Origin of the sequence: Vulcanisaeta sp. JCM 16159 (genome assembly GCF_001316265.1) — an archaeon.
Taxonomy (GTDB): Archaea; Thermoproteota; Thermoprotei; order Thermoproteales; family Thermocladiaceae; genus Vulcanisaeta.
The window spans coordinates 109,746-164,456 of the sequence record NZ_BBDN01000003.1 but is presented as its reverse complement, the minus strand read 5'-3'; the positions used below and the strand labels follow the sequence as shown (position 1 = coordinate 164,456).

The window sequence follows — 54,711 nt, the reverse complement described above, 5'->3', positions numbered from 1 at the left end:
TCGCCAGTCCATGCCCCAGCCGCGAATACCACATCCTTCGTCTTCACAAAAACATTATTACTTGAGACGCTAACGACCCTACCATTCTCAACACCGATGCCCTTAACCTCCGAGTACTCATAAACCCTAACACCAAGATCGAGCGCCCTCTCGTAATAACCCAACACCAGGTAATCATGGTGGAAGGCCCCATCCTGGGGGCCATAGACAGCACCCACTATGCCCTGGGTATTGATGTATGGGAACCTATCCCTTAATTCCTTAACCGTGAGTATCTGAACGGGCACACCTAGCGGTTTCCATAATTTCTCGTTAAGTCTCTCGTAATTCCCAAGAACCTCCTTACGCCTAACAAGCCATAGGTAGCCCTGTCTCTCAAAGACTCCGTTCCAACCAAGTTCACCACTGAGGGACTCTAATTTCTTAATGGCTCTTATTGCAAACTCCGTATTCTCCCTATTCCCAAAGTGAACCCTATACCTACCCGCATTCCTCGTTGAACTCCCAGAACCAACATAGCTCCTCTCTAGTACAACGACGGAGAGACCCTTGCGAGCTAGGTAATAGGCTACGGCCAAACCAACAATACCTGCACCAACAACCACGGCATCAGCAGTCAAAGAGACTAATCCACGACCCTCACTCATCACTCACCACCCGTAAGCGTGGCCATCGGTATTGGCGCCTCGGGAAACCTAATCCTCGGCAATCCAAGCTCGCTAGGCTTCTTTTGGTATATGAAGCTTAGTATTAGATTCGCACTGACAAGGCAGAACTTACCCTGGCAGGGACCTGTACCTAAACCAGTGGTCCTCTTTATCCTCTCCATGCCCGGTAACCTCAATGATTTATATTCCTCCTCCTCACCGTGAAGAACCCTAACCCTGACCTCCCTACCATGCATTAACACCCTGACCGACTTTAATACGTCATTCAGGGTAACATCCTCACAGAAGCATAGGTACTGCCTATTGGCACTCCTAAGGGCATTTTCCACGTCCTCAATAGACCCGGCGGCAGCCCACATGGGTGCATGAGCTACGTTGGGTTCGGCATAATAACCACTGCCCTGAAGCCCCTGCTCAAACCTGAGGATTACGTTATAATACGAGGAATTCACAGTGACTAAATCCCTCTTGAACTCAGCTAATTCCTTATCGAGAGTCTCACCAGGCACTAAACCCTCCTTAACGCCTATACTTAATGCGGTTATCCTAGCCTGCTTAACGATTAAGCCTCCGGGAGTAATCCGCCGGCATCACCGACAACATAAACATTACCAAGCCCGAGATCTCCCGTAAGGCCCCTCCTAGGTACGAGACCTCCGATTTCCGGTGCATAGACGATAGGCACGCCTAATTGTGCTGGCAGGTCAATGACCGGTAGCCTAACGGCACTCACTAAAACATCTACAATCAACTCCTCCCTCCTCTGAATCTTAGCTTTTTTTGCCTCTTATATTCTCAAGCGTGAGCCTTAATCCATCACCCGAGTCCTTTGCATCGACTATATTCATGCCAATAAATGTCTTAATGCCCAAGGTCTCAATCTTATCCCTATATAGATCACTCCTTATTATGGCCGAGTTATCGCCAAGGTACGTATCAATACCAAGTTGGGCTAGGTTCATAGCCACCCTAACACCCCAATCATCACTGCCCCAAACCAAGACCCTCCTCGGCCTAAAGCCCCACCACTTGGTGAACTTAAGCACTGTCAACCCAGTGATCATGCGTGGTGTGCCATTACCTGGAAAAACAAGTGGAACCTCCCTAAAGCCCTGGGTCAACACTAAGTACTTATAATTAAATACGTAAATCTTTGAGTGATCCCTGGAGTGACCTATCGATGCGTCCTCGAGAAACCCATCAAAAATAGTTCCAGTGAGTATTGTGGTTGAACTACTCACCTCCTTACCCAACTTACTAATGAATTCACTGCCCCTACCTAAGTCCCTGATCTCAGTATCATCAACGACCAAGTGCCCACCAAGGTAGTACTCACCCTCGATAATCACCGTTTTCAAACCAAGCTTACCCAGTTCCCTCGCCACTGAAAGGCCGGCTAAACCTCCGCCAATTATTAATACGTCAGTATCAACATTAATTCTTGATACCTTGTCAGGAACGTTAGGTAATTCATTAATTGATAACCTATTTAGGGAATTTCGTACTCTATTACGTATTAGTGGCCATAACGATATTAATAATCTGCTTCGGGGAAATGATGATGGGCTTGCAAATCCCCTGAGTATTGAGGAAACGCTATTAAGCTTGCTCGGTATTGTTGGTTTTTCGCCGCATAGATCGTAATATCCAGATGATGCCCAATAACCCTCGCACCACCACTCACAGCATATGATGCCCCTCACCTCCCCATACCTTGAACTACGCATAATGCCGTAATTACCACGGTCAAGTTCCTCAATAACCCATGGCCGTTTGCCATTCAGGTCCTATAGGCTTGGAATAGTTATAAGTTTTGTCTACTGCGGTGAGTTACCGCCTCTTAGTGAGGATTTTATATACTCATCACACTTACCGCGGTATAGGCAGTAATTGCATGGTTGTGGTAATTCACCGGCTAATCTTCTTCGAATCAATGGACAATGCTTTACGTAGTATTCAGGATAGCATTTCTTGCATATCACCAGGGAGTTGCCTATGTAAGCCACTTCCCAAAATGATACACGCCTCCCGCATATGCTGCATGTAAAGCTCACTTTCACCCACCTCCACTGAATCGTTGTTAGTTATTGCATTATTAAATTAAGTACTACCTATATTAATTTCCCCAATGAGGAATTAAATGAGTTTGTTATGACTAACGTATTCGTTGATTGCCTGAGGATTGATGGATCAATCAAGTGCCCAGGCGATGGCGGATTCAGCGAGGTAATAGTATTTGGTAAACATGTCAGGCTTAGGAAGGATCACCCAGCCATTGAGCTCATGGGCAGGCTCGACGAGCTCGAGGCATTGGCTGAGTGGGGTCTTCAGGAAATCGGCGGCGATAAATTTAGGGCTATTGCTGCAATGACCGCGGCTTTAAATACGTACCTAGCCACTGGGGATAGTGAATGGCTTAAGCCTGTCAGGGATATGATTAATAAGGCTTGCGAGTTAGATAGCAGGGAATTGGGGTGGTTTATACCCAGTGATAAAACAACGGCATTACTAAACCTGCTCAGGGTTAAGGCTAGGGAGGCCGAGAGAACCGCGGTTAAGCTGCTTGATGATGACTACTTCCCTATTAACAATGTTAATGAACTCATCGGCATGCTTAATCAATTGAATAAGTATATTGCTCACCTAATATTCCTAAGCAATGTGCATGTATTTAAGAACGTTAATGATAAGATAAGGACATTATTAGGCATTAATACTCCGTAGGTGGTAACTTTTATATTAATTACCATGGCTTGAGGATTGATGAGGCATACTGTCATAATTGCCACGGTACTGTTCATAGTGACTATCATAGTCCTTATTTACTACGTGGTCTTCATGGATAATGGGCAATTCCTAGTCGGTAATACCAACAAGGCTTTAGATGCTTAATGCTATCCCTTGTAATTGTTTCGGGGATTATCACGGGCATAGTGTATTTATTTAGCTCTAAAATAGAGAAGAGTGGTAGTAATGTTCAAACCGTACAACATAGAGGAGGGGAGGTTCCTGGTTAAACTGGCTAGGGCGGCCGTGGAGGAATACCTACGTAGTGGTAAGATTATTCAGGCGCCATCAGATACACCACCGAAGTTACTCAAGGACATGTACGGAGTCTTCACAACGATAGAAATATTCACGGGTAGGGATAGGAGGGGCGAGCTCAGGGGTTGTATTGGCTTTCCGCAGGCGGTTTATAATACCGTGAATGGGGTGATTAGGAGTGCCATAGCAGCTGCCGTTGAGGATCCAAGGTTTGAGCCCATGAGTATTGAGGAATTGAATAAGGTTACCTTTGAGGTATCCGTATTAAGCCCGCTCGAGTTACTTGAACCTGGAAATCCGAGGATCTATCCTGAGAAGATTGTGGTTGGTAGGCACGGTATTGTGATTCAGAAGGGTTATTACTCGGGGCTTCTCCTGCCCCAGGTCCCTGTTGAGTATTGCTGGGATTCCATGACATTCCTCAATGAGGGTTGCATGAAGGCGTTTTTACCACCTGATTGCTGGCTTGATGAAGATACGTCAGTGCTTATTTACGAGGCTCAGATATTTAAGGAGGTTGAACCCAACGGTGAGGTTGTCGAGAGGGATCTAATGGAGGAATTAAGGAGGTGTAGAAATGCCGATAAAAGTAAAGGCTGACCTACATACGCACACCATATATAGTGATGGCAAGGGAGAGCCAAGGGATGTAATAATAAATGCCTTAGATAAGGGTATAAGAGCGTTGGCTATAACGGACCACGATACATTTAAAGGCTCACTCAAGGCGTTAGAGTTCATAAGGGATAATGACTTATTATCAAGGGGTGATTTCGTATTTATAGTAGGCAATGAGGTCAGGACACTTAATGGCGATGTATTAGTACTATGCAGTGAGTACCCGGGCACTGATAACGTGCCAAAATCAATACCTGAACTCCTTGATTGGGTCGCCGAGAATAACTGCGTGGCAGTACCTGCGCATCCATACGATGTATTGAGACATGGCATTGGCGATAGGGTAAGGAGGTATAAATGGCATGCAATAGAGGTGTTTAACGCAGGGGCATTACCAGTGTTTAATTGGAGGGCCGCTAAGGCAGCCCGTGAGCTTGGGCTACCTGGTCTTGCGAATAGTGATGCGCATGTGCCTGACCTCGTCGGTATTGCCCATACTGTGTTTGAAGTCGATGATTTAACGGTAGAGTCCGTGTTTAAGGCTTTACTTAATAATCGTGTTATGACCATCGCGCATTACCCCGGTCCCAAATTAATCATTAGGAGACTCTCCTGGTCCATTAAGCGTAGGATAAGGTACTAGCCTTATGGCTTAAATACTTCATCAATGAACCTCTTAAATAGTAACCTAACCAGGCCACTACTAACTGAATCTAAGTACTCATCAGTCGATAGAATAAGTGAGTAATCGCCATATTTTACCAAGTATACGTACTTATTACCGCTGTATACGACCATGAGGTCCATGTTATAATTAACGACGGAACTTATAAGTCTCTCGTCAATGTTATATTCACCCACATGCTCAATAATGCTTTTGCCCTTCATAAGGCCTACGAAGGACGCCCTAAACAGTTCCTTGAATTCTGATAGACTAGATGGGATATAACCCATTTGAACAAAGGGTGGACTCTGCATTAGGCATTGCCTTTCTAATTGACCAATGTAGCTCTTGAGTTCATTAATTCTCGAGAGCAGTAGATCTGTAGTATCCGCTGATGTTTGCCTAAGTATCTGTACTAGTTCATTCTCAATGCCTCTAATTAATTTTTCAATTCTATCAATATCGACTGGTTTCTCGGGACTCTGCAGCGGCTTGATATCGACGGGCTTACTTTCGATAAGTAATGCCCTACTACCCTGTCCGGCAGGCACCTCCTGAGAAGGCTGTAAGGGACTTGGTCTTTGACGCTGCTGAGACTTCTGCTCAGGCTTATACTGTGGAAACGCCTGCTCTATTTCGCCTTGCCCCTTCTTCCCACGCCGTCCACCAAAATAACCCAGCCTATATAATAACGCCAGAACCACGGCTATTACAACTATCACTATTATCACAAGCATCATTGCTCCTGTCTGCAGAGTCACCATTACAATAAAGACCTAGGGAAAAATTAATAAAATTAATGCTTATACTAAGAATTGACCAAGATACCTAGCAACATCTAATAAACCCTTGATGCTTATTACCCGAGGATCCTCATGCTTACCCAGGAAAAACACAGTGCTAACCCCCGCATTCAGCGCCATCTCAACGTCATATCTAGAATCGCCGACAACCACGACCTCGTGGACATCAAGACCTAGGGAATTAAGTATTCTCAGTAGTGGTTCAGGGTCTGGCTTACCTCTGTTGACGTCGTCCCCCGCCACGAGGGCGTCCACGTACTTACGAAGTCCCGTTACCTCGAGAACCTTGATGGCGACCCTCCTAGAACTTGAGGTGACTATACCTATTATAAATCCTCGATCCTTAAGGTACTTAGCAACTCAGTTGCACCGTCAATGGTTCTGGCTCTGTCAAGCAATGATAAGTACACTTCATTCTTAATCTCAAGCGCCTTCTCGGCAATTATGTCGCCACATAATCTCCTCGCAATGTCTAATGCCCTAAGTCCCATTAACGTTCTTACATACTCCATGGTAGGTATGGGGAAGCCAAGGCGTTTACACGTCTCTATCCATGACGTCACATGTAGAGGCACAGTATCTACTAGGGTGCCGTCTAGGTCGAATATTACGGCCTTGATTTTCCTTGCGTCAGTCAGCAAGGCATCATCATTATCATCTGTAGACCTGTAATTCATCACTGGTAATTATTGCTTAATGGGGATTAAAAGCTTGCCTGTAAATCAAAGTAATAGCGCCCTATATAAGGACGCCAGTATTAATGACGTGAGACCCGTTAGGTATATTCCGTCAAAGACGCCTGCGCCGCCGATTGATACGTAACCTCTCATCACCCTTACAACCCTTTTAATATTGAATATGTCAGCGCCAAGTAATGTCGATAAGGAACCAAGGCTATACGAGAAGGCCAGCGGATTTGCATGAAGTGTTATTGTGGTTATTAATGTGAATGTTAGAGTTAGTAGAATCGGTAATGCAGATGGTAGTGCAATCCCGATACCAGGTATTAATCTGGCATTGCGCCATATTATTAATGATGATAATGCCAATGACATCACGAAAGAAATAAACACCAACATACTGCGGATGAGGTACTCAGTTATTAGGTATATAGATACTATCGTTGGTATCACGGCACCACCCACATTCACCTCGAGAAATAACTTATCAACCCTCTGTATAGTGATTGGCATTGGGAATAACTTCATGAAGTCGATGAATGGCGTGAATGGTGTATAGTAAGTGACCTCGGCTACAACCACATTAATGTAACTTGTCAATAATGAACCCAGTGTTAACGTCAATGCCAGCAATGGTCGTACACCAATGCTAACCAGTACTAGGAATAGAAATAAAAGTAGGGGCGATATCACCAGGAAACCAATGAAAATGAAAATATTCACAGGTAATGAAAACCTAATGCCAAGTCTCGGTCTTACATCATAACTAGATGCCATTACCTATTGATTATCATCACTAAACTTAATAAGCGTAACTGGGTTTGATTTCTTTAATTTGTCGTTAATTATAACGTAAGCACAGGAAACCATGGTAATCTTAAGTGGATGGTTTCACAAGTAGGGTATCGCCATCAACATCAACAACAATAACCCTGGAACCCTTCCTAACGCTCTCCAGTGCCTTAGCCCTCCAGTATTCACCCCTCACCCTCACGTAGCCAATCTCGTCCTTGTTAATATCATCAACAGCAGTCCCAACATCATTGATGGGCCAGTAAAGCCTCTCTGAGAGAGGTCTTGTCCTTATTATGCCTATCACCTTAGCCGCTATGAGTCCTCCAAACCCACCCACGAAGGTGATTAACACGTAAAGCACTATCCTGGCCTCGACCTGGTTTGTAGCTATTAACCAGGATTGAGGCGAGTAGGTTGGTTGGAGGAGTATGAGGCCCAGTACAGTAAGTATCATACCCGTTATGAATAGTGATGCATGTGTTGTGAAGCCCGCGTGCACGTCAATGACTATTGCGGCTAAACCAATAATTAGTAGTGCCAGGCCGAGCCAGTTGACGGATAATCCCGTGAGCATGGGTATTATCATCAGTATAATACCAACCCCAGCTAGGTAGTAATGCCTTACTGCGAAGCCGATAATGGCAAGGAAGAGTCCTATCCCGGCCAATAGGTCCTGTATCGTGGGATTAATTAAGACCTCATAAACCTGGTACCCAATGCCTGGCTGGTAATACGTGACCTTTGGATTAATGACGTAATACGTAACCCCACTTATTGTACTGCCGTTTATTTCATTAAATAATGAATCCAAATCCGTGGCCACGAAGTTTATAACGCCGTACTTAAGTGCATCCTCAGGTCCAAGGTTCGTGTTGTAGAATACGCAGTCATGTGCAAAGGTCGCATTCCTACCCCTAAACTCCGCAACCTCCACAAAGTATTGACTAATCGCATTGAGTATCTTGCTCTCATTTATGAACACCTCCTGGCCGGTTATTGGGTTTATCTCAACAGGCTCGCAGGAGCCTATTACCGTACCTGGCGCCATTGCGGCTATGGTAGTAGACATAAGGACAAGCGTGCCCGCAGACCACGCATATGAGCCGTGGGGTACACAAAGCCTATCACGGGTATTTTCGAGTTCTCAATACTCGATACAATATTTAGCGCAGCGTCTAATTCCCCACCCGGTGTTTCAAGGATTATTAATAATGCCGAGTTCGGGGTTGATTCTGCAAGCTGCAGAGCATTTTGTAACTCCTCATATGTTAAATCAGTTATTTCACCATTAAGATTAAAAACATATACCTCATGAATCACATACGTATTAGAATCCGCAATTGATATGTGAATTAACGCCATTGTTAACGAAATCATTATAATTAACACAATTAAAGACCCATACTTCAACTGCATGTTTGCTCACTGCTGGGTCGTACCACCTGAACCCTCCTGCTGCTTCTTCAGCGCTGCCGCGGCTAGTGTTGACAATGTCGTGACCTCAAGAGAGCTCGGCACAACAAGTATTAGGTTGTGTTCCTTAGCCACCTCAAGTAATGTGTCAAGTTGCCTAAGCGTTAGTGATATTGGGTTCTTATTGTAGGTCTCAGCAGCCTTTAGGTACATCTGTGAAGCCTCATAATCTGCCTGGGCCAGGATAACCTTAGCCCTCCTCATTCTCTCAGCCTCTGCCTGGGCTGCCATGGCCCTGATCAGGGTGTCGGGCAGCTTTATGTCCTTTATCGCGACTGCCGTTACCTTAACACCCCATGGACTAACGTGCTCATCGATTATAGAGGCTATCTTCTTGGCAACCTCCTCCCTCTGTGTAAGTAATGTGTCCAAGTCGACCATACCAATGACGTCTCTTAGGACGGCGGCACCCAGCGTCGCTGTGGCACTTCTATAGTCAGTCACTGACAGTACCGCTTTGGCAGCATCGATGACCCTCATGTAAACCGCGGCGTCTATCGTAACCTCAACGTTATCCTTGGTCAAGGCCCTCTGGCTTGATAAGTCAATTGATATGACCCTTAGGTCCATCGTTATTGGTCTATCAATAACGGGTATTATGAACACAATGCCAGGTCCATAGATACCCTTATACTTACCGAGTCTCAATTTAACGATTCTCTGGTACTCGGGAACAATCCTAATCGAGTACGCCAGTATTGCAATGATAATTATCAGTAAAAATATTGCCAATATTGCCACTGCTATTATCGTACCGACCTGAAGCAATACCTGGGGTAGTAACTGCATATACATTAGTTATTAAATTTACAGGGCCATTAATAAACTTATTTTACCAATAATGGGTTAATATCGTATTATTAATTATTAAACTATTGACCAAAACGCCGGCGATTACGTTTATCCTTTAAATAATCACCTAATGCAATCATTACGAAACCCACGATTATAAGCACAATCCCAATACTAAATAGGTATAGTGCTGTCACGTATTGCCCAATGAACACATTAATCACGTAATCACGACCCATATATGCGCAGTGGGTCCTGCCGAAAATCTCGATATTGCCGGAGATCATTGGTGCTATTGCCACGCCACTTGCCCCAATCGGTGTGTAATAGCCGTAGGTCACACTCGAACCATTTGTATACTCTATGTTTACCTCAATTGAAATAAGTAATGATTGGTCCAGGGACTTTATAACCTCATTTATTCTATTGCCAGTTAATGAACCATTGATTATATTATCCAAAACCTCTATGCATGTTGTTGCATTAACATGGTTATACGAAATCGCCGATTCCCAGTGAGAGTAGTATATTGGTATTGATGAAGCTAATATTATCAGTATTCCCGAAATGATCATTACCTGGTACCTATTAATCATTTATTTTCCCAAGCATCATCTGTATATAAATACCTTAGGTATCCCGTGTATCGCGATGCCATAGCTCGAAGTATTTATTTAAATACGTAAAACGATTGGTTTATAAACCCACCCTTTTCACGGGTTATAATGGCGGATTATCACCGGTATAAGTGGGAAGATATCGAAAAGGGCGTCTTAAAATTGGTCCAGGATATTTTAAGGAGTAATTTCCAGCCTGATGCGTTAATAGGTATTTCCAAGGGTGGTGTTGTCATTGCGTCATTAATGTCCGATATACTTGGAATACCCACCGATCTTATGCAGTTAACGCATTGGAACTTTGGTAGGGCTAAGGATAGTATTGCCATTAAGTATAAACCAAGCATTACCCTTAGGAATCTCAATGTGCTATTGGTGGATGACGTTAGTGATTCAGGCTTAACACTTAGCACTGCTAGGGAGGTATTAATAGGTCTTGGCGCCAGGGAAGTTAGGACTGCCGTTCTTGATTACAAAGCAATAACGAGCAGGTATGTACCTGACTATTACGCCTATAAGTGGGTTAGGTGGGTCTACATTATATACCCATGGGAGAGCTTTGAGACCTTCAGAAACGTGGGTATTAATGAGGCCAGGGTAATATTCACAAGCCACGAATTAATTAAAATGCAGGAATTAATGAGGACCTAGCCTTAATCCTCATTACTAGATGATGTGTATAACTCCATGAGCTTGGGAGCCTCTACCTTTGAAACTAGCTTTCTATTCTTAATCTCAGCGGCGATTTGGTCGAGCCTATCGTATAAGGCCCTAACCCTCTTCTCCACGTAATTCATGAAGTAATTAACGGCAGCCCTAACCGGCCAGTACTGCGGGCCCTTTAAGTAGAAGTGGTTCACAATGTCCTTAGCCCAGTATATACTGTGCTCGAACATCTTCTTCATTAACTCAATGTGCTCAGGCATTAGGTTGTACTTGATTATCCAGCCGTCCTTCTCAGCTTATGTGTTCATGGGGACGTAGAACATGGGCACAACCAAGCTCCTATATGGCCTTATCCTATCGAGTAGTTCTATCGTCTCCATAACGTCATCCTCCGTCTCACCAGGTAATCCTACAATCACTGTTAGAGCAGGTATGAGCTTAATATCATGCATCACGCCCAATGCCTCCTCAACAACGTCCCACCAATCCTCAATCTTAAACGGCGCGGCCTTGCCGGGCATTATGACCTTGGCTAACCTCCTTGAACCCGTCTCCAGGCCCACCTGTGCGCCCCACCAGTCCTGGTGCTCATCCTCAATTATCTCGGCAATTTTCGTAGCAACTTATTGTGTTTCTTTTCTGCTGTTAATACTGATGCCAATGTCGTGTGGCTCCAGGCCATTGTTAGGTAATACCTCTTAACGAGTTGGTGTAGTTTAATCAATTTATCGGGATTAAGCTCAACGCCTGTCGATCCATACAGTGGCACATCATCTGAGTGTATTAGGCCATGTACTATGCCGTACTTAACATGAAGCTTCAGTTCCTCCTCGATCTTCTCGAGCGAGTACACCTAAGCGGCCTTATTGTAACCGGGCAGAAAGCACAGCCTCTCGGGCATCCTCTACCTATTTCTATGAAGCCATTAACGGCAGGGTACTTAATAGTCGGTATCTCATCAATACTTGGCACATCATTCACACCAACATATACGTATCGAGGCACAGACTCATTATTGAGCATTCTCTTTACAAGGTCAACGACGAGTCTCTCGCCCTCACCATCAAATACCGTATCAACCCCAAAGAAGTCCATGAGCTCTGGCAGGTATAACCACTGCCATGCCGCTGGGCCGCCAACCACCACCTTAAGTCCATTCCTGCTCTTGGCATCCATTATGTATGGCCTAATCCTCATCATGAACCTCCTGAATGAGTACGCATTGAGTGGTTCTTTGCCAACAATTGCTGACCAGGTCGATGATGGTGGATTAAGTCCGAAGTAATCATGGTGACTGAGCATGAGCATCTTGGCATTGGGTATGTACTTATGCACGTAGTCTGGGTCAATTATTGCGGCATTTATACCCGCATCAAGCAGCGCGGCCTCTATCTTCCTCATGCCGTAGGGCGCTTGATACGGCCTACCGTATTTATCAACCTTCATCTTAGGCATCGCTATGTACTCATGAATCCACTCGCCAAGCTTCCTGAATGGACCTACTGTTATGAATAATGGCCCTGTCGTCACGAATCCCAGGAACTCCTTACCGTGATAATTACTCATCATTGAGCGGTCTGTGGTTATTACAACATCGTACTTTGGTAATACCATTAATGAATGCAGGGGTATAGTTCCTTTAAAAGCTTTTACTGCCAATTAAGATTCTCATTTGTATTTTTATCCTGATTCCAGTTAAGGATTATTAACCCTAAGTAAAACAATACGCCAAAAATGGAGATAATACAATTAGTAAGTATTCCGGACAATGAATTAAATAAGGTTAAGGAATTAATTATATGGGCCATTAAGGAACTCGGGGTTCCATGTGATGATATTATTATTTACATAACAGATAACCACAATAGGGTAAGGGAGGCTCTCGGCCTTAAGGAGGTGACGCATGAGGAGTGGCCCATTAAGTACATCGATGCTGAGGGGCGGTCTATCATATCTGTACTACCAAGTGAACTGCTTCGATTGAAGGAGGATGCCAGGATTATCGCATTGCGGGAAGTTGCCCTAGTAAAGGTTTTGAACGACCCGGAACTAGTCAGTATGTGGATCATACCACAGGGTATAAATGATAATGTGATGTACAGGGTATCATTGGCCATGCTTAGGAGAACCGTTGATTTCGTAATAGCTAAATCACAGTTATTGATTCAATACATGATTAATGCATTTAATAGGGATGAGTTAAGGAATGTACTAATGACTTGCGAACAAACTATTGATTGTGCGATAATGGCATTGGCACTTGATGTACCACTCAGTATTGAGCTAGCGGGGAATATGGGCTTAGGTAAATCATTGTGGAATGATACCGTTAAGGGATTAGATAATGACTTTGTTAGGAGGTATGGTGATTTTAGGGATTTTACTAGGAATAACTTCAACGTTGAGAACGCCTATAATTACTTATTAATGATGTTCAAAAAAATCATAATCTTGGCAGGTAATTCCTTAGGAAATCAGCAACTCCCTTACCGCTTGGCTTATCAAGCACTATCTTAGCCCTTCTCTTAAGTTTATCCGTCGCATTTGATACTGCAACTCCGTAACCCACAACGTCCATTACATCAATATCCGTATCACTGTCACCCACATAAACAGTGTCATTACAGGATATACCTATCGTGTCACAGAGGTACTTAACGGCCACGGCCTTACTTGAATTAATCGGCTGTAGGTGTAGAGCATAGCCGCTGTGGGAAACCTTCACCTTACTGTCTAGGTTCATTCTTTTCAATTTATCCCTAACATCCTCCACTAATTCGTAGGGATCCCTGGGCGCCCATAATGTTATGTCGAATTTCCTGTAATTGAATTGATACGTAGGCCTTAGGTCCGGTATCATTTTCATTAGACTTAACGCGATCTCCCTCAAGTTTAAGTCCTCGCATAATTCGTGAACCTCACTCTTATAATCAACAATGCATCCATTCTCGGCAATAAGAGGTGATCCCCTAGGTAGGCCTATGTAACGGGAGAGGGCTTGGGTAACTATCAATGCATTACCCGTTACTAAGCCAACGATGTAGTTACCCACAAGTTCTTGCACTGCAGCGATTGCGTCGGGATCAAGGGCCTCGGTATTCCTATCCCTCGTTAGGGTGCCATCAATATCAAGTAGTACGAGCTTGATCATCGAATCCCAAACACCAATCCTATTTTTTTTATCTTTGTGCCACAACGACTCCCTTAGGCATTGTGCTTACTCTCCATTTAATACTCATCAATGCATTCTCATCGTGGTAATACGCCCAATCCTTAACCCACTCGTTAGTTAATAGATAAATTACTAAGGCCGTGGCCACTAACTCATGTTCATTTAATGCCTTTATCAATATGGCCGTTATTGATATCAATGTTATCGACGAAACAGCAATAATATAGGGTAAAAAGCTATAGGATATATCGTTGAAAATCATGGTTAAGGTAATAATGGTTATTAGTGGTATGGATATGAGAATAAATGGCTCAATTTTTCTTGGCGCTATTTTGAATAATAATGATGGGGGATTCTGGTAAAGTACGTGATGAAAAACCTCATGCATCAATATCCTACCAAGTAATGGCCTTGGCCTTTTCATAAGTTCTGTGGAGATGTACATCATAGATCCTGATCTACGAGGTATATAAACCGCATAGGCTCCGAAAATGCCTGTCATGAAGTCGGAAACCACGACTTTTATAGGACCATATCCGCAATTGATCAATGACTTATTTATCCTATTAATAAAAAAATTGAAAGTCAAGACTCCCATTCTCGAATTCATATAGGGCAAGCCTTAATTCATTAATGACATCCTTATACCGAATAAGCCAATCGGGCTTGCAAATCATTTCTTATCATTTAATTTTTGAACTATTTATACCTATATTTAAACCGTAGCAAAATATATTCAATCTGCACCTAACCTTGTCTTTCTAAGGACCAGCATGTAATGATAAGGAGAAACCTCTGCATAGTCTTCTCTGATAAAGCCCCATTTATTGAAGTACTGCTCAACCTCCTCGGGTCTGAGCTTAAATGGTGGTCCAAACATTACGTCTTTCTTAAACTCGATGATTATTAACCTACCGCCAGGCTTCAGTATCCTATTTACCTCTTTAACGACTGCCTCCTTATCCTCAATATCATGAAATACGTTGGACATGAAGGCAAGGTCAACGCTATCACTCGGTATTGATGTGTTAATAATATCTTCATTAAGTATGGTTATATTGCCGTAGTTACCGAACCTTCTACGAACCTCCTCGATCGCTGTCTCATCAATATCAACGCAATAAAGTCTTGATGCATATACCCTGAAGAAATCGCAGTAGTAACCCTCACCACAGCCCAGGTCTGCAATAATCATTCCATTACTCACGTAGGGCTTAAGAATCTCATACACACTAATTCTCTCTTCCTCAACATGTTTATGATGCCTATGGTGACCATGGTGCTCTTCATGTGTTGGCCCCTGCGCCTCAGTTAATTCACCGTTAATAAACGCCTTAATTGCATCATCAACATGTCCCTCAAATATGTAAATCTTAATGCCCTTCCCAACCGCCCATCTATAGCCTGGAGGCCCAATCTCGGATAGTATAACTGTGTCAACTCCACGTTCAAGTATACTCCTTAGCATGAATATGCCCCTAACCTGCTGGGCGTACTTAGCTGGGTTTTCATATCGCTCAATAACCTCGTAAGTACCATTATCCCTAACCTCCACTATCCACACCTCATCACCCTCACCAGGTCCTGAAACGAAGCCACTGCTTACCGATATTGCTATTCTCATATCCGATATCGGACTCGATTACTAATTTAAAAAGCTTACGCGGTGAGTCACAATCACAAAATAAACAATTAAGTAGGTTTGATTTAAAAAGCCCACTTGATAAGGCATTAACGAAGGGTATGTTCTCACCACAGGTTTACGGGTATGATAGGGCCATAACAATATTCAGCCAGAGGGTGAGCTATACCAGGTTAGGTACGCTGGTGAGGCCGTTAAGAGGGGTTGGGCCACTATCGGCATTAAGTGTGCGGATGGTGTCGTACTAGCCGCTGAGAAGAGGAAGGTTAGCGCCTTAATTGATCTAAACAGTATTGAGAAGGTTTACATGATAGATGACCACATCGGCATTGCAGCATCGGGTTTACTATCCGACGCTAGGGTACTCATTGAATACGCAAGACAGGAGGCGCAAACGCATAAGTTACTTTATGATGAACCAATAGATGTCGAATTACTAACTAGGAGAATTAGCGACCTAAAGCAAATGCATACGCAGTATGGCGGCGTGAGACCATTCGGCGCCGCCTTAATTGTTGGTGGTGTTGATAAGCATGGGCCAAGGCTATTCCAGACAGACCCGGGCGGTATATACTTTGGCTTCTATGCCGTCGCCATGGGCGCTGAGTCATCTAGAATAACGGAGTTCCTAGAGAAGGAGTATAAGTACGACGTGAGCCTCGACGATTGTGTGAAGCTCGCCATTAGGGCGTTAAGCCTTGTTCTTGAGGCTCCCGAGCCTGATAGGCTTGAGATAGGTGTTGTTGATGTTAAGACAAAGATGTTTAGGAAATTAACCACGGATGAGGTAAGTAAGTATCTGCAGGAGGTTAAGGGATCATCACCTCAAACATAATCCTCATAAGTAGGTCTTTCTAAAACCTGCCCTAAATTATTATGAATATCAAAATAAGCGCAGAATTCCCAAGGGTTAGGTTTACCTGTACATTATGCGGCGAATGCTGTAGGCGCTACTGGATACCCGTGACGCATAGGGATGTTATTAGGATTGCCAGGTACACGAGAATGAGACCTCGGGAATTCCTCGCCCTATTTCCAAAGGACATGGCTGCTGATTGGGATGAGCCCGTGATAAGGCTTAGGGATGGTGAGTATTACCTTGTGCTTAAGAAGAGACTTGATGGCACATGCATATTCAATAAGTGGGTCGGCGATAAACTGGTTTGTTCCGTGCACCCAGTCAAGCCAATGTATGTAGGTACTACCCATTCATTTACTGGCTTGATGGCGGTGTGATTAAGTTTGAGGTATATGATAAGGCACTTGGGTATTGCCCCGGAATTAATAAGGGTGGCTACGCGAATTTCAGGTTGAAATTTCGTCAATAGAGGATTCCATCAAGACTAAGGCGGAGTTTAAGGAAATCATTAATAAGTGGAATGACTTGTTTAAGAAAGGATTGGTTAAGGGAACTCTCGAGGAATTCATGCAATACATTGAGCAAGTCGTCGGTGAGCCTTCCCGTAAAAATCCATAAATAATCCCACATACTCAATGGCTTGAGGGAGGTATGCCCATTAAGGAGGGAGATTATGTATTGATTGTTGGTGACGGCGTTAGATCAGTGATTAGGGTAACTAGGGGTTCGAGGATAAGCACGATAAGAGGCATCATAAATACTGACGATATTATTAACCGGGAGTACGGCACCTTAATAAAAACCAACCTGGGCTATGACCTCGCTGTATTGAGGCCATTAATTACGGATATCCTACTCGAGAGGGCTGATAGGGTTACCCAGGTTATTTACCCAAAGGATGCGGCCCAAATAATAATCAATGCAGGTATTGGCCCAGGCAGTAGGGTTGCGGAGGCCGGCGTTGGGAGCGGGTTTATGACCGCCATACTCGCTTACTACATTAGACCCAGCGGTAAAGTTTATGGATATGATAAGAGGGAGGATTCCATAAGTACTGCTAGGAAAAACCTCGAAATGCTTGAGCTTCTTGACTGGGTTGAATTGAAACTAAGGGATGTAATCACTGACGGATTCGCCGAGAGGGACTTAGACGCGGTGATCCTGGATATGGGTGATCCCTGGAACGCAATACCCAGGGCAACGGAGGCGCTGAGGCCCGATGGGGTTCTCGTGGTTTACGTACCCACGGTCAACCAAGTCATTAAGGTGCTTAGGGCAATGAGCGATCACGGTTACGTTGATGTCCGGATGTTCGATGTCATGGTCAGGGAGTGGAAGACAGAACCCAATGAGGTTAGGCCTCAGACCTGGGTTAATGCTCATACGGGCTATATCCTAATTAGCCGTAGAACCCTCAGGCCTATAGCTCAACCAACCAAGTAGTTTTCTCATTACTGCGTAAACGATTTCGTAGTACCAGGGTAGGGCGAGTACAAGCTCAGCATTAGCTATTCCCAATAACCAACCTGCTATAACATCTAGTGGCCAGTGGACTCCGACGTAAACCCTACCGTAAGACACGAGCAATGCCTCCACGGTTAAGGGCAGTGATACGTACCAAGGCAGCGTCATTATTACCGCATACGCTCCTGTGCTGACGATTAATGCGTGGCCTGATGGATACGAGGAATCCGGTTGTTCGTGGATTAGCGTCATTATGTGTAGTACTAGGAATGGCCTTGGCTCGTACATTACGTGCTTCATTAATTCACCGAGTACTAGGCTTATCACGAAAGCTGAAACCATGAGTACACTAGCCCTCCTATACCTACCGCCGAGGTACCAGAGTATCAATGCCACGGGTATCCAGAAGAACGCCCTTCCATACTCATCGATGCTTATTACCGTGAGTAGAGGCGTTAGTTGAGGTATCTTGTTATTGAAAACCACGAAAAATAGGTATGTATTTAGTGGGCTGCTTTCTCCGTTTGTAGCTACGTAAGCCGTTAACAAAGCATAAAGCAGGTACAGCACCAGCGCCACGTAGAGGTGTTTACGCTCAACCCTAAAATTCATTAATCACGCCGTAACGCCAAATCTTATTAGTATTACTCTCAGCGTAATTACCCAGGCATAAGGTTTAATTTCACTTAGCCCCTCCATAATTCGTCGATAATGCCCGTCAAGGTGGCAGTCGTTGATAAGGACCTATGCCAGCCAAGGAAGTGCAGCCAAGAGTGCATTAGGTTTTGCCCAATCGTGAGGGTGGTAAGAGGGCAATATACATGGATGAGCAGTTAGGTCATCCAGTCATAACAGACCTATGCACTGCCTGTGGTATATGCGTTAGGAAGTGCCCCTTCGAGGCGATAACCATTGTTAATTTACCAAGCGAGTTGGGCGAGGACTGCGTTCATCAGTACGGACCAAGCGGCTTCAAACTGTTTAGGTTACCCATGCCCAAGCTTGGTCGGGTGCTTGGAATAATTGGTCAAAACGCGATGGGTAAGACAACGATTGCTAAAATACTCGCTGGTGAATTAAGGCCTAACTTATGCACAAATTCGCAGGTGGGTACGGAGGATATAATAAGGTTCTTCAGGGGTACGGAGTTACAGCCATACCTAACGAGACTTTACAGGGGTGAGGTTAAGGTTGTTCATAAGCCTCAATATATTGAGTTAATACCCATGTACGTCAGGGGTACCGTCAAGGACATACTAATGAAGATAAGTGGTAATGAGGAGGATGCGGTGAAGATCGCCGAGAAACTAAACCTCACGCACCTACTCAATAGAGACGTTAATAAATTGAGTGGTGGCGAGCTCCAGAGACTTGCGATTGCAGCGGCGCTCCTTAAGAATGCCGATACCTACATATTTGATGAACCAACGACTCACCTTGACATAGTTGAGAGATTGAGGGTTGCGAGGCAATTAAGGATATCACCGGTGGTAATAAGTACGTAATTGTGATTGACCATGACCTAGCCGTATTAGATTACCTGGCAGATCAAGTGGTCATTCTCTATGGGAAGCCTGGCGCTTACGGCATTGTATCCCACATAAAGGGTGCCAGGGAGGGAATCAATGAGTACCTCAATGGCTATTTAACCAGTGAGAATACACTAATTAGGAAGGAACCAATTAAGTTCAGGGTTAAGCCAGCCCCAAGGCCTATACAGAGGGAGAAGGTACTCCTTGAGTGGACTGACTTAACGAAGAGACTTGGGGACTTCGAGCTTGAGGTTAAGGCTGGAGTCATACATAGGGGTGAGGTTATCGGCGTCCTTGGCCCCAACGGAATTGGCAAGACAACCTTTGCCAGGCTCCTCGTCAATGAGCTAGAGCCTGACTCGGGGGTTGTTATACCGCATGGTGAGGTAAGGATTAGCTATAAGCCCCAGTATGTCAGAGACTTGGCCGTTAAGTACGGTGATAAGACCGTCAGGGAATACCTAGCTATGATCGTAGGTAATGACTTTATGTCGAAGATAATATGGCCTGACCTGGCCAATGGGTTATCATTAACACCCTTAATGGATAGGGAGTTATCAAGCCTTAGTGGTGGTGAGCTTCAGAGGGTCGTTGTGGCTGGGTCGTTGCTTAGGGATGCCGAGGTTTACCTACTTGATGAGCCAATGGCCTACCTGGATATTGAGCAGAGGGTTAGGGTGGCGTCAGTCATTAGGAGAATAATTGAGGAGAGGGATGTGGTGGCTTTGGTGATTGAGCATGACATAACGATGGTTGATTACCTAAGTACGTCGGTCATGGTATTCTCAGGCGAGCCGGGCAAGCATGGCATTGCTCAACCACCAACGGACCTGAGGACTGGGATGAGTGAGTTCTTGAAGGACCAAGACGTAACGTTTAGAAGAGAACCGCAGGTAGGTAGGCCTAGGATTAATAAGAGGAATTCATACCTGGATAGGCTCCAGAGGAGTATTGGTGAGTATTACTACTACCTGAGTACTGAGGAGGGTGAGGAGGCAAGTAACCAATAAACCTGAAAGAACTAATAAAGACCTTAGTAATTATTGGTCTTGTGGTTTCCATAGGTGTCATTGGTTTGGGTCCCATGGGCCGTGCCATCGCCCATTACTTAGTTAAATATACGAGTAATATTGTTAATGGGTATGATGTGAATGAAGAGGCAATTAATGAGGCTAAGAGAATTGGTATAAACAATGCGTTTAAGATTGATGTCACACGTGATGATTCCCTAAAAAGTATTGCTGGCGAGAATGATGTAATTATTAGTGCTGTTCCGCAGTCGATTGCCGATAAAGTAGTCCTTAAAATCCATGAGCTTGATAAGCCGGTGATTGACTTAATATTCATGTGGAAGTACGATGAGGGACTAGCCCGTAGGTTAAGTAGCGGATCTATTGTTATTCCAGCCTGTGGCTGGGCCCCCGGGCTAACAAATCTACTGGCGATGGCTGCCGCAAGCGAGCTTGAGGTTGTTGAGGAAGTTGGTATTCACGTCGGTGGCAATCCAATTAATCCAAAACCGCCACTTTACTATGAGCTACTCTTCTCGTTGGAAAGTACTATTGATGAATACATTAGGCCCGCCACCATCATTAGGGATGGCAAAGTAGTCTCAATAGAACCCTTAAGTGAGGTCTTTGATTTTAAGTCTTGGCTCGTTGACGGTGATTTCGCGGAGTTCTACACCAACGGCTTAAGCACCCTGCTGATTACATTACCAAGGCGCTTCAAAACCCTGAAGAACACCTATGAGAGGACTATTAGGTGGAGGAGGCACTTGGAGGTTATGAGGGTTCTCAGAGACCTTGGGTTACTAAGTGACCTCGAGACCGCGAAGTTCGTTCTATCTAAGTCATTGAAGCCCGGTACTAATGACTTCTCAATAACTGTTGTTGAGGCTAGGGGCGAGGTAAACGGTGATAAGGCCATTGTTAGGTTTGAGAGTGTTGATTATGCTCAGGGAGGCTTCACATCAATGGCCAGGCTCACGGGCTTTACAGCCGCAATCGTGGCCGACCTAGTGGCTAGAGGTGAGGTCAGGGGTGAAGGATTGATACCAATTGAGGAAGCGTACATGGCAAATAGGAACTTACTGAGTCATGTGATAAACGCACTCCGGAAGGAGAACATTAAAATTTATAGAACGAAAACAACGATAGAGTAGGTACTGCGGAAAGTAAGGGTGGTCTAAGGACTCGGTGGTTCATTCTCCCCATTATTAGTATTATCAAGGGGCTTGGCTGGTTCAATACTGACAATTTCAATGTCATCCAGTGGTTTAATGCCGTAGGCTCCCTAACCTCCCTCGGTATTGTGAACTGCCGAGACGATGCGCGTTTGTTCCTAAGGAGCTTAACACCATTAATGCTTATGACATTATTCCCATACTTAATAACTACATTAGCAAATAGGCATTTCTCAATGCGAGATTCTTAACTAAATCCGATGGTATCAAAACTTGGTTATTAATATAAACACGGGTCTTATAGGGAAGGCCGTCGGCCTTATTTTCCTATTCATACCGAGACCGCTGTGACCACCTAGGATATAAATCATAACCATCCAGTTAACATATATCTAGGAAAAAAAATAGAAAATTAAAAACCAGAAGAAACAGAACAAAAATGGCAATATGACGGACCATCGACAAGTCAACGTGGGCCTTTGGGAAAAATGCTTTAAAAGATGCACATCATTCAAATGAACCCGGGCCCGTAGTCTAGCGGTTAGGATGCCCGCCTCACGCGCGGGAGTCACGTCAACGTGCCCGAAATCCCGGGTTCAAATCCCGGCGGGCCCACCACAAATCGTTGTTTTATGGCTAATCATTCTTCAATATACGTGCGTAATACTCAATCATCATGAGACATTCTCATCTCCGTATTTCCACACCTATTATATTGATACTAATGGCCTTTAATCATTAAGAGCATTACCTTTATTTGTCTTGGTTTATTGATTAATTCGATGGCTAATATTTACATGGGGCGTAGTAGTTGTTACGCAATTAATGAGGGTATTTACGTGGCGCCTGGGCCTATGGACCTGGGTAGAGTTGTCGCGCACCTTCTTCTTCATTTGAGGGATTTGAGGAGGGGTTGGACTTACGATCATGAGTGTAATAGGATTAACATGGATAGGGATTTGTTTGAGGCTAGGAGTAGGTACTTGGTTAAGATTTGTAGGGATCAGGGATTGGGTGATTGCGATGATGTGGAGACCCTAATCAATGAGGTGGTTGTGACATTAAAATTGCCGAAATGGGCTGAGGATTTGGCGAGTAAGTACATTGTTAAGGTTAAGTCGATTATTGATTTCTCACATTAATATTGTATCCAGGTCTATGGTGGAGCTGCCGGTAATTATGCCATTGATTACTGCCAATGCTCTAATACCGTCGGTAATATCTATAATTGGTTTTTCAACACCCCTTAAGACATTTAATACATGTGTTAATTCCTGCCTTAATTGGTCTGGGCCCTCGATAACCTGCTTTGCACCATCATGCGCCAAAACCCTATTTAATAAGTCAACCTCGTAGTACCTACTCCTTAGTGTCACGTGCATTCTCCTAACCCTCACTTCGTAATCCCAGGACACGTGGAGGGCATGCACGGTATCGCCAATATTTAGTAAAGCCCATGCACTGCTGATTGGGTTACCTCTGAGGACAGTACCTAGTATCTTAACCTTGCCCTCATTAATAATGTTAAGTACGAGGTCTATGTCATGAATCCCCAGGTCAAGGAGTACATTAACGTATGATTGGGGATTGCCCCTTAACTTTCCAACCCTTATCGTCCCTACATAAACCGGTTCCTCATTACCAATTTCATTGATTAAAGCCCTATATGCAGGGTTAAACCTCTCTATATGGCCTACGAAGACCCTTCGGCCAAGGGACCTTGACCTACGATATAGTTCTAATGCCTCACCCAGTCTTTCAGTGACTGGCTTCTCTATTAGTAGGTCCATGTGGTTTATTAATTCGCTTGCGACTACGTAATGGAGTGATGTTGGCACAGCTACTATACCCAGATCTGGCCTGTGCGATAATACCTCACGGTAGTCAGTAAATACTAGGTCTGCACCTTGGTTCTTGGCCATTTCAAGTCTCTGCTTATCAATGTCCGCTGCATAAACTTCCGTTACCAATCCCTCCTTCTTCAATTGCGTAAGAACCTTAATGTGATTCAAACCCATCGAACCAATACCAATAACAAGAACCCTCACGTGATTTTAAACGGTATACCCTAATTAAAGGTTAATCACCTTGGTACAATCTTCTTGACAAGCTCGCTCTTTGAGGCTATTAACAATGTTGATACTGACTTTGGTACGTAGACTGTATTAACATTGACTATCCTGGCAACCTTACTCCTTATTATATCATTATTGACGTCTTCAGTAAATATGAGCTCATCCATGTCCTTGAAAATCACGGGCTTATCCAAGGCTTCGAGGTCAGCCCTGGTTACTGTTAATGAGGAGACACCGCTTATTACAACGACGTTGCCAGCACTAATCATGTTATCAATTGCCCTGGATATGTTCTCTAACGTTGTTATGTATCTCCTTAGGGCCTCGTTGACTATCTCACCAATTGTTGTGCCTGTTTCTCTAGCAAGCCTGCTTACTCTGTCGTAAATGTCAGTGCTTAATCCCCTAATAGTTACAGTCTTCCTCTCACTGCTTTCCTCACCACTGCCTGAACTGCTAGACATGTTAATCAAGTATTTCAAGTAATACATAGTATTTAAACCCTTCTCTACCTCTGAGTTAAAAGTAATAAAATGAGTGTTGGGGGAATTGCCGAAATATGAAGTGCGAAGGTATTAATGTAATTAATAAGGGAACCATTAGGGAATACGTGTGTGGAAACACGTCGGTGGCTAGACTTCTTAATCTCAGCGAGGGTGAGGCAATACTTAGTATTGACGTTGTTGCCCCGTGGAATTTACCAATTGACCAATCACTCAGGGTTGGTGATGTGCGGTTGATTTATCGTAGGGACGTAATTAACGGCCTTGAGTGGGAGTTTGTGGGTTACGATGATGGTTCCCGTAGGGAGTTAATATCTGTAAGGATCTCACTGGTGGGTGTTGTTGAGGATTCATTTGTAAAAGAATTAATAATTAATGTTTTAGGCGCATACGTGAAAGACCCATGAGACGATTCGTATTGGTATTAATATATGGGAGTAATGATGAGGTTCAGGGGTTAGTGAACAAGCACTTGATTGATTCAGGATTTTCAGTATTACCCAATGTAATTGTTTCCTGGCTACCCCAGCAGGAACTAGAGAGAAAGCTGTTGAACATAAAGGAGGAGTTAATTGATATAATGGAGAGGGGTTTTGAGGGCGAGTTTGCATATGCTGTTATAGAGCTTACAGATGAGCAGTTCAAGGCTGTTAGACCAATGATTGTTAGGAGACTGGAGGTTGACTGCCAAAGGCTTATTTCATGGGGTGAAGCACTGCTTAGGAGAATTAGGTCGCAAAGGATTGAAGGCATTAAAAAAAGAACTCCTCCGGTTTGAAAGAGAGTATAGGCGGTTGGTCTCGATTCATGAGGTCTTTGATGTTAGGCATGAACCGTTAAATAAGGTCATGGAACTTGCAAGGGAGTTAAGGATTGAGTACGAGAGAAGAAATCATTGATTATTTTAAAGAAATTAATTTGAGTTTTATATAAATTTTAATAAGAAACTCACATGGTGACTACATCATAGTTCTTACCACTTTTTCTGTTTACAAAGGCAAAGGCTATAGCGTGGCACCTCCAAGCCCCAGCGTACCTATCAATGCCTCCATTGTGGTTATTGGGAACCCATCAATTATGGCAAGTATGTCTGACTTTATCGTTATCACGTCGTTACCATTTATGGTTACCAACTCACTATACTTTAGATTGCCATACTGAGCAGTAACTAGGTATGTCCCACTTAGGACGTTGGTGAATCCCGCCGTCCCTGTATTACTTGTTGTGCCATTATAGATTGGCCCAGTGCTAACCCTATAAAGCGATATCTTTGCGTTTGATATTGCCTGGTTCCTTGCGCCAACAAATAGCACTGTCACGTTGTATAGGCCTATCGTTATACCTATTGGCTGATTAATCAATGAATTCACGTTAACATAGTAAATAGGCACATTGTCGTAATAGACCGTTGCCATGAATGGCGTGGGTTCCTCAATATTTATGTACGCATTGCCATTAGAGTCACTAACACTGCTTGTTATTAATGAACCATTCACGTAAGCCTGAACCTCCACACCACTTATTGGGGCATTCAACGTGTTGGTGAAGTGCATTGTTATTGGGGTCCAATTCACATAAACAGTGTATGTACCAGTCTCACTAACGCCCAGTGTTGAGACTGCTATGTATGCCTGAGACCCATCAGCTTATAGAGACCAATCTCTCGGCTGAACCCCACGGTATTTCCGAATTCACCAGGCCTGTGTACACCGTGCCACTTGGCGTGACTATCTTATATATGTGGGCTATCTCGGGAAGCTGAACAACTAATGCGGTCCACAGACCGTTAGAGACATCAGCGTCACTTACGGTGGCCTCTAGGTTACCGTTAACCCACTGCCCAATTGGCTTGTAGATTATTGGCATGAACGTCACGACAAGCGGTACATTTAGATTATCGACAATCTCGAAGTACCTATCATACACTATGTAAATACCTATCATCGGTGCAAACCTTATGAATGGAGGCAGCAAGTAACTAATGCCACTAACTTGAATCAAGTCACTGTATAGGTAGGCTGGCGAGACCCTATTAGCAATGACCTCAAAGTGACCAGGCTGCTGACCAACAACCAGCGGCTGCACCGTATAAACAACAACTATATAGCCCAGTAGGTTCCAACCTGGTGGAACTCCAAATTCTGAACCGGTTATCTCTAGGGTCTGGCCTGGGTTAACTGTATAGTTCAGGAATTCCGTACCCTTAACCAGCATTGCGCTTGGCATTACGTACTCACCGCCGTAATTAATCGTTACCTGGTACTGGCCAGGGGGTAGCCCATTAGCCGTTAATTCCATGTACTTAGGTTCAATCTTTATGTAATTGACCAATGGACTCCAGCTGGATATTAACTGTGATAATGTCGTACCATTGGGCAGCGATACGCTAGCTATCTCAAAGGGCATGTAGTTCGGTATTGATAACATAATCACCTGCTGCGTCACATATTGCATAGTGCTATCTGGAACTGAGATACTTAGTGTGAATGATGATGTAGATGTATTCAATGCCACATACTCCTCATTCACAAACACGTACGTTACTGATATTGTCTCATTTAACGGTTGATTACCAGTATTCGCTATTGATAGACTGTCGCTTGTCGTGTAAGCACTAACTATCGCACCAATTTCATTCTTACTATACATTAAATTACTGCCGCTAATTAGCACGGCCGGTGACGGCGGATTAATGCTAACCTCGATGTAATCAAGTACATAACCTGGGCCGGGAGGTAACGGCGCCTGTATCGTAATAGACTGACCAGGCGCAAGGGTTATGGCCTTTGTCGTGTTTATATAATCAATATACTCAAGTATTGCGTAATACGGCTGGTTTATCGTTGATGGTGAATTAACATTTGGTGATACCTGATACTGCATAGCCAGAACAACAGCTGAGACTGTTATTGCAAGTACAGCCAAGAGTACCGCCAAATTCCTCCTCATACTGTTCACGAAACCGACTAGGGGCCAGGTAATATTAAATAAGCAATTAAAATAACTAATGCAATACCTAAAAACGCGTGTTTCATGCTTATGTGCTCCGTATAATATAAATTAGTATTACAGGTAGAACATCGATGATGAGCCCCAGACATGTGGATTCGTGACGATATCATTCTAGGCTGAATATAAACTATATATCCATACTAAACTAAATATATCACTAATTAATTTATCAAGTTCTAGGAGAAAGGCTTTAAATTACATATGCCTAGGTAATGCTGATGAGCAACTGCACGATTAGGCTAATGCTTGGTAATCACGCGATTGCCCATGGCGCATTAGAGACCGGGGTAGCCGTTGCCGCCGGCTATCCAGGAACGCCATCAAGCGAAATCATTGAGTACCTCATTGATTACGGCAGGGAGTTTGGAGTTTATGCTGAGTGGAGTAGTAATGAGAAGGTGGCCTACGAGGTGGCCTACGGCGCAGCCCTAGCTGGCGCCAGGTCGATGGTGACCATGAAGCACGTGGGTCTCAACGTGGCCATGGATCCACTAATGTCCAGCGCCTACACAGGTGTGAGGGGTGGCTTTGTGATTGTCACAGCTGACGACCCAAATATGTGGAGCAGTCAGAATGAGCAGGACAATAGGTGGGTTGGGCTTCACGCCTATATCCCTGTCCTCGAGCCTTATGACCCACAGAGCGCCAAGGATTATACAAAACTTGCCATTGAGTTTAGTGAGAAGTACGGGCACCCAGTGATGATGAGGACAGTTACCAGGGTATCGCACGTGAGAGGCCCAGTAACCATATGCACGCCAGAGGTTCCCAAGTACTCGAGGGAGTACGTTAAGGACCCAAGGAGACACGCACTAATTCCTGCAAATGCACGGGCACTTAAGGAGGAATTACTGAGAGGTGGAGTAACATTGAGTTGGGTGTTGAGGAATTACCACATACCTACGTAGATGATGGCGAAAGCTCATAATAACCAGCGGCGTGGCATTCACATACGCACTGGAGGCCATTAAGAACTACGGTGTAAGGGCAAGCATACTAAATGTCGCAACCCCAGTACCACTGCCCAGGAAGGTGATTATGGATGCCGTTACTAAGGCCGATAGGGTTATCGTCATTGAGGAGGGAGACCCAGTGCTTGAGAACCAATTAAAGGCCTTGCTCTATGATGAGGCGTCAGGGTGCCGGTACTCGGTAAGGCGGAGAATATCTTCAATAGGGTTGGTGAGCTAACGATCAATTCCGTAATGGAAGGATTATCAAAGGCCCTCAATATCGTAAATCCATTCTCATCATTAAACACCGTTAAGGTCGACTACGCACCACCGCCGAGGTCGCCCGTCTTCTGTCCAGGTTGTCCCCACGCGGCGTCATTTTATGAATTGAAGGTTGTCACAGCCAAGGCCGGCGCCAAGCCCTTATTTAGTGGCGACATTGGGTGCTACAGCCTAGGTATTAACAATCCATTCAATGAACAGGACCTACTCACGAACATGGGCAGCTCCCTAGGTCTAGGCATGGGTCTTTACCACGGAACCAACGGCAAGACAATGGTAATATCAATAATTGGCGACTCAACATTCTTCCATACAGGCCTACCCGCACTGGTTAACGCCGTTTATAACAAGACACCAATGCTGGTACTGATCCTTGACAACAGGGTCACCGCAATGACAGGCGGACAACCAAACCCAACAAGCACGATAAACATTGAGGATATTGCTAAGGCGATTGGTGCTGATTATGTGAGGACGGTAGATCCATTCAATGTTAGGAATGCTCAGGAGGTGATGATGGAAGCCGTGAACGTAGTTAGGAGGGGCGGTATTGCGGTCGTAGTCATGAAGAGAGGCTGCGCGCTGGAGGCCACAAGGTTGTTTAGGGGCTACATGGCGCGTTACTACGTCGACCCAGACGCATGCAGGGCCTGCGGAATATGCTACAACCTAATTGCATGCCCGGCAATAGTACCCCTCGAGAATAGGAAGGCTTGGATAGACCAACATGTGCGTTGCTGCTCCGTCTGCGCCCAGGTATGTCCATACAATGCCATAAAGCCCGAGGGCAATGTCAGGGATTGGCTGAAGAAGTGGGCAGAGATGTAGGGTGATAATCATGAGACTCAACATATACCTAGCCGGCGTTGGTGGCCAGGGACTTGTGACCTTCGCACGGTACTCGGCGATGCAGCCGTAAGGGCTGGTTATAAGGCTCTGGTTGCCGAGACCCACGGACTAAGCCAGAGGGGTGGTTCCATAGATGTCCACGTTAGGATTGGGGATGTAGACGCACCATTGATACCCAAAGGAGGCGCGGACGTCGTAGTGGCCTTCGAAATACTTGAGGCACTTAGGGCTGTTGGTTATGCTAACAAAAACACCATATTCATAGTGAACAGGAGGTTGATAAGGCCGCCGGCCACGAAACAGAGAATACCAAGTATAAACGAGCTAGAGAACATTCTGAGAAGCAGTATAAAGAGGGTTTACACGGTGAATGCCTATGATGATGCACTTAAGCTGGGTAGTATCATCTACGAGAACATGATAATACTCGGTGCGCTCTACTCAATAGTGGGGCTGAACCAGTACATACCGCAAAACATAATTGAGGAATCAATAAAGGCAAACATCAGAAAAGACGTGGATAAGAACATAAAGGCATTCACAATGGGCCTAAGGTACGGTAACAATAAGGAATCAAAACCCTAAACATGGCTTGAAAGAAAAACCTGAGAAGCAAAATCTTCCCCTTAATAGGCCAGGTCACGTATAACGTGGTAGTTAAGCACTAAAGAAATGGTGACCCAGACCTAAATCAACACCGCATACTCGATTAAAAACACACCCGCTGCAGGACGCATCATTGACATAAACCCATGCTAGAAGCCCAGTAATCATTAAGCATGCAAGGTCTCAACAATCACATACAATGGAAACACACAATAGCAATACTCATGAGCCCATTTACGACACCAACAAACCCAACAAAAACTAACCGACCCAATTTATAAATAAATAATCACGTACCAATTCAATAAACCGTAACACGGTTACGAAGGAGTGGTAGCCGGGCCCGGATTCGAACCGGGGTCAACGGGTTTCTACCCCTGCTGGTCCAGAGCCCGCCATCCTTGGCCGCTAGACGACCCGGCTAATAACAGAGACAAGGAACCAGTTTAAAAGCGCTACGCATCGCAAACCACACGTAAACGCATAAGGCCAAAGCAACGAAGGCATTAATAAGACAAACATACAAAATAACCAATTACCATATTAAACTAAGCAACCACGAAAACAACGACCAACATGGTCACACTAGAGGACCTGGCAAAGAAGGAATACGAAGTAGAGGGCAAAAAGCTAAAACCAACGAAGGTTTGGAAGGTTCAGCCTAAGGGTAGGAAGGGCTTTGTGATGGCGTTGTTCAAGACGCCAGACGGAAAGACCGTGAGGAAGGTAATAGCCAAAGTAGACGAACAAGGAAACATAATAACCTAAGACCAAACAAAACAAAAACTCAAAATCAAAACAACCAATTTCTCCCCCTTTCCCTTCCTCCACCACACAAACAAAACTTTCACAAAACACCACTAAACAAAAATAACCACGATCTACCTTACTATTTATGAAAATGCGCATTAAAATATTCAACGAATGTTAGCTCCACGGCTAAGTAAAATCTGGGCTGCGTAAGACTCTTCAATCAGTAGTTCTCAGGGCTAACATAACGATAAGTTAATAAACTTATATAAAATTAGCAATGAGTGTCCATGACTCCAAAAACAATCTGGCAATTATTCGATCGTAACTTCTGGCTAGTGCTCATGGCCCCCATAGCTTATACAATAATGCAAGAATTATCATATAAATTACCAGGAAAGATATATACACTTGCCGCAGGAATATTCCTAGCTATAGTAATTCTTTTAATAATTATATTTTTTTTATAATGTTATTTAAACTAAAAACAATTTTTAAATTGATCTCTTATGGATTTGTATCGTTATATATTATTTTGGCATGTATATATCTACTTTTAACATATACTCACATACACATATCTTGGTTATCTTTATTATTTTCGTCATTTCTTCCTATTTTTCTTTATAGTATTTTTATAATTCCAGTTATTTTAGTAATAATATTATCTTTTTACTATACACCTTACTATACACCTCGCAGGTCATTATTTAAATTAATCATAATTATCTTAATAGTTCTTACTCTTTCTATAATAGTTCCTATAATTAATTTAATAATTATTATTTTTATTCATAAATTCATTAATATCATTCTATATCTTGACTTTATTTTAATAATAATTGCAATATCATATATTAAATATTTATTCATCAAAGCTAAGGTTGTTGGTGCCGTATACCTTAACATCCCCAGATTTAGGCATTGGCCGTTCATAATACCCTTCGTTGGTCTTGCTCTTTTTATCTTCATAACATGGCTTATTGGTGCAACATCATTACTTACCTGGATTAGCCTAGCCTCCGTTATATTAACTCCATTCATCTCGGCATTCTTCGTAGTGCTAACGCAATCACATTACAGGTATGGCATACCAACGCACATAATAAGAACAAAAAAGTGGCGATGTTTACGTAAGAGTCAGATTTAGAGAATACTTAAGCTCAGTCTTTGGGCAGGACGTATCAGCATACCTAAGGGTCATAATCAAAAAGGAAAATAAGAAAGAAAGAGACATAACCGTACACAATAACTACACGCCATTCGCAGGAATAAACATCAAAGGGCAATCGCCATTCATAACCTCATCACCCGAAGCAGACATCTTTTTATTCAATATAGCAGGTAATAATATACGTTGCTGTAATAGTATAAAATTAAAACAACCTGGATCCGATAAAGATGGATTTCTACCTCTATGTGAAGCCATGCAATATAAAGGATTTGACAACCCGCAGAAAATCGACATTAGGGAAAGAACTGAGTTTAACGTTGAATTAAGCGGAAGCAATATCAGCCCATTTAATGTAATAACACCACTAAGCACAATCGAGAACTGCGGACTACTAAACAACCGGAATAGAGACGTAGAAGTCGAACTATACTCATCATTTGCTGATAGATTCATAGGATTTTTCACGGGAAAAAGATGGTATATATGTGAGCAAGCATTGCCCAAATTAATTTTTGTCTCAATAAATAGAAAAATTAAAGAATTATCTGCTGGCTGTAAATATCAAAAACTCGGAATAATTTGGCTTAATATACATAATTATGGCTTTTCTGATGCTAAAAATTGCAAGATACAGGCCAGAATATGCAGCAATACTTGTAGTGACTGGGTTTACCTAACCTGGTATGAAATGAATAAAGAGGAATGGCCTTGGGATAAGCAAAAGATTACAACTGACATAGAATCAGGCTATAACAAATTTATTAATCTAATTATCACCGCAGTAAGTGATAAGAAAAAGCTAATTTCATTAAGTCAGAATAAGGAGTGCTACGCATTATTTGCCTCAAGCGATGCAATAAAGGCGCTATGTCAACACAACGATGTAAGTAAGTACTGTCTAACGAGGGGTGAACACATCATTGAGGTCTTTGTCGAATGTGAAAATGCAGCAATGATCCTATTAAGATTCAGAGTGAGTATAGGTGAAGACTGGAAAAACATAGCCATTAGTATTGATAAGAACAATGGAACAATGTAAATCAAAGAATATGTGAAATAATTTTAACGAAAGTTTCGCAACATTATCGAATATATTCATTATTTACACTCTTTATTAATAAAAATATTAAGGAGGAACTTTAGGAACTTATTACCTTAATTGTTAATATTGTTAATAGTGATAGTAGTTAAGCCACCATTGCCGAAGACGAGGTGGACGGACATGTTGAAATTAGTGATTAAAAGATGCTTTTATGTAAATAGTGTAAAACAATTGATGAAAAATGAAAAATAAAATAGCTAGAATCACATCAATATACTAAATTCATTCCTTGCTCTAGGCATTAGAGAAAGCAGTAAAGCAAAAATTTTTATTAACTATGCCAATAAATTAACAAAAATTGCAAAATATTTCTAAAATAAATATCAACGAGTTCATCTTCAGTTTACTTAAAGGATACGAAGACTACATGACAATTTATGGAACAATAAAGGACCCTTGCAACAAACATTAGAACGCTTCTCATTCATAATATAAAGCTTGTAAGACTCGATTACGATAACGAAAGCCTATATATAACCCAAAACAATTAAATAAATAAGGTAATGAGCCCTGAGCAAACCACCCCGGTATAGCCGGGGCGGATGCTCAGTGGGTGATCCAACCTCCCCACGTCCCGTGGACAACAACAAAACATCATAGACTGCGCAGATGAAGTCGCAATAACGCCAAAATAATATCAACAACTATGAAATAACTCAGCCATTTAGCGACGCAACTATTAAAATGCGTTTGCCCTCCCTGCCTCTCTTCATCCTCCCTCTCCCCCAACCTCCTGCGAGCCCCTCCTTCCTTGCCGCCCTCCCTCCCCTGCTCCTCTCGAGCCGGAGGTTCCCCTGGTGAGGGGGCTCCCGGCGGGTGTGGGGTGCTGTGGGGACGATAGATCCAAGCACCGGGAACCGAAGGCTGGGGGTGCCGACCTGGGTTGCAATGTGGACGATAGATCAAGCCAAGACCCAGGGAAGGCGGAGGGTGGGTGAGGAGGGGTGGGGAGGGCGATGCATGGGTAATTAAGCCAGTAATTTGTTCGGTAGTTCCTAGGCTAAATTAACTAAAATACTGCAATGAGCGGGTAAAACAAAGGATGCTGTTTCACGAAAGCGTGAAATAATTGTTTAATGAGTATGCCGAGTAGCGTGGGAAGTTGGTAGGTGGTTTCTAGGCTTTACTGAGTAAGCGCCAGACGGCCTCACGGGGTTAGGCCTCCCGCGGGGCGCAACCACTGCTGGGCCTCTAGGGTGGGTGGTTCGGCCCCGCGGGGACCCACCCCGTGGGGCTTATCAAGAGGTGAGCGAGGATGATGAGGAAAAATGAAACAAACCAAAACCCGCCCAGTGAGGGCGGGAATCAAAAACAAAAAGAGGCAGGGAGGCAAACGATGTAGCCAATGGATCGATATTGAATAATGAGGGAAATACTGAACTTAATGAATATAATGAGTATAGGGAGGTGCTTCTTAGGCGTATTAGTAAGTTTAAGGATATGCTATTTGTTGAATCGCCATATAATGCGTTGATTCGTGATTTAGAGAATTGGGTGTATAGTGCGAGAGTGATAGGTAATAGTAATAATGAGTGGGAGGTTAAGGTAAGGGAGATTCTTTATAAGATTGGTGATAGGATGCTTCAATTATGTAGGCAGGCTAGGGAGGAGTGGTTTAGGGTGCATTATGGTGAGTTGAACAAATTATTTGAGGGGCTTTTAAGAAGTGAGGTTAGAGTTATTAATGATAAGAGGTTAGTGCTTCGTTCAGAAAACTTGACAATTACGATAAATAGGATTAAGACGCGTAAAGTCACGATAAGGTTAGTGCTTAAGGGGTTATTGGGCGTTAATATTAGGGTGCCTAAGCTATTTAATGGGTATTTACGAAGAGCTACGTTATCGGGTTGGGTATCAGTGATGAGGGTAGGGATAGGGGTCGCCCAATGATGTTTACGGCTTATACATGGCAGGCTTTGCTCTGGGCTTTAGTGCATGGTGGACGGATTCATATACGTATATATGCCATAGATATAAATGATGATGGCATCACAGTAATATGGCAACTTAGGGCTGGGCATAAGAGGATAAGTAAGGATAGCGCCATCAAGTGGGTTGTTAAGTTTAATGATGAGGAGTTTACGAATTTTTTTATTCTTCTTCACGTTGGGTGATGGAAGTATAGACATCAAGAAGCAGAGGATTAGGCTTTATATATACAAAAGAGGGTTGGAACAACTTATTGATAAGTTACGTAATTATGGCTTTATTGAGGAGGGTGATGGGCGACTAGCACTCTATACCGCAAAAGCTAAGGGGTTGGCTAAGAAGTGGTATAATATGTGGGGAATAGTAATTGATGCATTGAGTGAATTAAAAGATGCCGAGAAGTTAAGAAGGATCAAGACTTTGGCTATGCTTGATTAATAACTTAACAATAATGTCCATAAAGGGACGTGGGGAGGTTGGAATAATTTCTAACTTATCCGTAGAATGATGAAATAAAGTCCCCCGGCCGGGATTTGAACCCGGGACCTGCCGGTGCCTGCTTGCCGTGGGCTTTTCTATTGTCGCCCACGGGGCTGACTACAGCCGGCCGCTCTAACCTCTGAGCTACCGGGGGCGTGGTTTGTTTTGTTTTGTTGGTTTTTAAGGTTTTCTTCGTGGTTGTTTGGGTTTGAGGTGGGTGGTTTGTTGGTTCTTCATCACCAGTAGCGTGCTATTGTGTAGTCTGGTGCTGTGTTTTTCATGAATATTGTTAGGTTGTTCATGTTTATAACCCTGGGTATCCCCTGGGCGGTGGCTATGTAGATTATGGGTTCCTCGGTTATGTACTTGCCTCTGTGTAGAGTTGTGTCGCGGTTGGTGTTGCGTTTGGTTCGTGGGTATGTACCCAATCCAGTTATTACTGACTATTAGCTCAACCTCCTCACCCTCGCTGCTCACGTTGCATGCCGGTAGGATGTAGGGTATTGATGAGTATATGGCGACCTCTATTACGTCGCTTGGCGTGGCATTAATTGGTGGGAACACGGCGCCAAAGCCGTGTGTATTACTGACCAATTCATAGCCTTGGCATACTGCCAGAAGGTTAGGGTCTTGTTATTTAGTGGGTATGTGGTGTTTACGATGGTGGCTATGGTCTGCGTTGGTGAGCCTGTGCTAGTGGCTATTAATGTGCCGTTTAGGTAAACACCCATGCCCATGACCATGCCCGGCTGGGACGGGCCTGGCAGTGAGTAGTTGATTACCGTGAGTGGTACGTCGATGGGTATGCTCACGTAGTTGATCAGTGCGGTTCCATGGACATGATAAACAAGCACAATAAGTGAGTTGCCTGGAATGACAACACCACCATTGCACGCTAAACTCCCATAATAAATGAAATGAGGTATGGGGAGCGCAGGTAAGTGCCTAGAGGAGTTAGCACCAACACCACCATGCTTAATAAAGGCAGACCTAATAAGCAAGGAAACGATCACCGCTGCGGCAATAGCCGAAATAGCCAAAATTAACCGTCTCATTTTTAGGCCCATAACCATCATTTTTACTTAACTCGCTGGACTTTTTTTACTTCGCCTATTCGTAAAAGGTGGTTCGAGTTACGCCTATTTGGGTGATTTACTGCTAAAACGCGGTAAAGGGAACCGGCCAAGAGGGCGATGGCAGGAGGAGGGGTGAGGATGGGGGAGGGGAAAAGAGGAGGTGATTTTAAGGCTGCCTTAATAAGGCTGCATCACTACGTCTGGAAGTCTTGATGCATGTCGCATGTGGTGTATTGGTTAAGCATCTGCGTATACTGAACATTAGAATTCTCAGCAGTATTATTGCCGAGATTGCCCTGATATAGATTTACATTGGAGCAGTAATAGAACATGCCAGAACCACCGGAGTTAAAAATCACATAAGAGGCGTCAGCGCCGGCCCAAACAACATTAGATGGAAACCAATAATCCGAGTATTGAGATGGTATATTCCATACATATGTCCAAGGTCCATTTGTATTAGGTACTGACACCTGCTCATACACATATGAAATCATACCATTACTATTCATACCATACAGGATATACCAGACAGCGCCGGAGATAAGAGGCCACGGTACATCTGATACATATCCAGGACTTGGTGGTTGCCAAATGAGGGCAGGAGGACTCACACATGGGATCCATATCTGTACAGTGAATAGTAACTCTTGAGTATACGCATTGTATCCAATAACTCCCTGGACCAGTATTCATTGCCTTGATTACATACGAGATATTCATCTGGGTTGAACTGCAACGAAATCTAGCCATCATCATTTGGTCCGTACGACTGCACAGTCATAGTATTGACGATAACCGCGTGAACACCTACACTGCCTGGCGTGCCTGTGGTATCGACCTCATAATTACACCCACCGATAGGTTGTGAGCATGTGTTTTGCGCAACCACGCGTCCTGAGAATACCAACACTACCGTTAACATTATTAAGAGCGTTAGTAAAGCATAATTGTCACCTTCGGGTTCTTCATCACCATGCTAATCACCCGTTGGCGTTTATCTCATTTCTATTTGAGTAAATAACTGGGTAATTCGTAGGTAATGGGTACCAGATATACCCTATTGTGTACTTTGGTGCTATGTTGCTTATCCCAGGTGTTATGTCGTCCATGCTTATTGATTGCAGGTTTGTGATTGACTTTGTGATCACGTATATCGTGGGCTCCTCAATGATATATTGGCCGTTTTCAAATAATTGCTTGGTCGTTGGTAAGGACTTATTCGTGCTTCCAAAGGTGCCGATCAAACTATAGTTAACCATTAACTGAACCTCCTCAGCATCGCTCGTGATGTTGCAGACCGGTAATGCGTAGGGGACTGCGGAGTATAGGATCACCACTATGGTGTCGCCTGAAGTGACGTTGATTGCGGGGAACCCAACGCCTATTTCCGTGTGTACCACGTACCAATTCTCCGTATTAGCTATTTGCCAGAAGTTCATGGTTTTATTACCGTAAACGTATGGGTGATTGACAGTTATGGCTAATGCCTGCAGTGGCTGAGATTGATTGTTTGAGGCTATTAACCTGCCGTTTAGGTAGATGCCAAGCCACATGGCGTTGCCTGAATAGGACATGCTGGCCCATGATGATAACGTCTCATTAATTATGGCGGTTGGGAAGTCAATGTATAATTGATAACCATTAATCTTCATATCCCCATGAACATGGTAGACAAGGGCTATTGCGGAGCCGCCGGGCATGATGAGGTCATAAGAGGAATTACATAAGACAGCACCGTATTGGATGATGATTGGCATTATGGTTGGTGGAGGCTTAATTGATTGACCCACGTGAGAGGGACCCACGGAGCCGGAACCACTAATATGCCAAGTACTACGCACGATAAGCAGGGATACAGCCACAGCCACTACTACCAACACAGCCACCAACCACCCCACCCTCAAACCCATAATAATCAATTCTTCTAATTTCATGGGGCTTTTTTTTACTTTGGGTGTTCAGAGAAAGTGATTCGAGTGGGGTTGAAATACCTTGTTTATGTTCTTTAGTAACGGTATTCATTATTGGGGTATGGATTGAGGCCGATACGTTGTGGTTTCTCGAAAATGCGTGTTGTGGGAAGTCGAGGCATTGATTACTATTATAATTATTATTTAATCCATGAATTCACACCCTTCATAGTTTATTTTAAGCCTGTTTACTTGCCAGGATTTTACTGGTTAAACGAGACTTCTAGAGGTTGTCGTAAATACTCTATTAGTTAGGTTTTTACGCTTCCGCTGTGGAAGTTACTTTCGGTGTGGAAGCGTGTTATTTGATACGAAGCCTAAGACGCGTAGGGCGGACTTGTTTGATTTTGAGGAGGAGTTTGGTAGGTTTTCGCGGTTGATTAATGATTCCCTGACTCGGCTTATTGTTGTTAGGGGTTTGAGGAGGACTGGGAAGACTTCGTTGGTGCTGACTACGCTTAATGAGTTGGGCATGCCTTACGTATTTATTGATAAGGGAGGTTGTTAGGTCAAGGAGGGGATTATACGAGGTTTTGTCTAGGGCGTTGAGTGATTTCCTTAAGAGGTACTCGCCACGCAAGGCCTTACTTAATAGTATTATTAAAGCGTTGGGTAGTGTTAGGGTGCATGGTATTGAGGTCTCGCTTAATTGGGGTAGGGATAGGCCATTACTCACTGAGTTGTTTAGGGAGTTTGATGGGGTTTCGGGTAGTGTGGATGTTGGGTTCGTGATTGTTATTGATGAGGCCCAAAGACTCGGTGGGTCTTTGGGTATTGAGGTTTGGAGTGCCGTGGCTCATGCCTATGATTTTCTCGGAAATATCAAGTTCATAATATCTGGCTCCGAGGTGGTGTCTTGAACTCAATATTTAGTAACCCTGAGTCTCCATTATTTGGTAGGCTTATGCCGAGGTTATCACTGAGAGGTTGAGTCGTGAGAAGTCTCTGAAGTTTCTGCGGCGTGGCTTCTCCGAGGTGGGTGTTGAGGTTGATGATGGTGAGCTTAATGAGGTTGTGGATAGACTTGATGGTGTCATTGGTTGGCTTACGTACTATGGCTACTCAAGGAGTGTTGGTGGTAGGGACTTAACATCAATATTTAATGATGCCATTAACCTGGCTAGGGAGGAGCTTGAGAATTTCCTAAACTTAGGGTTAGTAGGAGATATAGGGTCGTACTTAAACTCCTAGCCTCGGGCGTGAGGGAATGGGGGTTATTGAAGAGGAGACTTGAGGATTACGAGGGTTCACCGATTAGTGATAGGGTGCTTCACGACGTATTAACTACATTAAAGATGCATTCAATAATTAATGAGGAGTTGGAATTCACAGATCCAATTGTTAAGGAGGCAGCGCGAGGATTATAGTGTCATGACCTTAGATCAAGGGCAGGGGTTTGGGAATTATAGGGCCCATGCCCAATAATGTCGAACTTAATGGCAAGTAATAGAACAATTACCGTAATCACTATGCAATCGTGATTAATCACCTCATTTTATAACCATAATCACTATATCAAATTTTCAAACCCTGGATGCTTGGTGGAGGTGGGATTAGTAGGGTTGGTAAATAAGTGATTGAATGAGATGAAGCACATCAATAGTACCTAAAAATTATTATTGAGTTATGCCGTGCACTCGCTTATGTCCATTCCACGGCCTTTTAGGACTTGCCTTAGTGCTCCGTAGTCCTCGGGCTCTAGGTATGGTATTTCGTACTTCACACCTTGGTAATTAATGAATACGTTATATGCGTATGGTCTAAAGTTTCTTCCCATTATGACCTTGTAGCACATGGTTATTTCGTTAAGTTTTGCCGTGTATGTGCCATTAATTGTATCGAGAATTATTAAGCCGTCTCTAATCTCTACTCTCTTGAGGTTTGTTATGGCCTTTAATCGATTTAATTCTTACATAGGAGTATATTACCAATGATAAGTGCGTAGCCGTTACTATTGATGCGACTATCAATAATTCAATGAGTTGGTTACTCTCTGTATATGGTGAGAGAGCGATTATAATTACTACGTATAACACTAGAAAAAGCAGGCCAATAGTCATGCCTGCTGAGTATCTCTATTAATTGCCCAATTAGCATTATTACCTTCCCAGGACCACTCACTCATGGGTTAATTATTAATGTAATTCCTGCCTTGTTATTATGTATTTTGCGTTTCCCTCTCTTTCTATTTTTAGTTGTAGTTCCTGGGCTATTGCCGGTAGGTAGAGTACTAAGGTTCTTATGCATTGTTGTGATGCCCTGGTTCCGTACCTTGTTTGGTGCCACGCATGGAAGCATGCCATTGTTATCTTGTACTCGTTGTCCCTCGTTATGTTCCTCCTGCAGTTAATCAGTGCGTAGCTTATTAGGAATTCCCTGATGTCACTTATCCCGCACCTATGCTTCTGCTCCTGGCTTTGCAGTAGTGCTTGTTTCACATTATTATTTTATCCACTTGATTTATAAGTTACTTTCAGCGTTAGGGTTGAAATATTTCGTGAAACTGAAAATTAATCACGAGGCGGTTCCCTCAGGAGTAGTACCTCCACGTAATCGCCCTCTCTAATGATTTGTCCCTTCCTCGTGAACACGAGTCCATTAACCATCAGGAGTGTGTGCGTTAATGAACTGCCCTGTCTCGGTAACTCCTCTATGACGTAATCATTACCGACCCTCCTAACCCTAACCCTATACTGTCTGGCAAACTCCTTATCACCCAGCGTACCCCTACCTAGCCTAGCCATTACCCTGGGCTCCGCAATATCCACCTTAACACCCGCGAGTCTCTTAATGACCTCCTTAACGACCACAGTCATTGCATTCAAGGCCGATATTGGGTGTCCCGACAGGTTAATGATGACTTTATTACCGCCCAATACCGCAAGCCCCGTTGGTCTGCCAGGCCTCATCCTTAACCCCCTAATGTATATCCTTGGGTTCAGTGATTTCGTTACCTCATAAACATAGTCAATACCGCTCGGTCCTGTGCCGCCTGTGGTTATAACGATGTCCGCCATGTTCAGGGCCTTCGTTACTGCATTTCTGATGGCTTCCTGGTCATCAGGTACTATGGTCCTGCCCACGACTTCGGCGTACGGTATGTACATCCTCACGTAATTCCCTATGAACGATGCCGTGCTCTCAACGACCTTACCATTAACTATTGCATCTAGCACCTCATTTGGCGCCTTAACCTCGATTAATTCGGAGCCAGTAGCTACTATGAATATTCTGACCCTCCTCCTAACCCAAACCTCGCCAATACCAAGCTCCAGCAGTGCTGGTATGTCCCAGGGCATTATGACCGTACCCTCCCTAAGAGCCGCCTCACCCCTCCTGGCAAAGTCGCCCGCTGGGTCTACATTCTCCCAGGGCTTAACTGGCTTGTTAATGACAACCTCATTATTACTAACGACATCAACGAACTCCTCAGGAACGACTGCATCAGCGCCACTCGGTAAGTAGCGCCGGTGGTTACGTAGGCGGTTTCCATGGGGCCTACCTCAATACTTGGTACCTCGCCAATATGTACATAACCCACAAGCCTTAGCCTGGTTGGTGACTTGGAGGTGTCTTGACTTCTAACGGCATAACCATCATAGGCGGCCTTTGGGTGCGGTGGTATGTCTATGGGTACCACGACGTCCCTAGAAAGTACCCTGCCCATCGACTCCCATACAGGTACCTTCTCCTCATCGATTGCTGATAACGCGTCTATTGCGTTGGTTAATTCCTCGAGTTCGTGGGGCATCACGAACTTATACTCATGGGGCTTCACGCGATTTTAAGGGACAATGCGCTATTTAAAACCCTATTAGCCCTAGTAATAATTGTTGTGAACGAGCAAATAAGCATTGACGTACTGGAGGGAGCATATCAACTGATTAATTATGATGCGGAAGATGAGGAGACATTAATTCGAGACTTTAATTTGAGGTATGGTGACAGGTACATGGACGTGCTTAAAAGGGCTAGAGAGTTTGTGTCATTGCCTGGGGAGGACGTGAGCAGTAAAATTAGGAGGTTTTACGAATTATTGGCTGACCATTCAATGGGTAAGGTTAGGGGTTTCGGCAATGCGGCATACGCATTGGTTAAGTACATGGGGCTTGGTGGTGATGAGGGTGTCCTTAGGGTTCAGTTCAGGCTCATGGGCTTTAATGAGGACGTAATTACCGAGTTGGTAAGAGCTGGCATTTTAATGCATAGGAATAAGGATGTCCTGTTCGTACCTGAGTACTTAATACCTAGACTACTTGAGATGGGGGGTGTCGTTTCAGTACTGACGTCAGGGGGCAACTGGGCAGCCTTAATACCCTTGAGTTAATTGCTGTGGAATCAGCAGCCTTTAGTTCAAGGCCCATTGGTTGGTTATTTAGGGCTATTTATGGCATTGACTTTAAAGAGCTCATACGTAGTGTGAGGATTGATGGTGTATTGGATGGCTCGATTGGTGAGCTCATACTTAACCCAGCCATTGACCTGAGGGAGCTTAGAGCCGTGATTCATGAAATGAAGGACTCCAGCGCTAGGTATATGAGGAGGATCCTAAGTCCTCATGGTCAATACTCCTATAGCAGGGTTGCCAGGTGTGGTATTGTCTATACTGTGTTTGGTGAGGGTGGTAGGGAGTTGATAATGCTTTACCCATGGATTGTACCCAGCAGGAGAGCCCTGAATTACCACTCACGTGAGGATAGGGTCATAGTAATAATGCATAGACCCAGTGAAGAGTTTGCAGACCTAATGGGCATGCATACCGATGAACTTCCACCACGTACTGGATTCGTGTTCATAAGTAATAATGAGGCACTTGTCTATAGGCCTCAATACCTGGATAATGCCTTTGACTCATTCCTCGACTTCCTATATAGGTCAAACCTGAGGGTTTCCTACCTCAATTAACCCTTTATTAGGCCGATGATGAGACCTATTATGAATGCCAGTGATGAGTATGGGATTGCCACCGTGAACTGCTGAACCTTTGAGTAGGCAATGCTCATTGTATAACCTGCGTAGTGAAGTAGTGAAACCAGGGTTGATGGGCTTAGATAGCCCAGGGCCATGGCCAGTATTACTATGGCCAGTAGTACAAGGCTACGCCGATCAACCTCCTTATTAATATGCCCACCAGTAGGCCGAGTACGAAGAGCCCAATTATGCTTATTACCTGGGTTAGTGTTAGGCCAAATACCTCCATTGAGAATAATTAATTATAACTTAGTATAAAAGGTTAACCCATATTACTAAGTACTTCCTTGATGGCTCTGGACAATAACCCAGATACTTCACGACCCTCCTCCTCAGTTAAGTAATGCCTACCTATCATGTGCCCCGTCATTGGTATTACGTGAAAGTGTATATGGAAGATCACTTGGCCAGCCTCGGCACCATTATTCTGGACAATCCTCACCCCAGGCACATTCAATGCCTTAATTACTGCCATCGCCACTGCCTTTGTAACCATTATTACGTGACATAACTCATTACTCGGTATCTCGGTTATGTCCCTATAATGTCTCTTTGGCATGACAAGCGTGTGGCCCCTACTTATTGGGTACTTATCGAGTATGGCTATTACATAGTCATCCTCATAAACCACGTAGGCAGGTTCCTCACCTTTAATTATCCTGCAAAATACACAGTCCATTGCGATAAACGCCCATTACGATTATTTTTAAGACTTAACACATGGCGCCGTATGGCGAGACAGACAATAAATAGAAACTCATTGCGAATATCACGAGGGCAGCCACGAAAATCACCAGCAATATATCACTTACATTGCCCCTACTCAGGTAATTTATTAGTAGGTAAACTCCCGAGATTGATAATATTAATGTGAGGATTTCCATTAACGTGAATGACCCTGAACACGATGGCGCAGCACCAGGTGTGTAGACCGCGTACCAGAACCCCATTATGAATAATACGAGTACCATCACGGCTACAATACCAAGGGCTGCAAGCCACTTACTTGGCGTTATTGAGCTCATTAAAAATCACGTATGAAACAGCCCCTTTTAAAGATGACTTACTCATAGTGTCCAGGGAATGATGCAAATTAAGGATAGTAATAAATACTGGGATTAGGCCATGATCTTCAATGAGTAATTACGATGTGGGCATTCACGGTAGGGTGATTTATACAGGAATTGAAAAGTGCCCAGTATGCGGTAGAGACACGCTTCATGTAATTGAGATCCTGTATAGTGACCCAGCCTTCGGTGACTTAATACTATACAGTAATCAATGTGACCACTGCGGTTATAAGAGGATTGATATACAATACCTTAATTCCAGGGGACCATCTAGGATAATGTACGAGGTTAAGGATGACACTGACGTTTATAGGACCTATATTTTCAGGTCGAAGACCGCGAGAATAAGCAGCCCTGAACTTGGCTTTGACATCGATCCAGGGCCTGATGCAGAGGCTATGATAACTACGGTCGAGGGCCTACTGCTGAGGATGATCGATGTTGCGGAGAGGATGGAGGTTCTTAATGAGGATGATGAGGAGAGCATACGTAGACTGAGGGAGTTTAAGGACAAGGTGCGGAGGGCACTTCAGGGTGAGTTTAGGTTTAGGATAATTATTGAGGACCCAAATGGCAATTCTATGATTAAGCCTCCCCCTGGTCGTGACTCCGATGTTCGCATTGAACCACTAAATCCAGTGGAGTAATTATTGGTTTTGGTGAAGATAAGTTTTTAATCTCCCGGAATAAGACCATAAATAATGCCTAGGCGTAGGCGTACATCCGGTATGTCACCATTCATTGCCGCTGGACTGGTTAAGTTTAATGAGGCCAAGGAAATCGAGAAGATCAAGGTAAGTCCACAGTTGGTTATTTTTCTTGGCATCGCGACTTCATTATTAGTAATAATCCTTAAGTTCCTAATTCCCCTCTAAATTCCTCTTCCTTGCAATTCCACCCTCATGAACGGCCCTTATAATGTCCCTAATCAATTCAGGCTTTTCCTCAATTATCGTACCAGTAACTATCGCATCAGCGCCAGCTAAGGCAAGCTCAGAGGCCCTCTCAGGATCTCGAATACCGCCACCAACAATTAAAGGCTTACTAACAAGCTTCTTCACCCTAGAAACCATCCTTGGCCTCACGGGTTCACGAGCACCACTGCCGGCCTCGAGGTATATCATGTCAAATCCCATTAACTGGGCCGCGTATGCATAGGCTAGGGCGATGTCATCCCTATCATAGGGTATTGGCCTTGCATTACTTACGTAACCAACGGCACCGCCATCACCAACAATTATGTATGCCAACGATATTGGCTCCAGGTTCCTAAACCTCTTTACCAGCAGTACTGAGGCCTGTATTTGGGCGCCAACTATGAAGTATGGATCAGTGCTGTTAAGCACGCTTAGGAAGAATACCGCATCAGCATGTTTGCTCAGATTCGCTACACTGCCTGGGAATAGAATAACGGGTATTTTTAAAGAATCCTTAATAGTGCTTAGATACTCATCGAGTTGACCCTCGGATATGCCTAATGAACCACCTACCATCAATGCATCACTACCGTATTCCTGAACCATCAATGCCAATTCCTTAAATTCCCTCGCAGTGACCTTATCCGGGTCGAGTAATGTCATGTGTATTGTGCCAACCTCAGCAATACGCTTCAATAGGTAGTCCTTAACGCCCATTAGGGATGATAATTAATTCTTGTATTTTAAATATCACTCCTCAGTATATCCAGTATCCTCGATATACTCGCCCTCCTCACTATAGACCTCCTCGGTACTACCCTCACCAAATTCCTCACCGCCTTCGTTAAGGGATTCTGCTGATTTCTCTTCCTGATCCTCATTTACCTCACTAAGTAGTGGATTTGACTTAGTCGTTAATTGCGTTAAAGACACCGTAACCTCCCTCTTAGGCTTTATCTGACCCTGGTAATAAAGATCCACGAACTTATTGAAGTAATCCACGGGGAGTAGACCAGGTATGTAATTGAACTCAGCCTCAAGGCCGCAACTACCACAGTTAACCAGTACCTTCCCCTCCTTCTTATCAATCTTCACGTTAACCAATGGAGCACCACAATGCGGGCACGTGAATATTTTGGGCAAGGTCTTCTTGGGCTTAAGCATTAACTTCTTACGGCTTTTCCTCCTACGACCCATCGAAGCCACAACTAAGTCTTAATATAAATATCTTTTTCTTCTTCCAAATTAATTAGCTTTGTGTCCTATTTAAGGGACTGGATTCAGCCGGGTATGTTCTCGTCACTAATCTGCGTAACTCTGACTCATCATGACATAGCCTAATTACGGCAAATCCCTAAGTTATTGAAATAATACTTAAAAAAACCTTATTGAGTATTTAACTGATGCATGAACAAATTATGAGCATAGTCAATGTGGCAATTATGTATTCGTTAATTGTAATTGCGGCACTAATCATATCATTAGCATTAACATACGCTGCCCTGAGAATCAAGGTAATAACGAGGGATGCCGTTATACCATCGGTGCTCGTGGGCTTCATGATACTGCTTGGCGGGCCCTCCTCAATAGTACCATTCATAGTCTTCCTGGGCAGCTCAAGCGCCCTTACCAAAATCGGTGTTGAGAGAAAGGAGGAACTTGGGACGGCGGAGGACGTTAGAGGAAGAAATTGGAAGCAGGTATTAGCCGTTGGCCTAATACCCAGTGCATTGGCATTACTCGCGGCATAGCTTACCTAAGCCATGACATATCGATTTATCAATTATTCTCCACGGCTGCGGTAACGGGCATTGCCTATTCAAATGCAGACACCTGGGCCTCCGAGTTGGGCGTTCTTAGTAAGTCAAGGCCAAGGTTAATAACGAGGCCCTGGATTACCGTGGACCCTGGAGTATCTGGTGGCGTTACATTGCTAGGAGAGCTAAGCTCATTTCTTGGTTCATCCACAATAGCACTTACGTACTTAGGAATTCAGTATTTACTTAAGTCCCTGGGTTATATTAATTCTGTGAATACCTGGCTTACCGTAATAGTCCTGGTCCTTGGCTATTTAGGTGAGGTTCTTGATAGTATCTTTGGAGCGTTATTTCAGCCTAAGTATAGATGCCCAAGGTGTGGTGTCATGACTGATAGGGAGGTTCACGTGTGTGGCGAGAGGACTGTAAGGATTATGGGTAGTTATGACCTTGAGAATGAGGATGTAAACTTACTCGTATCAGCAGTGATCGTGGCCTCATCAATAACTGCTTTATTATTATTAGCGGGTCCTCACATGATTCTAACTAATTTATAAGCCGTAGGTAGTTAATTATGCCCCATGGGAAGCCCTAGGTACAGGCATATTTATTGCATATTTATGCCTGGATATACAGGGCTATTACGTATACGTACCTAATCATGAACTTTAAATCCGGCTGTCTACGCCTACTTAATGACCCAGATAACAAATATTTATGCAGATTTCAAGAAAATCGAGGAGTTGGTTGCGAGGGGCTTGTGGGTGGCTGTTAAGTACGCAAGGGTACCTGCGTGAGCTTCACACCTAAGAAGATACTCGAGTATGCCGAATTTAATGACGCAATACCCGTGGTGCTCACGCTTGTTAAGCACGTACTTAAGCAACTTAGTGATTCTGGTTATCTACAGGTTGATAGTAGTAGGAGTATTATTAGGTATAGGTTATGTAGGGATTCAAAGCTTTGGGGATTGATTAAACAGAGCGGTGGTCCTGAGGATGTTTTAAAGTTCCTTGAGGAAGTGACCCAGTGATTTAGCCATAAAACACTAATTCCTTATAACTCCCAATGAGCACGCTTCTACCTATGGTTAGGAAGCCATTAAAGGGTGTTGGAGAAACGAACTTAATAAGTATTATTAGGAATATCATTAATACCAGTGAGGATAATGACCTAGAGTTCATAGAAATTGATGGTAATACCTTAGCCATAAAGGTTGATGGTCTCTCGCTATCAACATCCAGAATGCCCTTCATGACCTACTTTGACATGGGTTGGAAGGCCATGGCGGCAGTGAGCAGTGACTTCCTTGTAAAGTTAAGCAGGCCGCTTTATGCTGTCGTCTCCATAACGATGAGGGGTGACTTAGATCTTGATGAGTTCAGGGAACTGATTAATGGACTTAAGGAGGGGGCCGATTACCTAGGTGTGAAGTACCTTGCGGCGATTTGAATGAGGGTCTTGACGACGTGATTGACGTCGCCGCCGTGGGTAAGCCATTGGCTGGTATTATAGGTAGGAAACCCAGGGTTGGTGACGCATTAGTTACAAGGCCTGGCTTTGGCTATACAGGCCTTGTCTTTAAATTATACTATAACAACGAGCTTGATAAGTGGATTGATGTAAAGGCAGTTAGGGAAGGTATTGAAATATTGAGGAGACCTAAGCCTGAGTTGGGCATGTTAAATGATCTACTGCGGTATAGGGACTGTATTTCAGCTAGTATGGACTCAAGTGATGGGCTTGGCAAGGTACTCTGGACCATGTCTATAGATGGTGGTGTTAAGATAGTGGTCAATGAATTACCTGTTAATGATGAGTTCCTAAACTCCGTAAGTAGTATCACGGACATCAATATTGAGGAGATAGTGTTTAATGGCGGTGAGGAATTCCTACCGGTATTCTCAATAAAAGGGAATTGCATACCTGAGTTTGAGAAGCTCGGGTTTAAGCCGTTTGCAACTGTTGAGGATGGTAACGGTGTTTATTTTAAAGGCTCAATACTTAGGTATAGGGGTTGGGACTACTTCATTGGTTGGTCAAGTACCTAAGCCTCGAGAGCCCTTATTTCACCCTTCACGAATACCTCACGTGTCAATGTCACAATGACTATTATTGCCATTACGTAGAGAACCGTAGTTATAATGAACATTAATTGATAGGAGAACTTGGCAGGTAGTGTTATCCATAGTAATGGCCTTAATGAGATTAGTACCGAGGCCTGGTACATACTCATTAACGAACCAGCCACCGCCGGTCCCCATGCACCACCTATGTTCCTAAACACGGAATTTAAGCCCGTGGCTAGGCCCATGTTCCTCCTACCCACTGAGAACACCAGTATGTTTATTACGGCAACATTAACCATACTAATACCGGCAGATAACACAGACATTGACCCTATCACGTATGATAAGCCATAAAATGCCGTGTATGTTAGCATTAATAGGCCGATTATGGCTATTGATGAACCAATAACCGCCAACTTCTTTGCGCCGAGGCTCGTAATGACTCTACCAGCTATCGGCGCAACTATCATTTGGACAACGGCCATGGGTATCATCATAATACCTGCATTCAGTATTGACAGATCATAACCAAGTGGTTGAGGCGACTCGAGCAGGTATGTTAGGGCTTGAGCCATTAGGAATAGGGCGAAACCAGCCAGGGCAACACCTATGTTGGCTGCCATGACATTTCTATTGCCCAATAGGTTAATAGGAACCAGTGGATAATTAACTGTTGTTTCATACAGTATGAATACTCCAAAGCCAAGCACAAAGAGTATGAGTAATGATATTACTAATGGGTCAGTCCAGCCATAGGTCGGCGCATCCGTCACGGCTATTAAACCACTAGCTAATGATACAGAGAGTAGGAATAAGCCGACCCAGTCAATTGGCTGTGGGTTCCTAATCCTGCTCTCCCTGATGTATAGGTAAACCATTAAGTCCTCAATCAATATAAATGGGTAGACTGTGTGATACGTGGCCTGCCAACCAAGAGTTTGAGAAACATAGGCACCGAGCGGTAACGACACTGCCATACCAACGCCAAACATGGCGCTTATTAATCCCTGGACCTGCGGTATCATACGCGGTGGGAACTCCTCCCTAACTAGGGCGAAGGCTAAGGCATCATTGCCATACCAACGCCCTGTAACGCCCTACCCATCAGGAGCATTCCGTAGTTTGTTGAGAACCCCGTAATGAGGCACCAATTGTGTACGTTATCATCGTTACCATGAGCATTCTCTTCTTGCCAAACATATCACCAAGCTTACCCATTATTGCTGAGGATAATGTACCCATGAGGATGTATATGGATAGTATCCAAGAGGCGTCGGCGGTGGATATGTTCATGTCCTTTTGAATAGTCGGTAGTGATGGTACCAACATACCCTCTGTATACATAACAACAAGTGTTAGTGTGACTAGTATCGCCGTTGCACGCCATGCATAGGCAACGTCATACTCACCCTCTAGACCAACTCCACGTCCACGCACCCACCATCACCGCCACAGAGCACTTCATGATTCACCAGCCTGCTCTGGTAATTACCTGGTCCCTGGTTGCCGTAGGAGACCTGCAGCCCGCGGTTATTATTGCCTGGCCTACGTCTCCTTAAGGCTGCGAATATGCCTATTATAATCACGACTATTATTAGTATGAGAACAATCCAAAGCAAAACATTTGGTGCTGGCTTTACCGTTACGTAGGTCGTCACAGACTCAGTTAATGGGTATAGCGAACCCGTCTGATTCCACACGAAAGTCAGCACTAAGGGATAGGTGCCAGGTCTAGCGTTTGAATCAACATCCACCAGGAATGTCACGTTTATCTCCTGGCCCGGCTCTAGATCACCAATGAATGCCTGTGATGCCGTTAATGCCGAAAGTGGGTTGCTCGATGATACGTGAGGCTGTATTACCTGGCCCGTGGATATAGTCACCATCACGTTCTTAGCCTCGACTGGTCCCTCATTTATTATCGTGATTGTTATTGGAACCTTAGAAGCACCGGGTGATAATGTTGGTGAGGTAATCGTACTGAGTAGTGCGCCTAGGTCTGATGGGTTTGGTGACTGTGGATAACTAACACCCACAACAATTAGGTTCGCCCTAGGCCTTACATTTAGTTGGAAATACCTCGTTGTTGAACCACCGTCGTATGTTATGGATATACCCACCGTGTAATTACCTGGATCGCTTGGTAGGCTTATGGGCACAGTTAACTGTATCGGCTGACCAGGTGGTATTGCACCGAGTATCAACGGCATACTTACTAATGGTGACACGCCTGAACCATTTATGAAGAGCTCAGCGTTATAGGCGATCCCAGACCCAATATTAACAATGCTCAGTATTAACTGGGCCATTGGGTAGCTCTGGAATACCTCGGGTGGGTTTGTGGCTATGGACTGAATATAGACAATGGGTTCCTGAGGAACCACCAGTGTTGCGTTAATCACATCATCAACACCCGTGAAGTAATCAACCCTGAGCTCCAGTGTGTAGTTACCTTGCGGTATGTAGCTGGGCACGTATGCGTAAAACGTCAATGGTACTGGTTGGCCTGGCGGTAGGGCTGGAAGGTGTTGCGTGGTGTTTACTACATTGAGTTGTGGTGGTACTGATAGTAGGGTAACCGTGACATTATAGACAGGGGTATTTCCGTAGTTAGTTAGGTATATCGTAATGGGCACGTAGGACCCAGGCAATGCCTGAACTACATTATCCGGCGTGCCTATCATGGCCGTCGCCTCAAAACCAGTATAACCAAGTATGGGGATGGAGACGTTCGTATTAACACTCTCTGAGGACTGGGAAGTGGTTATTGAGGGTATAGACCCCATTACTGTTGGTATCTGTATGGTCACAGGCACGGTCTTGACCCCGGCGATTATTGGCGTATTATTATAAAGCATGGTGGTGACTAGGGTGGTTACTGGAATCGAAATAGTCTGATAAGTAATGAGGGGCTTAACGGTAGTCGTTATGTTAACCTCGGTGTAATTAACCGTTATAGGAACTTCGTATATGCCCATGGGCACGTCAGGATCAACCTGTACATAGACAATGCACGAACTATTACCCTCAGGTGGTACAACGGGTATTTGGCAGTAATTTGATGATGAGTTAACGTAGTAAATCGGCGTTATTAATGATGAGTTTATGGTTATGGTCATGTTAAATAGGTAGGTCTGCGTTGGGTTAAACACAGTGAACACTAGGTATGAGTCCTCACCAGGCGCCACAGGTTGATTAAGTAACCAGTGGGCCAGTACTATTATAGATAGTGATATCGGATCCATCGAAACACACAAGGCAGACCTCCTCTTTAAAAACCATTCTCAGTTATCGAATAGATATCGATGAAAAGTACGCACAAAAAAAATTAATAAACCAAGGACAATGAATAATGAGCTTGCGGGGGTGCCCGAGCCAGGTCAAAGGGGACGGGTTTAGGTCCCGTTGGCGAAGGCCTGCGTGGGTTCAAATCCCACCCCCCGCACCAGAAATTGAAAATGGAAAATTTTTAATAATTGATATGGGAATTTTAGGAAAGTTCGTATATTATTTATGGGCTAAACTTACTTTATTCTATTATTTTATATGAGCAATTCTATATTCATTCATTTTAATTATCACCTCATTAAGATTTTGTAGCGGCGTCCCTGGCTTTTCGCCACTGAATTCGCTATAGGCTCTTGCTACATTACCTACGATCCTCTCCTTATCGTACCAATTAGCGAATTCCATGAGATCGATCCTCAAGGCGGCTTCATTAAATGATAAGCCCTCCTTAAAGTATCTCCAGCCTCATCCCTAATGTACACTAGGTAATCCCTCGCCCTGTACAGTGCTTTCCTACCGTACGACACGGGGCCGTGGCCAGGCACGTAAATATCGGCATTTAATGAAGCCAAGCGATCAAGGGCCTCTATTGACCCTGAGACTGAGCCAAATAGCACAAAGGGTGTGCATGGTTCGGCGAACAATAGGTCACCCGTGAATACAACCCTGGAGTCGGGTATGTGAACATAGACATCGCCGACGGTATGCGCCGGGTACCCAATGTACTTAATCTCGATTGTCTTATCACCCGCATGGAGGATGAGTGATTCTGAAAAGACCAGGCCCTGTGGTGTATACTTGGCGCCGCTGAAGTCAATTTCAGGGAATAACTTCTCGTAAAGCCCCATCACGTTTATTCTCATTTCCTCCTCAATGAGCCTTCTCGTGTTTACGTGGGCCATCGTTACTGCATTAAATAGGTGATTGGTCCATGTGTGATCACCATGGTAATGGGTATTGATTAGAAACCGTATTGGCTTGTCCGTGACTTTCCTTATGCTTGATAGGAAATCCATGGCCATTTTCTCGTTTGTTAATGAGTCAATGACTATGGAGAAATCCCTACCAACTATTAGGCCTGCATTTGCGATGAACCAGGTACCCCTGGGTTGTATGTATGCGTAGATGCCTTATCAAGTTCAATGAGTCCTGTCTGCCATTCCATATTTTTCATTAATAATGTAAAATAAAACTTATTAAGTTTTAATTATACAATATATAAATGAAACTACTTAGTTACTTGAGGGATGGTAGGGTTAGATCCGGAGTATTGCTTGATGATAGATATGTCGTTGATTTAAATGATAATTGCTATGCGATGCTTATTGATAAGGGTGAGGATGAACAATTTGCAGAGAGGTATTGCGGTGCGGTTTTGCCGCCTGATATGTTGGGTGTCCTGCAGTCAAGTGATGAGGGATTGAAACTAATCAATAGCGTTATTGATTGGGTGAAGAGCCACAGGGAGGCTGCCGTGATGAGATTAATTAGCGATGTAAAGTTGAAGGCTCCATTGGCCAGGGCTAACATGCTTAGGGACTTCCTCGCCTTTAGGGGCCATGTTGAGGCATCATCAAGGAGAGTGGGCACCAGGGTACCTGAGGAGTGGTTTAAAGTGCCGACTTACTATAAGGGTGACCCAGCCATATTCTATGGACATATGGAGGATGTACCGTGGCCAAGTTATGCCAAGACCCTGGACTTCGAACTTGAGGTGGCCGCGATTACGTATAAGAAGGGTAGGGACGTGAGCAAGGATGAGGCTTACGAATTAATAATTGGTTACACAATATTTAACGACTTCAGCGTTCGGGAATTAGAGGCGGTGGAACTAAAGCTCCTGCTTGGTCCAGGTAAGAGCAAGGACTTTGCTAATGGGCTTGGTCCCTGGATCGTCACGAGGGATGAACTACCCGATATAAAGGGCTTGAGGGTCTATGCTAGGGTTAATGGGGAGGTTTGGTGTGATACGAAGATAGAGGATATGCAGTGGGACTTTGGGGATATGATATCCTACGTATCAATGAGTGAGTACGTGAGGCCAGGAGACGTCTTTGGAAGTGGCACTGTGTCTGGGTGTACTGGGCTTGACGTTGGGCGAAGCCTAAGGCCGGGCGATACCGTGGAGTTGTACGTGGAGAAGATTGGGACTTTAATCAATAGGGTGATTAAGTGAGTTGTGACGCTTATTTTTAGCGCT

Annotated in this window: 71 protein-coding genes, 4 tRNA genes and 7 pseudogenes (1 of these 82 cut by a window edge); 39 read left to right on the top strand and 43 right to left on the bottom strand. The window is 44.0% G+C overall.

Annotated elements, in window-relative coordinates:
* The 5 genes from JCM16159_RS03790 to JCM16159_RS14265 form a co-directional block, all read right to left on the bottom strand.
* Positions 1-647 carry the 5' portion of an FAD-binding oxidoreductase gene (locus JCM16159_RS03790; protein ID WP_054857001.1) on the bottom strand. It extends 523 nt beyond the left edge of the window, so only the first 647 of its 1,170 coding nucleotides appear in the window; its start codon is at positions 645-647; its stop codon lies off the left edge, out of view.
* A complete protein-coding gene (locus JCM16159_RS14280) occupies positions 647-1,177 on the bottom strand; it encodes a hypothetical protein (protein ID WP_243665793.1) in 531 nt (176 codons plus the stop codon). The genes JCM16159_RS03790 and JCM16159_RS14280 overlap by 1 nt, the downstream gene beginning before the upstream one ends.
* A 53-nt stretch (positions 1,178-1,230) precedes the next feature.
* Complete coding sequence (locus JCM16159_RS14275; protein ID WP_243665792.1) at positions 1,231-1,419, bottom strand: hypothetical protein; 189 nt, start codon at positions 1,417-1,419, stop codon at positions 1,231-1,233.
* A 19-nt stretch (positions 1,420-1,438) separates the two neighbouring features.
* Positions 1,439-2,395 carry an FAD-dependent oxidoreductase gene (locus tag JCM16159_RS14270; RefSeq protein WP_243665791.1) on the bottom strand — a complete coding sequence of 319 codons (957 nt, stop codon included), beginning with the start codon at positions 2,393-2,395 and terminating at the stop codon, positions 1,439-1,441.
* Positions 2,396-2,485: 90 nt separating this feature from the next.
* Complete coding sequence (locus JCM16159_RS14265) at positions 2,486-2,722, bottom strand: hypothetical protein (RefSeq protein WP_243665790.1); 237 nt, start codon at positions 2,720-2,722, stop codon at positions 2,486-2,488.
* Between the two features lie 97 nt (positions 2,723-2,819).
* Here JCM16159_RS14265 and JCM16159_RS03780 point away from each other — a divergent pair, with 97 nt between their 5' ends.
* The 4 genes from JCM16159_RS03780 to JCM16159_RS03765 all read left to right on the top strand — a co-directional run bounded on the left by JCM16159_RS03780 (position 2,820) and on the right by JCM16159_RS03765 (position 4,974).
* Positions 2,820-3,392, top strand: a complete 573-nt coding sequence (locus JCM16159_RS03780; protein ID WP_054857000.1) for an ATP:cob(I)alamin adenosyltransferase — start codon at positions 2,820-2,822, stop codon at positions 3,390-3,392.
* A 39-nt stretch (positions 3,393-3,431) separates the two neighbouring features.
* Positions 3,432-3,560: a hypothetical protein gene (locus tag JCM16159_RS18465; RefSeq protein WP_367834259.1), complete on the top strand. Its 129-nt coding sequence runs from the start codon at positions 3,432-3,434 to the stop codon at positions 3,558-3,560.
* Positions 3,561-3,641: 81 nt separating this feature from the next.
* Positions 3,642-4,313, top strand: a complete 672-nt coding sequence (locus tag JCM16159_RS03770; protein ID WP_054856999.1) for a TIGR00296 family protein — start codon at positions 3,642-3,644, stop codon at positions 4,311-4,313.
* A complete protein-coding gene (locus tag JCM16159_RS03765; protein WP_054856998.1) occupies positions 4,291-4,974 on the top strand; it encodes a PHP domain-containing protein in 684 nt (227 codons plus the stop codon). The genes JCM16159_RS03770 and JCM16159_RS03765 overlap by 23 nt, the downstream gene beginning before the upstream one ends.
* Before the next feature lie 2 nt (positions 4,975-4,976).
* Here the strand turns inward: JCM16159_RS03765 and JCM16159_RS03760 are convergent, their stop codons facing one another.
* The 7 genes and pseudogenes from JCM16159_RS03760 to JCM16159_RS03730 form a co-directional block, all read right to left on the bottom strand.
* Complete coding sequence (locus JCM16159_RS03760; protein WP_054856997.1) at positions 4,977-5,759, bottom strand: hypothetical protein; 783 nt, start codon at positions 5,757-5,759, stop codon at positions 4,977-4,979.
* A gap of 39 nt (positions 5,760-5,798) precedes the next feature.
* A pseudogene (locus JCM16159_RS14260) lies at positions 5,799-6,475 on the bottom strand (HAD family hydrolase).
* Positions 6,476-6,520: 45 nt separating this feature from the next.
* On the bottom strand, positions 6,521-7,255 hold the full coding sequence (locus JCM16159_RS03745; RefSeq protein WP_054856994.1) for a DUF1614 domain-containing protein: 735 nt from the start codon (positions 7,253-7,255) through the stop codon (positions 6,521-6,523).
* A gap of 100 nt (positions 7,256-7,355) precedes the next feature.
* Positions 7,356-8,342, bottom strand: a complete 987-nt coding sequence (locus JCM16159_RS03740; RefSeq protein ID WP_243665789.1) for a nodulation protein NfeD — start codon at positions 8,340-8,342, stop codon at positions 7,356-7,358.
* The gene (locus JCM16159_RS14255; protein WP_243665788.1) at positions 8,327-8,650 is read right to left on the bottom strand and encodes an ATP-dependent Clp protease proteolytic subunit; all 324 of its coding nucleotides are present in this window, start codon (positions 8,648-8,650) and stop codon (positions 8,327-8,329) included. The genes JCM16159_RS03740 and JCM16159_RS14255 overlap by 16 nt, the downstream gene beginning before the upstream one ends.
* A gap of 45 nt (positions 8,651-8,695) precedes the next feature.
* Entirely contained in the window at positions 8,696-9,541 is an 846-nt protein-coding gene (locus JCM16159_RS03735; protein ID WP_054856993.1) for a slipin family protein, read from the bottom strand.
* Between the two features lie 77 nt (positions 9,542-9,618).
* Complete coding sequence (locus JCM16159_RS03730; protein ID WP_054856992.1) at positions 9,619-10,134, bottom strand: hypothetical protein; 516 nt, start codon at positions 10,132-10,134, stop codon at positions 9,619-9,621.
* A gap of 129 nt (positions 10,135-10,263) precedes the next feature.
* Between JCM16159_RS03730 and JCM16159_RS03725 the strand changes: the two genes are divergently transcribed.
* Positions 10,264-10,806: a phosphoribosyltransferase gene (locus JCM16159_RS03725; RefSeq protein ID WP_054856991.1), complete on the top strand. Its 543-nt coding sequence runs from the start codon at positions 10,264-10,266 to the stop codon at positions 10,804-10,806.
* Positions 10,807-10,808: 2 nt separating this feature from the next.
* On the opposite strand, the pseudogene JCM16159_RS03720 reads toward JCM16159_RS03725, so the two are convergent.
* A pseudogene (locus JCM16159_RS03720) lies at positions 10,809-12,435 on the bottom strand (radical SAM protein).
* Positions 12,436-12,555: 120 nt separating this feature from the next.
* Here JCM16159_RS03720 and JCM16159_RS03715 point away from each other — a divergent pair.
* Positions 12,556-13,338, top strand: coding sequence for a hypothetical protein (locus JCM16159_RS03715; RefSeq protein WP_243665787.1), 783 nt, complete (start codon positions 12,556-12,558; stop codon positions 13,336-13,338).
* On the opposite strand, the gene JCM16159_RS03710 is transcribed toward JCM16159_RS03715, so the two are convergent.
* The 3 genes from JCM16159_RS03710 to JCM16159_RS03700 all read right to left on the bottom strand — a co-directional run bounded on the left by JCM16159_RS03710 (position 13,265) and on the right by JCM16159_RS03700 (position 15,617).
* Positions 13,265-13,972, bottom strand: a complete 708-nt coding sequence (locus JCM16159_RS03710) for a phosphoglycolate phosphatase (protein WP_054856990.1) — start codon at positions 13,970-13,972, stop codon at positions 13,265-13,267. The genes JCM16159_RS03715 and JCM16159_RS03710 overlap by 74 nt on opposite strands.
* Positions 13,973-14,000: 28 nt before the next feature.
* A complete protein-coding gene (locus JCM16159_RS03705; RefSeq protein WP_243665786.1) occupies positions 14,001-14,510 on the bottom strand; it encodes a hypothetical protein in 510 nt (169 codons plus the stop codon).
* 219 nt (positions 14,511-14,729) lie between these two features.
* Positions 14,730-15,617 (bottom strand): methyltransferase domain-containing protein, encoded by an 888-nt coding sequence (locus JCM16159_RS03700; protein ID WP_054856989.1) that lies wholly within the window; start codon positions 15,615-15,617, stop codon positions 14,730-14,732.
* 119 nt (positions 15,618-15,736) lie between these two features.
* Between JCM16159_RS03700 and psmA the strand changes: the two are divergent.
* The 3 genes and pseudogenes from psmA (at position 15,737) to JCM16159_RS03685 (ending at position 17,937) form a co-directional block, all read left to right on the top strand.
* Positions 15,737-16,470, top strand: a pseudogene (gene psmA, locus JCM16159_RS03695) (archaeal proteasome endopeptidase complex subunit alpha).
* Between the two features lie 41 nt (positions 16,471-16,511).
* Positions 16,512-16,871, top strand: coding sequence for a YkgJ family cysteine cluster protein (locus JCM16159_RS03690; protein WP_243665785.1), 360 nt, complete (start codon positions 16,512-16,514; stop codon positions 16,869-16,871).
* A gap of 274 nt (positions 16,872-17,145) precedes the next feature.
* Positions 17,146-17,937: a tRNA (adenine-N1)-methyltransferase gene (locus JCM16159_RS03685; RefSeq protein WP_054856987.1), complete on the top strand. Its 792-nt coding sequence runs from the start codon at positions 17,146-17,148 to the stop codon at positions 17,935-17,937.
* Here JCM16159_RS03685 and JCM16159_RS03680 read toward each other — a convergent pair.
* On the bottom strand, positions 17,890-18,570 hold the full coding sequence (locus tag JCM16159_RS03680; RefSeq protein WP_054856986.1) for a phosphatase PAP2 family protein: 681 nt from the start codon (positions 18,568-18,570) through the stop codon (positions 17,890-17,892). The genes JCM16159_RS03685 and JCM16159_RS03680 overlap by 48 nt on opposite strands.
* A gap of 99 nt (positions 18,571-18,669) precedes the next feature.
* On the opposite strand from JCM16159_RS03680, the pseudogene JCM16159_RS03675 reads away from it, so the two are divergent.
* The 4 genes and pseudogenes from JCM16159_RS03675 to JCM16159_RS03660 all read left to right on the top strand — a co-directional run bounded on the left by JCM16159_RS03675 (position 18,670) and on the right by JCM16159_RS03660 (position 22,817).
* Positions 18,670-20,500: pseudogene (locus JCM16159_RS03675) on the top strand (ribosome biogenesis/translation initiation ATPase RLI).
* A gap of 41 nt (positions 20,501-20,541) precedes the next feature.
* Complete coding sequence (locus tag JCM16159_RS03670; RefSeq protein ID WP_243665784.1) at positions 20,542-21,654, top strand: saccharopine dehydrogenase family protein; 1,113 nt, start codon at positions 20,542-20,544, stop codon at positions 21,652-21,654.
* Between the two features lie 544 nt (positions 21,655-22,198).
* Positions 22,199-22,293, top strand: a tRNA-Val gene (locus tag JCM16159_RS03665).
* Between the two features lie 164 nt (positions 22,294-22,457).
* Positions 22,458-22,817, top strand: a complete 360-nt coding sequence (locus JCM16159_RS03660) for a hypothetical protein (protein ID WP_054856985.1) — start codon at positions 22,458-22,460, stop codon at positions 22,815-22,817.
* Here the strand turns inward: JCM16159_RS03660 and JCM16159_RS03655 are convergent.
* Together JCM16159_RS03655 and JCM16159_RS03650 are read right to left on the bottom strand one after the other, a co-directional pair.
* Positions 22,809-23,723 (bottom strand): Gfo/Idh/MocA family protein, encoded by a 915-nt coding sequence (locus tag JCM16159_RS03655; protein WP_054856984.1) that lies wholly within the window; start codon positions 23,721-23,723, stop codon positions 22,809-22,811. The genes JCM16159_RS03660 and JCM16159_RS03655 overlap by 9 nt on opposite strands.
* A gap of 35 nt (positions 23,724-23,758) precedes the next feature.
* Complete coding sequence (locus JCM16159_RS03650; protein WP_054853827.1) at positions 23,759-24,214, bottom strand: hypothetical protein; 456 nt, start codon at positions 24,212-24,214, stop codon at positions 23,759-23,761.
* A gap of 95 nt (positions 24,215-24,309) precedes the next feature.
* Here JCM16159_RS03650 and JCM16159_RS03645 point away from each other — a divergent pair, with 95 nt between their 5' ends.
* The 3 genes from JCM16159_RS03645 to JCM16159_RS14245 are packed head-to-tail and all read left to right on the top strand — an operon-like array spanning position 24,310 to position 25,152.
* The gene (locus JCM16159_RS03645; RefSeq protein WP_054856983.1) at positions 24,310-24,660 is read left to right on the top strand and encodes a hypothetical protein; all 351 of its coding nucleotides are present in this window, start codon (positions 24,310-24,312) and stop codon (positions 24,658-24,660) included.
* Positions 24,657-25,031: a hypothetical protein gene (locus tag JCM16159_RS03640; protein ID WP_243665783.1), complete on the top strand. Its 375-nt coding sequence runs from the start codon at positions 24,657-24,659 to the stop codon at positions 25,029-25,031. Before JCM16159_RS03645 ends, JCM16159_RS03640 begins: the two co-directional genes overlap by 4 nt.
* Positions 24,997-25,152 (top strand): hypothetical protein, encoded by a 156-nt coding sequence (locus JCM16159_RS14245; protein ID WP_243665782.1) that lies wholly within the window; start codon positions 24,997-24,999, stop codon positions 25,150-25,152. The genes JCM16159_RS03640 and JCM16159_RS14245 overlap by 35 nt, the downstream gene beginning before the upstream one ends.
* Before the next feature lie 105 nt (positions 25,153-25,257).
* Here JCM16159_RS14245 and JCM16159_RS14240 read toward each other — a convergent pair whose 3' ends face one another.
* Both JCM16159_RS14240 and JCM16159_RS03635 read right to left on the bottom strand, forming a co-directional pair.
* Positions 25,258-25,827, bottom strand: a complete 570-nt coding sequence (locus tag JCM16159_RS14240) for a carboxypeptidase-like regulatory domain-containing protein (RefSeq protein ID WP_243665781.1) — start codon at positions 25,825-25,827, stop codon at positions 25,258-25,260.
* 67 nt (positions 25,828-25,894) lie between these two features.
* On the bottom strand, positions 25,895-27,211 hold the full coding sequence (locus tag JCM16159_RS03635; protein ID WP_243665780.1) for a hypothetical protein: 1,317 nt from the start codon (positions 27,209-27,211) through the stop codon (positions 25,895-25,897).
* 266 nt (positions 27,212-27,477) lie between these two features.
* Between JCM16159_RS03635 and iorA the strand changes: the two are divergent.
* Both iorA and JCM16159_RS03625 read left to right on the top strand, forming a co-directional pair.
* Positions 27,478-29,328: pseudogene (iorA, locus tag JCM16159_RS18460) on the top strand (indolepyruvate ferredoxin oxidoreductase subunit alpha).
* A 108-nt stretch (positions 29,329-29,436) separates the two neighbouring features.
* Positions 29,437-29,934 (top strand): 2-oxoacid:acceptor oxidoreductase family protein, encoded by a 498-nt coding sequence (locus tag JCM16159_RS03625; protein ID WP_243665850.1) that lies wholly within the window; start codon positions 29,437-29,439, stop codon positions 29,932-29,934.
* Between the two features lie 352 nt (positions 29,935-30,286).
* Here JCM16159_RS03625 and JCM16159_RS03620 read toward each other — a convergent pair.
* Positions 30,287-30,378 (bottom strand) — tRNA-Gln (locus tag JCM16159_RS03620).
* Positions 30,379-30,531: 153 nt separating this feature from the next.
* Here JCM16159_RS03620 and JCM16159_RS03615 point away from each other — a divergent pair.
* The 6 genes from JCM16159_RS03615 to JCM16159_RS03585 all read left to right on the top strand — a co-directional run bounded on the left by JCM16159_RS03615 (position 30,532) and on the right by JCM16159_RS03585 (position 35,348).
* Positions 30,532-30,723, top strand: a complete 192-nt coding sequence (locus JCM16159_RS03615) for a chromatin protein Cren7 (protein WP_054855400.1) — start codon at positions 30,532-30,534, stop codon at positions 30,721-30,723.
* Positions 30,724-32,132: 1,409 nt separating this feature from the next.
* On the top strand, positions 32,133-32,918 hold the full coding sequence (locus JCM16159_RS03600) for a hypothetical protein (protein ID WP_054856980.1): 786 nt from the start codon (positions 32,133-32,135) through the stop codon (positions 32,916-32,918).
* 879 nt (positions 32,919-33,797) lie between these two features.
* Positions 33,798-33,953, top strand: coding sequence for a hypothetical protein (locus JCM16159_RS14220; protein WP_243665776.1), 156 nt, complete (start codon positions 33,798-33,800; stop codon positions 33,951-33,953).
* 384 nt (positions 33,954-34,337) lie between these two features.
* A complete protein-coding gene (locus tag JCM16159_RS03595; protein WP_054856979.1) occupies positions 34,338-34,871 on the top strand; it encodes a hypothetical protein in 534 nt (177 codons plus the stop codon).
* 41 nt (positions 34,872-34,912) lie between these two features.
* Positions 34,913-35,095 carry a hypothetical protein gene (locus JCM16159_RS03590; protein WP_054856978.1) on the top strand — a complete coding sequence of 61 codons (183 nt, stop codon included), beginning with the start codon at positions 34,913-34,915 and terminating at the stop codon, positions 35,093-35,095.
* Complete coding sequence (locus JCM16159_RS03585) at positions 35,049-35,348, top strand: hypothetical protein (protein WP_243665775.1); 300 nt, start codon at positions 35,049-35,051, stop codon at positions 35,346-35,348. The genes JCM16159_RS03590 and JCM16159_RS03585 overlap by 47 nt, the downstream gene beginning before the upstream one ends.
* A gap of 80 nt (positions 35,349-35,428) precedes the next feature.
* Here the strand turns inward: JCM16159_RS03585 and JCM16159_RS03580 are convergent.
* The 6 genes from JCM16159_RS03580 to JCM16159_RS03565 all read right to left on the bottom strand — a co-directional run bounded on the left by JCM16159_RS03580 (position 35,429) and on the right by JCM16159_RS03565 (position 38,355).
* Positions 35,429-35,544 (bottom strand) — tRNA-Tyr (locus JCM16159_RS03580).
* A gap of 82 nt (positions 35,545-35,626) precedes the next feature.
* A complete protein-coding gene (locus JCM16159_RS14215) occupies positions 35,627-35,818 on the bottom strand; it encodes a hypothetical protein (protein ID WP_243665774.1) in 192 nt (63 codons plus the stop codon).
* A gap of 99 nt (positions 35,819-35,917) precedes the next feature.
* Positions 35,918-36,445 (bottom strand): hypothetical protein, encoded by a 528-nt coding sequence (locus tag JCM16159_RS03575; protein WP_243665773.1) that lies wholly within the window; start codon positions 36,443-36,445, stop codon positions 35,918-35,920.
* Positions 36,446-36,660: 215 nt separating this feature from the next.
* Positions 36,661-36,963: a hypothetical protein gene (locus tag JCM16159_RS03570; protein WP_243665772.1), complete on the bottom strand. Its 303-nt coding sequence runs from the start codon at positions 36,961-36,963 to the stop codon at positions 36,661-36,663.
* Between the two features lie 248 nt (positions 36,964-37,211).
* Positions 37,212-37,391, bottom strand: a complete 180-nt coding sequence (locus tag JCM16159_RS14210) for a hypothetical protein (RefSeq protein ID WP_243665771.1) — start codon at positions 37,389-37,391, stop codon at positions 37,212-37,214.
* A 58-nt stretch (positions 37,392-37,449) separates the two neighbouring features.
* Positions 37,450-38,355 (bottom strand): hypothetical protein, encoded by a 906-nt coding sequence (locus JCM16159_RS03565; RefSeq protein ID WP_243665770.1) that lies wholly within the window; start codon positions 38,353-38,355, stop codon positions 37,450-37,452.
* Between the two features lie 382 nt (positions 38,356-38,737).
* Between JCM16159_RS03565 and JCM16159_RS03560 the strand changes: the two genes are divergently transcribed.
* The 4 genes from JCM16159_RS03560 to JCM16159_RS14205 all read left to right on the top strand — a co-directional run bounded on the left by JCM16159_RS03560 (position 38,738) and on the right by JCM16159_RS14205 (position 39,806).
* Positions 38,738-38,947, top strand: a complete 210-nt coding sequence (locus tag JCM16159_RS03560) for an ATP-binding protein (protein WP_054856973.1) — start codon at positions 38,738-38,740, stop codon at positions 38,945-38,947.
* A complete protein-coding gene (locus JCM16159_RS03555) occupies positions 38,928-39,299 on the top strand; it encodes an ATP-binding protein (protein WP_054856972.1) in 372 nt (123 codons plus the stop codon). Before JCM16159_RS03560 ends, JCM16159_RS03555 begins: the two co-directional genes overlap by 20 nt.
* A 67-nt stretch (positions 39,300-39,366) precedes the next feature.
* The gene (locus JCM16159_RS03550) at positions 39,367-39,630 is read left to right on the top strand and encodes a hypothetical protein (RefSeq protein WP_243665769.1); all 264 of its coding nucleotides are present in this window, start codon (positions 39,367-39,369) and stop codon (positions 39,628-39,630) included.
* A gap of 8 nt (positions 39,631-39,638) precedes the next feature.
* Entirely contained in the window at positions 39,639-39,806 is a 168-nt protein-coding gene (locus JCM16159_RS14205; RefSeq protein WP_243665768.1) for a hypothetical protein, read from the top strand.
* A gap of 257 nt (positions 39,807-40,063) precedes the next feature.
* Here JCM16159_RS14205 and JCM16159_RS14200 read toward each other — a convergent pair whose 3' ends face one another.
* The 5 genes and pseudogenes from JCM16159_RS14200 to JCM16159_RS18450 all read right to left on the bottom strand — a co-directional run.
* Positions 40,064-40,216, bottom strand: a complete 153-nt coding sequence (locus JCM16159_RS14200; RefSeq protein ID WP_243665767.1) for a hypothetical protein — start codon at positions 40,214-40,216, stop codon at positions 40,064-40,066.
* A gap of 358 nt (positions 40,217-40,574) precedes the next feature.
* Positions 40,575-40,877 (bottom strand): hypothetical protein, encoded by a 303-nt coding sequence (locus tag JCM16159_RS03545; RefSeq protein WP_054856970.1) that lies wholly within the window; start codon positions 40,875-40,877, stop codon positions 40,575-40,577.
* 72 nt (positions 40,878-40,949) lie between these two features.
* Entirely contained in the window at positions 40,950-41,738 is a 789-nt protein-coding gene (locus JCM16159_RS14195; protein ID WP_243665849.1) for a molybdopterin-binding protein, read from the bottom strand.
* 24 nt (positions 41,739-41,762) lie between these two features.
* Positions 41,763-41,840: pseudogene (locus JCM16159_RS18455) on the bottom strand (hypothetical protein); the annotation flags it as partial.
* 122 nt (positions 41,841-41,962) lie between these two features.
* Positions 41,963-42,190 (bottom strand): annotated as a pseudogene (locus tag JCM16159_RS18450) (molybdopterin molybdenumtransferase MoeA); the annotation flags it as partial.
* Positions 42,191-42,274: 84 nt separating this feature from the next.
* On the opposite strand from JCM16159_RS18450, the gene JCM16159_RS03535 reads away from it, so the two are divergent.
* Positions 42,275-42,766 carry a hypothetical protein gene (locus JCM16159_RS03535; RefSeq protein ID WP_243665766.1) on the top strand — a complete coding sequence of 164 codons (492 nt, stop codon included), beginning with the start codon at positions 42,275-42,277 and terminating at the stop codon, positions 42,764-42,766.
* Positions 42,767-42,771: 5 nt separating this feature from the next.
* The gene (locus tag JCM16159_RS03530) at positions 42,772-43,344 is read left to right on the top strand and encodes a hypothetical protein (protein ID WP_054856968.1); all 573 of its coding nucleotides are present in this window, start codon (positions 42,772-42,774) and stop codon (positions 43,342-43,344) included.
* On the opposite strand, the gene JCM16159_RS14185 is transcribed toward JCM16159_RS03530, so the two are convergent.
* Genes JCM16159_RS14185 through JCM16159_RS03515 form a run of 4 tightly spaced genes read right to left on the bottom strand, consistent with a single transcriptional unit; the run spans position 43,341 to position 44,435 of the window.
* On the bottom strand, positions 43,341-43,505 hold the full coding sequence (locus JCM16159_RS14185) for a hypothetical protein (protein WP_243665765.1): 165 nt from the start codon (positions 43,503-43,505) through the stop codon (positions 43,341-43,343). The two genes, JCM16159_RS03530 and JCM16159_RS14185, sit on opposite strands and share 4 nt — an antisense overlap.
* An 11-nt stretch (positions 43,506-43,516) precedes the next feature.
* Positions 43,517-43,639 carry a hypothetical protein gene (locus tag JCM16159_RS18445; RefSeq protein WP_367834258.1) on the bottom strand — a complete coding sequence of 41 codons (123 nt, stop codon included), beginning with the start codon at positions 43,637-43,639 and terminating at the stop codon, positions 43,517-43,519.
* A 33-nt stretch (positions 43,640-43,672) separates the two neighbouring features.
* Complete coding sequence (locus tag JCM16159_RS03520; protein WP_054856967.1) at positions 43,673-44,089, bottom strand: HIT family protein; 417 nt, start codon at positions 44,087-44,089, stop codon at positions 43,673-43,675.
* Positions 44,090-44,123: 34 nt separating this feature from the next.
* Positions 44,124-44,435: a hypothetical protein gene (locus JCM16159_RS03515; RefSeq protein WP_054856966.1), complete on the bottom strand. Its 312-nt coding sequence runs from the start codon at positions 44,433-44,435 to the stop codon at positions 44,124-44,126.
* A gap of 110 nt (positions 44,436-44,545) precedes the next feature.
* On the opposite strand from JCM16159_RS03515, the gene JCM16159_RS03510 reads away from it, so the two are divergent.
* Positions 44,546-45,127, top strand: coding sequence for a ZPR1 zinc finger domain-containing protein (locus JCM16159_RS03510; RefSeq protein ID WP_054856965.1), 582 nt, complete (start codon positions 44,546-44,548; stop codon positions 45,125-45,127).
* A gap of 54 nt (positions 45,128-45,181) precedes the next feature.
* Entirely contained in the window at positions 45,182-45,355 is a 174-nt protein-coding gene (locus tag JCM16159_RS03505) for a preprotein translocase subunit Sec61beta (RefSeq protein WP_054856964.1), read from the top strand.
* Here the strand turns inward: JCM16159_RS03505 and JCM16159_RS03500 are convergent.
* Positions 45,341-46,114 (bottom strand): geranylgeranylglyceryl/heptaprenylglyceryl phosphate synthase, encoded by a 774-nt coding sequence (locus JCM16159_RS03500; protein WP_054856963.1) that lies wholly within the window; start codon positions 46,112-46,114, stop codon positions 45,341-45,343. The two genes, JCM16159_RS03505 and JCM16159_RS03500, sit on opposite strands and share 15 nt — an antisense overlap.
* A 33-nt stretch (positions 46,115-46,147) precedes the next feature.
* Entirely contained in the window at positions 46,148-46,594 is a 447-nt protein-coding gene (locus JCM16159_RS03495) for a hypothetical protein (RefSeq protein ID WP_054856962.1), read from the bottom strand.
* Between the two features lie 206 nt (positions 46,595-46,800).
* Here JCM16159_RS03495 and JCM16159_RS14180 point away from each other — a divergent pair, with 206 nt between their 5' ends.
* The 5 genes from JCM16159_RS14180 to JCM16159_RS14170 all read left to right on the top strand — a co-directional run bounded on the left by JCM16159_RS14180 (position 46,801) and on the right by JCM16159_RS14170 (position 49,205).
* Positions 46,801-47,148: a DUF92 domain-containing protein gene (locus tag JCM16159_RS14180; RefSeq protein WP_243665764.1), complete on the top strand. Its 348-nt coding sequence runs from the start codon at positions 46,801-46,803 to the stop codon at positions 47,146-47,148.
* Positions 47,088-47,711: a DUF92 domain-containing protein gene (locus JCM16159_RS03490; protein ID WP_243665763.1), complete on the top strand. Its 624-nt coding sequence runs from the start codon at positions 47,088-47,090 to the stop codon at positions 47,709-47,711. Before JCM16159_RS14180 ends, JCM16159_RS03490 begins: the two co-directional genes overlap by 61 nt.
* Before the next feature lie 236 nt (positions 47,712-47,947).
* Positions 47,948-48,187 (top strand): hypothetical protein, encoded by a 240-nt coding sequence (locus tag JCM16159_RS03485; RefSeq protein WP_243665762.1) that lies wholly within the window; start codon positions 47,948-47,950, stop codon positions 48,185-48,187.
* A gap of 53 nt (positions 48,188-48,240) precedes the next feature.
* A complete protein-coding gene (locus tag JCM16159_RS14175; protein WP_243665761.1) occupies positions 48,241-48,606 on the top strand; it encodes an AIR synthase related protein in 366 nt (121 codons plus the stop codon).
* 17 nt (positions 48,607-48,623) lie between these two features.
* On the top strand, positions 48,624-49,205 hold the full coding sequence (locus tag JCM16159_RS14170; RefSeq protein WP_243665760.1) for a hypothetical protein: 582 nt from the start codon (positions 48,624-48,626) through the stop codon (positions 49,203-49,205).
* On the opposite strand, the gene JCM16159_RS03475 is transcribed toward JCM16159_RS14170, so the two are convergent.
* From JCM16159_RS03475 to JCM16159_RS03470, 3 genes are all read right to left on the bottom strand, one after another.
* A complete protein-coding gene (locus JCM16159_RS03475; RefSeq protein WP_367834257.1) occupies positions 49,202-50,248 on the bottom strand; it encodes an MFS transporter in 1,047 nt (348 codons plus the stop codon). The two genes, JCM16159_RS14170 and JCM16159_RS03475, sit on opposite strands and share 4 nt — an antisense overlap.
* A gap of 79 nt (positions 50,249-50,327) precedes the next feature.
* On the bottom strand, positions 50,328-50,660 hold the full coding sequence (locus tag JCM16159_RS18440; RefSeq protein ID WP_367834256.1) for an MFS transporter: 333 nt from the start codon (positions 50,658-50,660) through the stop codon (positions 50,328-50,330).
* Complete coding sequence (locus tag JCM16159_RS03470) at positions 50,636-52,468, bottom strand: COG1361 S-layer family protein (protein WP_054856961.1); 1,833 nt, start codon at positions 52,466-52,468, stop codon at positions 50,636-50,638. Before JCM16159_RS03470 ends, JCM16159_RS18440 begins: the two co-directional genes overlap by 25 nt.
* Before the next feature lie 115 nt (positions 52,469-52,583).
* Here JCM16159_RS03470 and JCM16159_RS03465 point away from each other — a divergent pair.
* A tRNA-Leu gene (locus JCM16159_RS03465) sits at positions 52,584-52,671 on the top strand.
* 256 nt (positions 52,672-52,927) lie between these two features.
* Here the strand turns inward: JCM16159_RS03465 and JCM16159_RS03460 are convergent.
* Positions 52,928-53,557 carry an MBL fold metallo-hydrolase gene (locus JCM16159_RS03460; protein WP_243665848.1) on the bottom strand — a complete coding sequence of 210 codons (630 nt, stop codon included), beginning with the start codon at positions 53,555-53,557 and terminating at the stop codon, positions 52,928-52,930.
* 176 nt (positions 53,558-53,733) lie between these two features.
* Here JCM16159_RS03460 and JCM16159_RS03455 point away from each other — a divergent pair, with 176 nt between their 5' ends.
* Positions 53,734-54,687: a fumarylacetoacetate hydrolase family protein gene (locus JCM16159_RS03455; RefSeq protein ID WP_054856960.1), complete on the top strand. Its 954-nt coding sequence runs from the start codon at positions 53,734-53,736 to the stop codon at positions 54,685-54,687.
* Positions 54,688-54,711: the final 24 nt, after the last annotated feature.

What these genes read in the sequence shown, in the direction of transcription:
- JCM16159_RS03660 (WP_054856985.1), top strand. Translation starts at nt 22,458, where the DNA reads ATGGCTAATATTTACATGGGGCGTAGTAGTTGTTACGCAATTAATGAG.
- JCM16159_RS03740 (WP_243665789.1), bottom strand. Translation starts at nt 8,342, where the DNA reads ATGTCTACTACCATAGCCGCAATGGCGCCAGGTACGGTAATAGGCTCC.
- JCM16159_RS03680 (WP_054856986.1), bottom strand. Translation starts at nt 18,570, where the DNA reads ATGAATTTTAGGGTTGAGCGTAAACACCTCTACGTGGCGCTGGTGCTG.
- JCM16159_RS03780 (WP_054857000.1), top strand. Translation starts at nt 2,820, where the DNA reads ATGACTAACGTATTCGTTGATTGCCTGAGGATTGATGGATCAATCAAG.
- JCM16159_RS03735 (WP_054856993.1), bottom strand. Translation starts at nt 9,541, where the DNA reads ATGTATATGCAGTTACTACCCCAGGTATTGCTTCAGGTCGGTACGATA.
- JCM16159_RS14175 (WP_243665761.1), top strand. Translation starts at nt 48,241, where the DNA reads ATGGTTAGGAAGCCATTAAAGGGTGTTGGAGAAACGAACTTAATAAGT.
- JCM16159_RS03770 (WP_054856999.1), top strand. Translation starts at nt 3,642, where the DNA reads ATGTTCAAACCGTACAACATAGAGGAGGGGAGGTTCCTGGTTAAACTG.
- JCM16159_RS03710 (WP_054856990.1), bottom strand. Translation starts at nt 13,972, where the DNA reads ATGATCAAGCTCGTACTACTTGATATTGATGGCACCCTAACGAGGGAT.
- JCM16159_RS03640 (WP_243665783.1), top strand. Translation starts at nt 24,657, where the DNA reads ATGAGACGATTCGTATTGGTATTAATATATGGGAGTAATGATGAGGTT.
- JCM16159_RS03505 (WP_054856964.1), top strand. Translation starts at nt 45,182, where the DNA reads ATGCCTAGGCGTAGGCGTACATCCGGTATGTCACCATTCATTGCCGCT.
- JCM16159_RS03725 (WP_054856991.1), top strand. Translation starts at nt 10,264, where the DNA reads ATGGCGGATTATCACCGGTATAAGTGGGAAGATATCGAAAAGGGCGTC.
- JCM16159_RS14180 (WP_243665764.1), top strand. Translation starts at nt 46,801, where the DNA reads ATGCATGAACAAATTATGAGCATAGTCAATGTGGCAATTATGTATTCG.
- JCM16159_RS03760 (WP_054856997.1), bottom strand. Translation starts at nt 5,759, where the DNA reads ATGGTGACTCTGCAGACAGGAGCAATGATGCTTGTGATAATAGTGATA.
- JCM16159_RS14210 (WP_243665771.1), bottom strand. Translation starts at nt 37,391, where the DNA reads ATGTTAACGGTAGTGTTGGTATTCTCAGGACGCGTGGTTGCGCAAAAC.
- JCM16159_RS03510 (WP_054856965.1), top strand. Translation starts at nt 44,546, where the DNA reads ATGAGTAATTACGATGTGGGCATTCACGGTAGGGTGATTTATACAGGA.
- JCM16159_RS03600 (WP_054856980.1), top strand. Translation starts at nt 32,133, where the DNA reads ATGCAATATAAAGGATTTGACAACCCGCAGAAAATCGACATTAGGGAA.
- JCM16159_RS03650 (WP_054853827.1), bottom strand. Translation starts at nt 24,214, where the DNA reads ATGTCTAGCAGTTCAGGCAGTGGTGAGGAAAGCAGTGAGAGGAAGACT.
- JCM16159_RS03570 (WP_243665772.1), bottom strand. Translation starts at nt 36,963, where the DNA reads ATGATTTCATATGTGTATGAGCAGGTGTCAGTACCTAATACAAATGGA.
- JCM16159_RS03615 (WP_054855400.1), top strand. Translation starts at nt 30,532, where the DNA reads ATGGTCACACTAGAGGACCTGGCAAAGAAGGAATACGAAGTAGAGGGC.
- JCM16159_RS14255 (WP_243665788.1), bottom strand. Translation starts at nt 8,650, where the DNA reads ATGATTTCGTTAACAATGGCGTTAATTCACATATCAATTGCGGATTCT.
- JCM16159_RS18445 (WP_367834258.1), bottom strand. Translation starts at nt 43,639, where the DNA reads ATGGAGGTATTTGGCCTAACACTAACCCAGGTAATAAGCATAATTGGG.
- JCM16159_RS03515 (WP_054856966.1), bottom strand. Translation starts at nt 44,435, where the DNA reads ATGAGCTCAATAACGCCAAGTAAGTGGCTTGCAGCCCTTGGTATTGTA.
- JCM16159_RS03475 (WP_367834257.1), bottom strand. Translation starts at nt 50,248, where the DNA reads ATGATACCGCAGGTCCAGGGATTAATAAGCGCCATGTTTGGCGTTGGT.
- JCM16159_RS03715 (WP_243665787.1), top strand. Translation starts at nt 12,556, where the DNA reads ATGGAGATAATACAATTAGTAAGTATTCCGGACAATGAATTAAATAAG.
- JCM16159_RS14200 (WP_243665767.1), bottom strand. Translation starts at nt 40,216, where the DNA reads ATGGGAAGAAACTTTAGACCATACGCATATAACGTATTCATTAATTAC.
- JCM16159_RS03700 (WP_054856989.1), bottom strand. Translation starts at nt 15,617, where the DNA reads ATGAGAATAGCAATATCGGTAAGCAGTGGCTTCGTTTCAGGACCTGGT.
- JCM16159_RS03765 (WP_054856998.1), top strand. Translation starts at nt 4,291, where the DNA reads ATGCCGATAAAAGTAAAGGCTGACCTACATACGCACACCATATATAGT.
- JCM16159_RS03730 (WP_054856992.1), bottom strand. Translation starts at nt 10,134, where the DNA reads ATGATTAATAGGTACCAGGTAATGATCATTTCGGGAATACTGATAATA.
- JCM16159_RS03470 (WP_054856961.1), bottom strand. Translation starts at nt 52,468, where the DNA reads ATGGATCCGATATCACTATCTATAATAGTACTGGCCCACTGGTTACTT.
- JCM16159_RS14195 (WP_243665849.1), bottom strand. Translation starts at nt 41,738, where the DNA reads ATGCCCTGGGACATACCAGCACTGCTGGAGCTTGGTATTGGCGAGGTT.
- JCM16159_RS03455 (WP_054856960.1), top strand. Translation starts at nt 53,734, where the DNA reads ATGAAACTACTTAGTTACTTGAGGGATGGTAGGGTTAGATCCGGAGTA.
- JCM16159_RS03645 (WP_054856983.1), top strand. Translation starts at nt 24,310, where the DNA reads ATGAAGTGCGAAGGTATTAATGTAATTAATAAGGGAACCATTAGGGAA.
- JCM16159_RS18465 (WP_367834259.1), top strand. Translation starts at nt 3,432, where the DNA reads ATGAGGCATACTGTCATAATTGCCACGGTACTGTTCATAGTGACTATC.
- JCM16159_RS03585 (WP_243665775.1), top strand. Translation starts at nt 35,049, where the DNA reads ATGATGAGGAGTTTACGAATTTTTTTATTCTTCTTCACGTTGGGTGAT.
- JCM16159_RS14185 (WP_243665765.1), bottom strand. Translation starts at nt 43,505, where the DNA reads ATGGCCCTGGGCTATCTAAGCCCATCAACCCTGGTTTCACTACTTCAC.
- JCM16159_RS03685 (WP_054856987.1), top strand. Translation starts at nt 17,146, where the DNA reads ATGCCCATTAAGGAGGGAGATTATGTATTGATTGTTGGTGACGGCGTT.
- JCM16159_RS03745 (WP_054856994.1), bottom strand. Translation starts at nt 7,255, where the DNA reads ATGGCATCTAGTTATGATGTAAGACCGAGACTTGGCATTAGGTTTTCA.
- JCM16159_RS14270 (WP_243665791.1), bottom strand. Translation starts at nt 2,395, where the DNA reads ATGCGTAGTTCAAGGTATGGGGAGGTGAGGGGCATCATATGCTGTGAG.
- JCM16159_RS03500 (WP_054856963.1), bottom strand. Translation starts at nt 46,114, where the DNA reads ATGGGCGTTAAGGACTACCTATTGAAGCGTATTGCTGAGGTTGGCACA.
- JCM16159_RS03690 (WP_243665785.1), top strand. Translation starts at nt 16,512, where the DNA reads ATGAATATCAAAATAAGCGCAGAATTCCCAAGGGTTAGGTTTACCTGT.
- JCM16159_RS03520 (WP_054856967.1), bottom strand. Translation starts at nt 44,089, where the DNA reads ATGGACTGTGTATTTTGCAGGATAATTAAAGGTGAGGAACCTGCCTAC.
- JCM16159_RS03495 (WP_054856962.1), bottom strand. Translation starts at nt 46,594, where the DNA reads ATGGGTCGTAGGAGGAAAAGCCGTAAGAAGTTAATGCTTAAGCCCAAG.
- JCM16159_RS03575 (WP_243665773.1), bottom strand. Translation starts at nt 36,445, where the DNA reads ATGAGACGGTTAATTTTGGCTATTTCGGCTATTGCCGCAGCGGTGATC.